Source organism: Halomonas sp. PBN3 (genome assembly GCF_000475415.1).
GTDB lineage: Bacteria > Pseudomonadota > Gammaproteobacteria > Pseudomonadales > Halomonadaceae > Halomonas > Halomonas shengliensis.
Genome location: NZ_AXCA01000135.1, coordinates 1 through 54,265, shown reverse-complemented (window position 1 = coordinate 54,265; position 54,265 = coordinate 1). Strand labels below are relative to the sequence as shown.

The following is a 54,265-nucleotide window of genomic DNA, read 5'->3' as shown; positions in this document are numbered from 1 at the left end:
TGTCTCGGTAACCGAAGGCACACGCCGCGGGCGTCATCACCTCGCGGCATCCCGTCGCCAGGTGCAGCACCTCCACCGCCTCGAGCACGTCGGCGAGTTCCACGCCGTAGGCACCGATGTTCTGGATCGGCGCCGCCCCGCAGGAGCCGGGGATCAGCGCCAGGTTCTCGGTGCCCCACAGCCCGCGGGCGGCGAGCGCCATCACCAGCTCATGCCAGTTCACCCCGGCCTCGGCATGGACACGCACCCTGCCCTCCCCGGCCGGCTCCCGCCACCAGTCGGCCATGGCCGGCTGCACCACCAGGCCCGGCAAGCGTTCGGGCAGGATCAGGTTGCTGCCGCCGCCCAGCAGGGTCAGCGGCCAGCCACGCGAGCGCGCCTCGGCGAGCGCCTCCTCGAGGGCCGCCAGGGTGGCCGGCGCCGTGAAGCGTTCGGCCACGCAGGGCAGGCCCAGGGTGTTGGCATGGGCCAGGTCGTGGTCGCGCTGGATCGACGCCATCAGCGCGGGGTCTCCAGGCGCGCGGCGATGGCGTCGAGCAGGCCGTCGGCGCCACGCTCGACCAGGTCGAGCACCGCCTCGAAGCCCTCCTCGCCGCCGTAGTAGGGGTCGGGCACGGCGGTGTCCGGCAGCCCGGCGAACTCCAGGAAGAGCCCCAGGTGGGCCTCGAGCGGCTCGGGTGCCTGCCGGCGCAGGGCGGCGAGGTTGTCGTGGTCCATGGCCAGCAGGTAGTCGAAGGCCTGGAAGTCGGCGTCGGCCAGCTGGCGGGCACGCAGCCCCGAGAGATCAATGCCCCGGCGCGCGGCGGCCTCCCGGGCGCGGGCGTCGGGGGCCTTGCCCACGTGCCAGGGGCCGATGCCGCAGGAGTCGACCGCAACCCGGTGGGCCAGGCCGCGCGCCTCGAGCTTGCGGAGAAAGACGCCCTCGGCGGTGGGCGAGCGACAGATGTTGCCCAGGCAGACGAAGAGCACGCGCATCAGTGGCCTCCCGGTTCGTCGTGGTCGGTGGTCAGCAGGGCCCGCACCCGGGCCAGGTCCTCGGCGGTGTCCACCCCGGCTGGGTGCGGCTCCCGGGCCAGCGCCACCTGGATGGCGTGGCCATGGTGCAGGGCGCGCAACTGCTCGAGGTGCTCCAGGCGCTCCAGGGGCGACGGCAGCCAGTCGCGGTACTCGGCGAGGAAGCCGGCGCGGTAGGCGTAGAGGCCGATATGGCGCAGCCAGGCATCGGTCTCGAGCAGCTCGGGCCGGGTGGCGAAGGCGTCGCGATCCCAGGCCTCTCTATCCCAGGGCAGGGGCGCCCGGGAGAAGTAGAGGGCGCGGCCATCCAGGGCGCGTACCACCTTCACCACATTGGGGTTGAAGAGGCTCTCCACCTCGGCGATCGGCTCGGCCAGGGTGGCGATGGAGGCGCCGGGATCGTCGAACAGCCGCCCGGCGACCTGATCGATCAGCGTCGGCGGAATCAGCGGCTCGTCACCCTGGACGTTGACCAGCACGGCGTCGTCGGTGAGCCCCAGGCGCTCGGCCACCTCGGCCAGGCGGTCGGTGCCGGAGGGGTGGTCGGCCCGGGTCATCACCACCTCGGCGCCCAGTGCGGCCATGGCCTGTTCGATGCGGCTGTCATCGGTGGCCACCACCACCCGGCGCGCGGCGCTCTGCCCGGCGCGGCGCCAGACGTGGGCCAGCATCGGCTCCCCGGCGATCTCGGCCAGGGGCTTGCCGGGCAGCCGCGACGAGGCGAAGCGCGCCGGGATCACGGCGATGAAGTCGCGCCCGGCCATCACGCCTCTCCCGTGCGTCCGGGGGAGTCGTGGAGCTTCTCGTCGGCGGAGAGCTCGCGGGCCTCCTCGGGCAGCATCACCGGGATGCCGTCGCGGATGGGAAAGGCCAGGCCGTCGAAACGGCAGTGCAGCTCCTCGGCCTCGCGGTGGTACTTGAGCTTGCCCTTGCAGAGCGGGCAGACCAGCATCGCCAGCAGCTCCTTGTCCATGGTGTTCACCTCACTCTCGGTGGGAAGCCGGCCCGCCGCCGGCTTCGGGAATCGTCTCTCGCTCCGGGTCGGGCCGGCGCGTCTGGCCCACCAGCGCGGCGAGGCGCGCGTCCAGCCAGGCCACGAAGGCGGGCTCGGGCTCGGCGGCCACCTCCAGCACCCAGCTCTCCGCCGGCGCCAGGCCACGGCACTTAACGGCATCCTTGGCGGTCATCACCAGCGGCCTGTCGTCGCCGAAGTCGAGCTCCTCCGCGCGGTAGGCGTGGTGGTCGGCGAAGGGGTGGGGGATCGCCTCGACGCCCAGCGCCGCGAGGGTCTCGAAGAAGCGCGCCGGCCGGCCGATGCCCGCCACCGCATGCACCGGCCCCGTGAAGGGCGGCGCCTCGACGGCGTGACGCGCCCCGTCGCCCAGCCGCCGCCAGGCCGCAGGCACCAGCGCCATGCTCCGGGCGGGCACCGGCAGCGCGGCGCGCGGCTCGCCATTGACCACCACGGCGTCGACGCTGGCCAGCCGCGACAGCGGCTCGCGCAGCGGCCCCGCCGGCAGGCAGCGGCTGTTGCCGAAGCCCCGCGCCCCGTCCACCACCACCAGTTCCAGGTCCCGGGCCAGCGCCAGGTGCTGCAGGCCATCGTCCCCGACCAGGATGTCGCAGCCCGCCTCCAGCAGCCGCCGCGCGCCGCGGGGGCGGTCGGGGTCCACCACCACCGGCACGCCGGTCTGGTCGGCCAGCATGCGCGGCTCGTCGCCGCAGCGGCTCGCCGGGGTGGCGTCGTCCACCAGCAGCGGGTAGGCATCGCTGTCACCGCCGTAGCCCCGGGAGAGGATCCCGGGCCGAAGGCCCCGCTCGGCCAGGTGTCCCGCCAGCCAGGCCACCAGCGGCGACTTGCCGGTGCCGCCCAGGGTCAGGTTGCCCACCACGATCACCGGCACCGGGGCCCGCCAGGTCGCCTTCCGGCCCTCGGCATAGACGGCGGCGCGGCGCGCCACCGCCCACCGGTAGAGTACCTCCAGCGGGCGCAGCGCGACGAGCCAGGCGTCGCCGCGGTAGGCGGCGGCCAGCCAGCGCTCGGCCAGCCCGCTCATGGCGCCTCGGCCTCGTGGCACTGCAGGCGGTGCAGCGCGGCAACCATGGCCGTCGTCCCGCCTTCCTGCTGGGTCGTCATGCCGGATCCACCTCCTGGAATTGCAGGCGGTGCAGCGCGGCATAGGCACCGTCCCGGGCCAGTAGCTCGGCATGGCTGCCCTGCTCGATGATCTCGCCCTGCTCCATCACCAGGATGCGGTCGGCGCGCTCGATGGTGGAGAGGCGGTGGGCGATCACCAGGGTGGTGCGCCCCTTGCACACCTCCTCCAGGGCGGCCTGGATGTGGCGCTCGGACTCGGTGTCCAGCGCCGAAGTCGCCTCGTCGAGGATCAGCAGCGGGGCGTCCTTGAAGATGGCGCGGGCGATGGCCAGGCGCTGGCGCTGGCCGCCGGAGAGCATCACCCCGTTGTCGCCCACCTGGGTGGCATAGCCTTCCGGCAGGCGCGCGATGAACTCATGGGCGTGGGCGGCACGCGCCGCGGCCTCGATCGCCGCCGGGTCGGGATCGTCGACGCCGTAGGCGATGTTGTCGGCGATGCTGGCGTTGAACAGGGTGACCTGCTGCGAGACCAGGGCGATCTGGCGGCGCAGCGGCGCCAGGCGGTACTCCTCCAGCGGCACCTCGTCCACCAGCACCCGCCCCTGGGTGGGGCGATAGAAGCGCGGCAGGAGCCCCACCAGGGTCGACTTGCCGCTCCCCGAGCGGCCCACGATGGCCACCATCTCCCCTTCGCGGACATCGAGGTCGATGCCCTTGAGCACCTCGGGCTGGCCCTCGTCGTAACGGAAGCGGACCCCCTCGAAACGCACCCGGCCGGCGAGGCGTCCCGGGTCGCGACTGCCCTGGTCGGGCTCGGCCGGCTCCTCGAGCAGCCCGAAGAGCTCCGAGGAGGCGGCCAGACCCTTCTGGATCTCGCTGTTGATCTCGGTGAGCTGGCGGACCGGCTTGGCCATCAGCGAGGCGGCGGTGATGAAGGCGACGAACTCGCCGGCGGTCATGTCCGCCATCAGTGCCGGCGACATGGCGAGCCACACCAGCACCGCCAGGGCCAGGGCCACCAGCAGCTGGATCACCGGGGTGCTGACCGCCTTGGTCAGCGCCTCCTTCATGCTCTGCTGGCGATTGTACTCGCTGGCGGCGGCGAAGCGGGCCTTCTCATAGGCCTCGGCGCCGTGGGTGCGCACCACCCGGTAGCCGGAGAGCGCCTCTGAGGCGACGTGGGTGACCTCCCCCATGGAGGCCTGGATACGCCCCGAGATGCGCCGGAAGCGCTTGCTGGCGTAGCTGACCACCCCGCCGATCAGCGGCGTCACCGCCAGGAACAGCAGGGTCAGCATCCAGTTGGTCCACAGCAGGTAGGCCACCAGGCCGACCACGAAGAGTCCCTCGCGCAGCAGGATGGTGAGCGCCTTGGTGGCGGCGCCGGTGACCTGCTCGACATGGTAGGTGACCCGCGAGATCAGGTGGCCGCTGGAGTGGCGGTCGAAGAAGCGCCCCGGCAGGTGGAGCATGTGGTTGAAGACATCGCAGCGCAGGGCGTGCACCACGTTGCGCGCCACGTTGCTCATGAAGTAGGTACCCAGGAAGGTGCCCAGGCCACGGGCGGCGAACATGCCCACCACGAACAGCGGCAGGAAGAGGCGGAAAGCGGCATCGGGCTCCTGGATGCCGTCGATCAGCCGCTTCATCATCTCCGCCAGGGCGGTGCTGGAGGCGGCGTAGATGGCGTAGCCCAGCACCGCCAGGGCGAAGGAGCGCCAGTGGGGCCGCACATAGCCGAGCAGGCGGCGATAGAGGGTCAGGCCCGAGCGTTGGGCGGCGTGTTGGGAGGTCCCGGTGGGGGTCACGGCGTCTCCGCGTCTTGGGTGGATGTGTCGCCGGCGCCGCCCTGGGTGGTGGCGATGCGCACCTGGCGGATGCCCTGCGCGGCGGCCTGGTCGAGGGCGCGCACCACGTCGGCGTGGCGGGCGCGGGCGTCGGCCTCTACCACCAGGCCATGCTCGCGGGCCTGGTCGGCCTCGGTGGCGAGTGCCGCGGCGAGCGCGGTGGCGGCGAGGTCACGCCCCGCCAGTCGGTAGCCCCCCTCGGCGGTGACCACCAGGGTCACAGGCGAGGGCTCGGCGGCGGCACCGCTCACCGATTCCGGCAGGGTAAGCTCCAGCGCCTGGCGGGTCTCGAAGGTGGTGGAGACCATGAAGAAGATCAGCAGCAGGAACACCACGTCGATCAGCGGGGTGAGGTTCACCTCCACCGGATCGCGGCGCCGGCGGGGAAACCTCACGGGCGCTTCACCTCCGGGGCGAGGCGGCCATCGGCCTCGACCCGCTCGGCCTCCTGGCGCTCCGCCAGGTTGAGGTCGCCACCGTAGTGGGCCAGGAACTCCACCACCTGGCCGGCCTGCTCCTCCATGCGCACGGTGATGTCCTCCACCCGGCGCTGGAAGTAGCGATGGAACATCAGCGCCGGGATCGCCACGGTGAGGCCCGCCGCGGTGGTGACCAGGGCCCGGGAGATGCCCCCGGCCAGGTCCGCGGTGCGGCTCGCCCCGTCGCCGGAGACGATCACCGAGAACACCTCGATCATGCCCACCACGGTGCCCAGCAGGCCGATCAACGGGGCGATGGCGGCGATGGTGCCCAGCGGGCTCAGGAAGCGCTCCATGTCGTGGATCACCGCGGTGGCGGCCTCGGTCAGGCGTGCCCTCACCTGCTCGTGGCCCAGGCGCGCGTTGCGCAGCCCGGCGGCGAGCACGCCGCCCAGCGGCGAGTGGCTCTCCAGCCAGTAGAGGTTGACCTGCCCGCGGGTGATCAGGGTGCACACCTCCTGCCCCAGCCCGCGCGGTGCGATGCGCCCGGCACGCAGCGTCCACAGGCGCTCGATGATGATCACCGTGGCCAGCAGCGAGCAGCCGAGCAGCGGCAGCATCAGCCAGCCGCCGGCGATCAGGGCCTCCATCATGTCCATGCGCGCTTCCTCCCCGTGGGCGTCCTGCTGGCGGACCGCCTGCCTATGGCGGCGATTCTACCGCAAGGCGGGGGCAACCGACACCGGGCCTCGCCGAGGCGCGCGCCGCCTGCGGCGTGGGCAGGCCGGCACCACCCAGGCGAAACCGCAGGGCCCCGTCCAGGGCGGTGCTCCACTGGCAGGCCCCGGCAGCGCGGAAGCGGCGCACCACCTCGGCGGCGGGATGGCCGAAGGGGTTATGGCGCCCCACGCTGTAGACCAGATGGCGCGGGGCGAGCGCCGCCACCAGCGCCGGGGTCGAGCTGGTGGCGCTGCCGTGATGGCCGGCTAGCAGCAGCGCCACGGGTCCGCCGACCTCACTCAGCAGGCGCCGCTCGCCGGCCGCCCCCAGGTCGCCGGTGAGCAGCAGCCGATGCGGCCCCGCCACCGCCTCGAGCACGCAGGAGCGGTCGTTGTCGACGCGACCCGCCTCCCCGGGGGGTGGCCACAGCAGCCGGAAACGCACGCCGTCGCGCTCCCACTCGCGACCGGCGACACATGGCTCGCCGGCGAGCTCCGCCCCCGGCGGAGCAAGGAAGCGCGCGACCCGGTGCGACGCCTCGAGGGCCGCCACGCCGCCGGCGTGGTCGACGTCGTCGTGGCTGACGATCACGGCATCGAAGCGCTGCCCCGCCGGCCACAGCGTCTCCAGCGGCGTGAAGCCCGAGCCGAAGCGGGGGCCGGTGTCGTAGAGCAGCCGCTGGTTAGCGGTGACCAGCTCCACCAGCTGCCCCTGCCCCACGTCATGCACCCGCACCTCGAGCTCGCCGTGGGCCGGCGTCGCCGGTCGCCACAGTGCCGGCAGCAGGGCCAGCGCCAGTGTCGCCACCAGGCGCAGGCGCGCGTCCAGCCCCGGCACCCCCCAGAGGCCACCCAGCAGCAAGAGCGCCAGCGCCAGCGGCAGCCCCAGGGCGGGCGCCGGCTGCCAGGCCGGCAGCCACGCCACCGCGGTCTCGAGCAGGCGGGCCAGCCCCTCGGCGAGCCAGGCGAAGCCCCACCAGCAGAGCTCGGCGGGCGGCCCCAGCGGCGCCAGCAGCCAGCCCAGCAGGCCGAGGGGCACCATCAGGCTGCCCACCAGCGGCACGGCGACGAGATTGACAAGCGGGGCGGCGGGGGCCAGGCGGCCGAAGGCCAGCAGCACCGCCCCCGCCATGGCCGGCGCCAGCAGCAGCTGGGTGCGCACCAGGCCCCACAGCCAGCCGCGCCAGCCACGCGGACGCGGCCGGCCTTGCCAGATCAGGATCAGCACCGCCACCGCCCCGAAGGAGAGCCACAGCCCGGGCCGCCAGGCACCCAGGGGGTCGAGCAGCAGCACCAGGGCGAGGGCCAGCCACCAGCCCTGCCAGGGGCCCGGGGCGTGGCGCCCGCTCGCCACCCAGAGCCCCACCAGGGTCATGATCAGGGCGCGCAGGGCCGGCGGCTCGAGCCCCGCCAGCCCGGCATAGGCGGAGGCGACAGCGGCGGCCAGCCACCAGGGCCACACCGCCAGCCGCCAGCGCCCGGGCGTGGCCAGGCGCGCCAGGCCGCGCCCCAGCAGCAGGGCGGCACCGGCCGCCAGGCCCACATGGAGTCCGGAGATCACCACCAGGTGGGTGGTACCGCTGGCGTTGAGGAGCTCCCAGTCGTCGTCGACGAGCCGCTGGTCGGCGCCCAGGGTCAGGGCCGCCAGCCAGCGCGCGGCCCGCTCCGGCAGCGGCCTGGCGTCGAGGAAGTCCAGCGCCAGTCGCCGCGGCGAGACACCCGCCTCGGCCAGGCGGCGAGGCGGAGGGGCGTCACGCACATAGCCGGTGGCGTGGAAGCCCTCGCGCCACAGCCAGGCGCGGTAGTCGAAGGTGCCGGGGTTGGCGAGCCCGTGAGGCGGGCGCAGCCGCACGCCGAGCGCCCAGCGCTCCCCGGCCGCCATGGGCGGCGCCCCGTAGGCGTTGAGGCGCAGCCGTTCCAGGGCTTCGCAAGGCAGCCTTCCAGGGGTCAGGGGACGGCAGCGGTCCACCTCCAGGACCAGGCGGGTGAGCCGCCCCTGGGGTGCCACCGAGGCCAGCCGCCCCTCCACCGCCAGGTCGACCCCGGAGAGCCCCGCCGGCAATTCGGCGTGACGCGCCGAGAGCACCCCGCCCGCCGTCCAGGCGACCACCAGCAGCAGCACGAGCCGCCCGGGCCGGCGCGCGGCCAGGGCCAGCAGCAGCACCACCGCCAGCCCCTCGACGAGGCCCGGCGGGTCGCCGTGACCGAGCCCCACCCCCGCCAGCACGGCGAGGGCCAGGGGCAGTGCCCATCCCTTACCCATCTTGCGGCTCCGATGGCGTCATACCAGATGGAGCTGGCCTGGTGAACAAGACGCGAGAGGCGCCGGGGACTGGTCGTAGAGGGGGTCCGAGGACCAGGGACGGCCGAGGTAGCGCCCAGGGAGGGGTTCACAGCACCCCCTCGAAGGCCAGTCGCCGGAACAGCCTCAAGCGTACCTACCCGCCGACATGGCCCCACCGGCAGGGGCCGCGGGTGCGGCGCCCTTTCCATCTATGGATAATAGGCGAGGTGACGACTCCGCGAGCCCACGCCATGCCGCGCCGCCTGCTACAGCGCTACCTGCCCCACCCCGAGACCCTGAGGCGCCAGCGCTCGCTGCGCTTCATGGAGGGGCTGATCGGCAACCCCGCGCTGTGGGTGCTGAGCCGGCGCAGCGTCGCCAACGCCTTCTCGGTGGGGCTGTTCAGCGCCATGCTGCCGATTCCCTTCCAGATGGCCGTGGCGGCCGGCGGCGCCTGGCTGGCGCGCTGCAACCTGCCCCTCGCGGTGGGGCTGGTGTGGGTCACCAACCCGCTGACCATGCCGCTGATCTTCTATGCCAACTACCGCCTCGGCAGCTGGCTGATGCAGGTGCCGGCTCGGGAGGCCCCCGACCGTCTCTCGGCCCAGTGGGTCGCCGAGCGGCTAGGTGACCTGTTGCCGGCCCTGGCGCTGGGCTCGGTTGTCACCGCCGTGGCGCTGGCCCTGCTCGGCAACCTGGCCATCCGCCTGCTGTGGCGCTGGCAGGTCTCGCGCAGCTGGAAGGCGCGACGGCGGCGTCGCCGCGCCTGCCGCGAGGCCTGACCCCGGCCCGAGACGCGCGCCGCCTCGAGGGGTGGCCGCGTTGCCAGGGTCGGGGAGACGTTACCGGGCGTCAGGCGCCCTCGCGTGGCTGCTCGGTCAGTCGCCCCTCGTCGAGACGCATGACACGGTCCTGATGGGCGGCGAGCGCCGGGTCGTGGGTGACGATGACGAAGGCGCAGGCGGTGGTGCGCGCCAGCTCGTCCATCAGCGCAAGGATCCCTGCGGCGGTGTGCTGGTCGAGGTTCCCGGTGGGCTCGTCCATCAGCACCAGGCTGGGGTCGGTGACCAGGGCGCGGGCGATGGCCACCCGCTGGCGCTCCCCGCCCGACAGCTCGCCCGGCTTGTGATCGGCGCGGGAGGCCATGCCCACCTTCTCCAGCAGCGCCATGGCGCGGTCCTCCGCCGCCTTCTTGCCAAGGCCGCGCACGATCAGCGGCAGGGCGGCGTTCTCCACCGCGGTGAACTCGGCGAGCAGGTGGTGGAACTGGTAGACGAAGCCGATATGGCGATTGCGGAAGCGCCCCAGGGCGGCCTCCCCCAGCGCCGAGAGCGGCTCGCCGGCGATGCGCACCTCGCCGCGGCTGGGGCGGTCGAGGCCGCCCAGCAGGTTGAGCAGCGTGGTCTTGCCGGAGCCGGAGCTGCCAACGATGGCCACCCGCTCGCCGGCGGCCACGGTCAGCACCAGGCCATCGAGCACGGTGATGTCCTGGGGCCCCTCGCGGTAGGTTCGGGTCAGGTCGTGGCACTCGAGCATCGTCTGGCCGGCGGCGCGTTGCATGGGCGTCTCCTGATGGGGGGCGAATTCGCGGCGTGCCTCACTCATAGCGCAGCACCTCCGCCGGCTGGACCCGCGCGGCGCGCCAGGCGGGATAGAGGGTGGAGAGGAAGGTCAGGCCCAGCGCCGCGACGACGATGTTGCCCACATCCTCCCAGTGCAGCCGCGATGGCAGGTCGCTGATGAAGTAGACCCCGGCGTCGAGGAACTGGATACCGAACGCCGACTCGACCCAGCCGATCAGGTCGGCGATTGTCAGCGCCAGCAGCACCCCGAGACCCACCCCGACCAGGATGCCGATCACCCCGATGGCGAGCCCCTGCACCACGAAGATGCCCATGATCGAGCGCGGTGTGGCGCCGATGGTGCGCAGGATGGCGATGTCGGCGTGCTTGTCGGTGACCACCATCACCAGGGTGGAGACGATGTTGAAGGCCGCCACGGCGATGATCACGGTGAGCAGCAGCGCGATCATGCGCTTCTCCATCTGGATCGCCTGGAAGAGGTTACCGTGGGAGTAGGTCCAGTCATAGCCGCGGTAGCCGACCCCCAGGTCGTTGACGATCGAGCGGGTCACGGCGCTCGCCGCGAAGAGGTCGTCGAGCTCCAGGCGCAGGCCGCCCACGGCGTCACCCAGGCGCGCCAGGGTCTGCATATCCTCGATATGGGCATAGGCCAGGCCGGCGTCGAGCTCGGCGCCGACGCTGAAGATGCCGCTGACGGTGAAACGCTTGAGCCGCGGGAAGACCCCCGCCGGGGTGATGGAGGCCTCGGGCACCAGCAGGGTGACCCGATCGCCCACCCCCACGCCCAGGCGGCGGGCCAGGATCGACCCCAGCACGATGTTCCACTCGCCGGGCGCGAGGTCGGCAAGGCTCCCCTCGCGCATGTGCTCGCCGATGATCGAGACGCGGTCCTCCCAGTCGGGGTGGATGCCGTTGACCATGGCGCCCTGGTTGTTGCCCCCCACCGAGAACATGCCCTGCTGCTCCACATAGGGGGCCGCGCCGATCACCCGCTCGCGCTGCATCAACCGCTCGGCCAGGGCCTCCCACTCCACCATGCCGGTGCGCGACTCGATCTTGGCATGAGGCACCATGCCCAGGATGCGGGTGCGCAGCTCGTGGTCGAAGCCGTTCATCACCGAGAGCACCAGGATCAGCACGGCCACGCCGAGCATCAGCCCCAGCATGGAGGTCAGCGAGATGAAGGAGATGAAGTGGTTGCGGCGCTTGGCGCGCACGTAGCGCAACCCGATCAGGAAGGGAAGTCTGTCCAGCATGTTGGCGTTCCTTGTCGCGGCGAGAGCCCTGTAGCCCGGTGACGGGCGCCCATGGTAAGGCTTTTGCCTTGGCGCTGCATCGCCGGGAAGCGCTAATCCACGGGATTTGCACGTGTCTCGCCGCACCATGATATAGCCCGGTCTGCTCCACGGTGGAGCGCTTGCATCATGCGACCGGGCCGCCTACATTCGCCGCCTGACACATTCACAATCTGGACCGACCCGATGGCCATACGCCTGCTCCCCGAGTGGCATCCTCAGGATGCCGTCCAACTGACCTGGCCCGGCCCGGAGAGCGACTGGGCGCCGATGCTGGAACGCATCGAGGCGACCCTGGAGGCGATGGTGGTCGCCATCACCCGCTACCAGGGGGTGCTGATCAGCGTGCCCACCACGCTTGTCCGCACCCACCTCGCGCGACGCTTCTCCCTGCTGGGTGTCCCTGCCGAGCGGCTGACGCTGATGGTCGCCGAGGCGGACGACACCTGGGCCCGCGACCATGGCCCCCTGGCCGTGGAGTGCGACGGCAAGCTGGTACTGAACGACTATGTGTTCACCGGCTGGGGCGGTAAGTTTCCCGCCGCCAGGGACAACACCCTGACCCGCCGCCTCGCCGCAGCCGGCGCCTACGCCTGCCCGGTCAGCGAGCGTGGCCTGGTACTGGAGGGCGGCGCCATCGAGAGCGACGGCGAGGGTACCCTGCTGACCACCGAGGCGTGCCTGCTCAACCCCAACCGCAACCCCGGCCTCGACCGCCGCGCCGTGGAGGAGTGGCTCCACCAGGACTTCGGCGTGACCCGGGTGCTGTGGCTGGCCAACGGCCATCTCGAGGGGGACGACACCGACAGCCACGTGGATACCCTGGCGCGCTTCTGCGACCCCGGCACCATCGCCTACGTACGCTGCGACGACGCCCGGGACCCCCACTACCCGGCGCTTGCCGCCATGGAGGCGGAGCTCAGGGCGCTACGGCGTGCCGACGGCCAGCCCTACCGGCTGATCCCCCTGCCCTGGCCGGCGCCCTGCCACGACCCGGAGGATGGCCACCGGCTGCCGGCCACCTACGCCAACTTCCTGATCCTCAACGGCGCCGTGCTGGTGCCCACCTACGCCGACGCCGCCGACGCCCGGGCCCTCGCGGCCCTGGCCGAGGCCTTCCCGGGCCGCGATATCGTGCCCATCGACTGTCGCAGCGTGATCCGACAGCACGGCAGCCTGCACTGCCTGACCATGCAGCTGCCCAGTGGCAGCCTCGCCCAGGCCAAGAACTGAATCGAAGGAGACGCTCTCATGCCACGCCATCTGAAGGTCGGCCTGGTCCAGCAGCCAGCCTGGCCCGACAAGGCCAAAAGCCTCGCCGAGAGCGAGGCCGGCATCCGCGAGCTGGCCGCCGCCGGCGCCGAGCTGGTCATGCTCCAGGAGCTGCACGCCACCCACTACTTCTGCCAGTACGAGGACACCGAGCTCTTCGACCTGGCCGAGCCCCTGGACGGCCCCACCGGCAGCCGGCTCGCCGCGCTCGCCGCCGAGCTCGACATCGTGCTGGTGGGCTCGCTCTTCGAGCGCCGCGCCGCCGGCCTCTACCACAACACCGCGGTGGTCTACGACCGCCAGCGCGGCGCCGTGGGCCAGTACCGCAAGATGCATATCCCCGACGATCCCGGCTTCTACGAGAAGTTCTACTTCACCCCGGGGGATGCCGACGGCGCCGGACAGGGCTTCGCCCCCATCGACACCTCGGTGGGGCGGCTCGGCGTGCTGGTGTGCTGGGACCAGTGGTACCCGGAGGCGGCACGCTTGATGGCCCTGGCCGGGGCGGAGCTTCTGCTCTACCCCACCGCCATCGGCTGGGACCCTGCCGACGACGATGCCGAGAAGGCCCGCCAGAAGGACGCCTGGACCCTGATCCAGCGCAGCCATGCGGTGGCCAACGGCGTGCCGGTGGTGGTGGCCAACCGCGTCGACCACGAGCCGGACCACTCCGGGGTCGGGCGCGGCGTCGACTTCTGGGGCGGCAGCTTCATCGCCGGGCCCCAGGGCGAGCTGCTGGCCCACGCCGGCACCCAGGCCGAGCGCCTGCTGGTGACCCTGGACATGGGCCGCGGCGAGGACGTGCGGCGTATCTGGCCCTACCTGCGAGACCGCCGCGTCGACGCCTACGGTGACCTGACACGCCGCTATCGGGACTGACCTACTCGTCCTCCTCAGCGCCCGGCAGCACCCAGTTGAGCACGATGCCCACCAAGGCGGCCAGGCTCACCCCCTGCAGGGTGAACTGGCCGCCGCCCACCTGCATGCCGCCGATGCCGAACACCAGGATCAGCGAGATCACCACCAGGTTGCGCGGCGCGGTCAGCGAGTGGCCGGCGCGCACCAGGGTGTTCATGCCCACCACGGCGATGGAGCCGAACAGCAGGGTCATGATGCCTCCCACCACCGGCCCGGGGATGGTCTGCAGCAGCGCCCCCAGCTTGGCCACGAAGGCCAGGGCGATGGCGGTACAGGCCGCCACCAGCATGATGCGCGGGTCGAAGGCGCGGGTCAGGGTCACCGCCCCGGTCACCTCGGAGTAGGTGGTGTTGGGCGGGCCGCCGAACAGCGCCGCCGCGGTGGTGGCCAGGCCGTCGCCCAGCAGGGTGCGGTGCAGGCCCGGCTTCTCCAGGTAGTTCCTGCGGGTCACCGAACCGATGGCGATCATGTCGCCGATATGCTCCACCGCCGGGGCGATCGCCACCGGGATCATGAACAGGATCGCCGCCCAGTGGAAGCTCGGCGCGGTGAAGGCGGGCAACGCCAGCCAGCCAGCCTCGCGCACCGGCGTGAAGTCCACCAGGCCCATGACCAGCGCCAGCAGGTAGCCGGTGAGGACCCCCCCCATGATCGGCACCAGCCGCACGATGCCGCGGCCGAACACCGCCAGCACCAGGGTCACCAGCAGGCTGACCATGGAGAGCACCAGCGCCTGGCCATAGCCGATATGGTCGCTGGTCTCGCCGGTGGCCATATCCACCGCGACGGGCGCGAGCGCCAGGCCGATCACCATGATCACCGGGCCCACCACCACCGGCGGCAGCAGGCGATGCAGCCAGCCGGTGCCCTTGAGGCGCACCGCCTGGGAGATCGCCACATAGACCAGGCCGGCTGCCATCAGCCCGCCCAGGGTGGCCGAGACCCCGAAGCTGGCGATGGAGCCCTGGATCGGGGCGATGAAGGCGAAGGACGAGGCCAGGAACACCGGCACACTGACCCGGGTCACGCCGTGGAACACCAGGGTGCCGACGCCGGCGGTGAACAGCGCTACGCTGGGGTCGAGCCCGGTGAGCAGCGGCACCAGCACCAAAGCGCCGAAGGCCACGAACAGCATCTGCACGCCGGTGAGCAGCGTGCGTGGGAGGGAGTCGGCGGGCCGTGCGGCCGCGGTATCGGTCATGGCGGGCTCCAGTAGCGAAAGGCGGGGGGAAGGCGATCGCGCGGCATTCTAGCAGCCCTACCGGCCGACACGAAGATCCGGCGCCCCCCTTCCACCCTCGTCTCATGCCGGCCCGGCCGCGAGCGTCTCGAGGTACTCGTCGAGGCGCTCGCGGGCGGCGTCGCCGAACAGCGCCTCGCAGGCCTCCGCCAGTCCCGCGGAGCGGGCGATGGAGGCCTCGGAGACCACCAGCGAGATCTTGGAGCGCCGCCGCAGCAGGTCCTCCAGGCGAGTGACCATCTCGCGCTCCCGGGCCTGGGTAAGCTCCACTCTCAGGTACTCGGTACCCTCGATGAGCACCTCGGCCTGGTGGGGGTCCCGGCGGATCGCCGCCAGCAGGTCGAAGGCCTGATCACCATAGCGCCGCCACAGCCGGTGACTTATCGGCTCCGAGGCATGGGCCGCGGTGCGGGCGTCGAGGCCCATCTCGCCCGCCTCCCGCAGGAAGGCGTCGCGCACCGTCGCGTCGGGCTCGCCATACCATCGACGGCCCGCGTCGGGCAACTCGATGCCGAGTCCCCTGACCGCCTCCACCACCTCCTCGCCGACGTTGAGACAGTCGGTCAGCTTGCCGCCGAAGATGCTGAGGTGGGACCGCTCACGGTCTAGGTCGATGGCGTGCTTGCGCGACAGGTTAAGGAAGTCCCGCTCGCCCTCCCCGGCCGGCTTGACCGCCAGCGGCCGCACCCCACAGCGGGTGGCGATGATGTCCTGCTTACCCAGGGGGCGCGGCAGGGCGAGGCGCTTGTTGATGTTGTCCAGCACGAAGGCCACGTCCTCCTCGGTGACCGTCACCGAGGGGCTCTCGACCCGGGTGTCGGTGGTTCCGATGCAGGTGCGCGGCCCCATGGGAATGACGAAGAACAGGCGGCCATCGTCGGCAAAGAAGGCCAGCACGCGCCGCTGCTCGGTGAGCCGAGGCACGATCAGGTGGATCCCCTTGGAGAAGACATGGTGATGCTCGGTACGCTGCTCGGCCCGTTGGTTGAGGTCATCGACCCAGGGCCCGGCGGCGTTGATCAGCACCCGCGAGCGGATCTCGAAGGTCTCGTCGGTCACGACATCGCGGGCCCGGGTCACCCAGATGCCCGCCTCGCGACGAGAGGAGAGATACTCCACGTAATTGACCGCCGCGGCGCCGAAGTCCAGGGCGCCGCGCACGAAGTTGAAGACGAAGCGCGCGTCGTTGTCGTGGAGGTAGGCATCGGAGTACTCGAAGCCGCCCACGGCGCTTGAGGTGTCGATGATCGGCTCGCGGGCCTTCAGGGTCGCCGGGCGCATGTAGTACGGACGCCGGGTGAAGGCGTTCCCCATCAGCCAGTAGAGCCAGCTGCCGGCCCAAGGCACCAGAGGGTGGTGGCGAAATCCCCGGTGGATCGTGGTCAGGAAGCGGATCTCCTGTACCGATGAGGGATAGCTCTGGATCAGGTGGTTGCGACTGCGACAGAGCTTGCGCACCAGGCCGAAGTCGCCGCTCTCCATATACTTGATGCCCCCCCACACCAGGTTGGAGGAGTGCATGCTGGTGCTGCCGGCGAAGTCGCCCTTGTCGATCAGCGCGACGCTGGCGCCCTGGCCGCTCAGGGCGGCGGCCGCCGCGGCCCCGTTGATGCCGCCCCCCACCACCAGCACGTCGTGGCAGCGTGCCGGCAGGCGGCTGAGCTGGGTCTCTCTGAGTTGCATCGTATGCCCCCTGGAAGCAAGAGGGCCCCGCACGGCGCCTACCGTGCGGGGCCCGTCCGTCACTGAAGAATGACTCGGCGAAGAGTGCCTGTGAGGGTCGCGAGGGGTGGGCGGCGGACCGCCCACCCTGCGACTCAGCGGGTGCCGGCGGCCATCCACGCCTCCATCATCTCGTCATAGGGCACGGTCTCGCCCTGGGGGCGCTCGTCGGCGAGCTTGGCCTTGGGCGCGCCCGGCTCGTCGAGCCACTCCTGGGGATCCCGCTCCTCGTTGAGGTTGGGGGCATAGACGGCGAAGACCCCGGCACGGGCCAGGCGTGCCATGATGCTGTCGAGATCCCCGGCAAGGTTATCCAGCGCTTCCTGCGGTGAGATATCGCCGCTGACCGCCGGCGCCAAGTTCTGCCACCACAGCGGGGCCATCCGTGGATAGTCCGGAACGTTGGTGGAGGACGGCGTCCAGTTGGACTCGTTGGGGCTGCGGTAGAACTCCACCAGTCCACCGAGCTTGGGGGCCATCTCGGTCATCTGCTCGGAGAAGATATCGGACTCGCGGATCGGCGTCAGGCCCGCCATCAGCTTCTCCAGCGACACCGTCTTGGATACGGTGAACTGGGCGAACAGCCAGGCGGCGGTGCGACGATCCTCAGGCGTGGAGTCGAAGAAGGTCCAGGCCCCTACGTCCTGGTAGCCGACCTTCATGCCCTCCTCCCAGTAGGGCCCGGTGGGCGACGGCGCCATGCGCCACTTGGGATTGCCCTCGTCATCGGTGACCGGCAGGGAGGGGTCGGTCATGTCGGCAGTGAAGGCGGTGTACCAGAAGATCTGCTGAGCGACGTTGCCCTGGGCAGGCACCGGTCCCGCCTCCCCGAAGGTCATGCCCCGGGCCTCGGGGGGTGCATACTTGTCCAGCCACTCCACCATCTTGGTGACGGCGAACACCGAGGCCGGGGCGTTGGTGGCGCCGCCGCGGCTGACGCTGGCGCCCACCGGCTCGCTTGCCTCGTTGACGCGGATCCCCCAGTCGTCCACCGGGTTGCCGAAGGGCACGCCGGGGCTACCCATGCCGGCCATGGAGAGCCAGGAGTCGTGGAAGCGCCAGCCCAGCGAGGGGTCGCGACGCCCATAGTCCATGTGCCCGTAGACCGTCTCGCCGTCGATCTCGCCGACGTGCTCTGAGAAGAACTCGGCGATGTCCTCGTAGGCCGTCCAGTTGGTGGGGACCCCGAGATCGTAGCCGTAGATGTCGCGGAACTGCTGCTGGAAGTCCTCGCGCTGGAACCAGTCATAGCGGAACCAGTACAGGTTGGCGAACTGCTGGGTGGGGAGCTGGTAGACGCTGCCATCGGGACCCGTGACGTACTGCAGCCCGATGAAGTCATCGAGGTCCAGAGTCGGCAGGGTGTAGTCGGCCCACTCGTTCGCCATCGCCTCGGTGAGGTTGATGGTGGTGCCGTAGCGGATGTGGGTACCGATGGCGTCGGAGTCGTTGACGTAGCCGTCGTAGATGTTGCGCCCCGACTGCATCTGGGTCTGCATGTTGTTGACGACATCCCCCTCGCCGATGATGTTGTGGGTGATGTCGATCCCGGTCAGCTCGCTGAAGGCCTCGGCCAGCACATCGCGCTCGTAGATGTGGGTGGTCAGGCCCTCGGCGACGGTGTTGATCTCCATGTCGCGGAACGGCTCGGCCGCCTCGGCGAACCACAGCAGCTCCTCGATCTGCTCCTCACGGGTAAGGGTCGAGTTCTGGAAGTGTTCGTCCACCAGCCGCTCGGCGATGGCACGGGCATCATGGTTGTCGGCGTGCAGGGCGCCACTGGCCAGCGTGACGCCGGCCGCCAGCAGAGAGAGTCGCATTGTTGTCGCTTTCATGTTGACCTCTTGGGTTGTGAGGGTTCGTCCATGAACCTTGTGTCATTCGGCTCCGTGCGTTTCTGTCAGCCCCAGCGCATCAGGATCACCAGCCACAGGATCGAGACGGCCAGCGCCAGCCAGAGGTTGAACGGGGTGAAGCCCACCACCACCAGGTGGATGTAGGCCGCGCAGACCAGCCCGATGAACAGACGGTCACCGCGGGTGGTGGCGATCGGCAGGAAGCCCTTGCGCTCCACCGTGGGAGAGGCAATCTCCCAGGCGGTCATGCCAAGCAGGAGGGCGGCGATGGTTGCGAAGAAGATCGCCGCGGGCGTGGTCCATACCATCCATTCCATGACACGCTCCTCTCAGGTCCGGCCCAGGGCGAAGCCCTTGGCGATATGATTGCGCACGAAGTAGACGACGACGATGCCGGGCAGGATGGTCAGCACTCCGGCCGCGGAGAGCGCGCCCCAGTCGATGCCCGAGGCGCCCTTGGTCTGGGTCATCACCGAGCCGATGGGCTGGGCATTGGTGGCGGTGAGGGTACTGGCCAGCAGCAGCTCCACCCAGGAGAACATGAACAGGAAGAACAGTGTCACGCCGATGCCGGAGCTGATCATGGGGATGAAGATCTTCACGAAGAAGCGGGGGAAGCTGTAGCCATCGATGAAGGCGGTCTCGTCGATCTCCTTAGGCACGCTGCTCATGAAGCCCTCGAGGATCCACACCGCCAGGGGGATGTTGAACAGGCAGTGGGCCAGCGCCACGGCGACATGGGTGTCGAATAGCCCCACGGTGTAGTAGAGCTGGAAATAGGGCAGCAGGAACACCGCGGGCGGGGCCATCAGGTTGGTCAACAGCCAGAAGAAAAGGTGCTTGTCACCGATGAAGCGGTAGCGGCTGAAGGCGTAGGCCGCCGGCAGGGCCACGCTGATGCTGATCAGCATGTTCATCACCACGTAGGCGATCGAGTTCACGTAACCCATGTACCAGCTCGACTCGGTGACGATCTTGGCGTAGTGCTCCAGGGTGACGTCCTGGGGCCATAGCGTCAGGCCGCCGAGGATCTCGCTGTTGGACTGGAGCGACATGTTGAGCAGCCAGTAGATCGGCAGCAGGACGAAAACGATGTAGGCGGTCATCAGGCCACGGCGGCGCCACTGGCGTGAAGCGGACCGGGCCTGACGGCGGCGGAGATTGTCGTTCCGGGCGGCGCGCTCGCGCACGGCCTCGGGGGTGGTCGGCAGGCTGCGGTTCATGTCAGGTCCCCTTTTGCTGCTTGTCTTTCTGCAGGTTCATGATGGCGGTGTAGAAGACCCAGCAGACCAGCAGGATGATCAGGAAGTAGATGATCGAGAACGCCGCGGAGGGTCCCAGATCCTGCTGGCCGATCGCCATGGTGGTGAGGGACTGGCTGAGGAAGGTGGTGGAGCTGCCGGGCCCCCCGCCGGTCAGCACGAAGGGTTCGGCGTAGATCATGAAGGAATGCATGAAGCGCAGCAGCACGCCGATGACCAGCACGTTGGTCAGCTTGGGCAACTGGATATAGCGAAAGACCGCCCACTGGGAGGCGCGATCGATGCGCGCCGCCTGATAGTAGGCATCCGGGATGGAGCGTAGGCCGCTGTAGCAGAGCAGTGCGATGAGCGGCGTCCAGTGCCAGACATCCATCAGGATGATGGTGCCCCAGGCATCCGTGGCGCTACGAGTGATGTTGTAGCCGTAGCCCAGCTCGCGCAGCCCCCAGCCCATCAGGCCGATATCACCACGAGTGAATATCTGCCAGATGCTGCCCACCACGTTCCACGGGATCAGCAGGGGCATGGTGACGAGTATCAATACCGCCGAGGCCTGCCAGCCCCGCTTGGGCATCAGCAGTGCGATGCCGATGCCCAGCGGCACCTCGATCGCCAGCACGGTGAAGGAGAAGGCGAACTGCCGCAACAGCGCCATCTGCAGGGCGGGGTCATTGAGGGTCGCCTCGAACCATTCCACCCCGGTGAAGAAGCGGGTGTGGGTGTCGAAGACATCCTGGACGGAGTAGTTCACGACCGTCATCAGCGGAATGATGGCCGAGAAGGCGACCAGCAGCAGCATGGGCAGGATCAGCCACCAGGCGCGGTTGTTGTAGACCTTGTGGTTCATGGAGACACCTCCACCCGATATTCGTCGACATAGAGCCCCAGCCGGTCGGAGGGGAAGCGCAGCCAGGCCTTCTTGTGCGGGAGTGGCTCGTCCTCCTCCACGCGGGCCTTGAGCCTCTGCTCACCCAGGCGCAGGGAGAGGATGGCGTAGGTACCCAGGTCCTGGATGTCGAGCACCTCGGCCAGCATGGCATCGGGGACCTCCTCGGCATGCACCGCCACGAACTCCGGCCGGATCCCCAACTTGAGGTTGGTCGAATGCCTCCCGGAGAGTGAACGCACGAACGCCTCGCCCACTTCCAGCGGCGTCTCGCCGCACATCACCCGGTCGCCATCGAGGGCGACAGGCAGGAAGTTCATGCCGGGACTGCCGATGAAGTAGCCGACGAAGGTGTGGTTGGGAGCCTCGAAGAGCTCGCGGGGGGTGCCGAACTGCACCACCTGGCCTTCGTACATCACCGCGATCCTGTCGGCGAAGGTGGAGGCCTCGAGCTGGTCGTGCGTCACATAGACCATGGTGATGTTGAAGCGCCGATGGATCTCCTTGAGCTTGCGACGCAGCTTCCACTTCAGCTGGGGGTCGATGACGGTCAGCGGCTCGTCGAAGAGGATCGCCGAGACATCGTCGCGCACCAGGCCGCGCCCCATGGAGACCTTCTGCTTCTCGTCGGCGGTGAGGTTCTTGGCCTTGCGCCTGAGCTGGGGGGTCAGTTCAAGGACGTCTGCCACCTCGAGCACCCGCTCCTTGATCCTGGCAGGTGGCGTGCCGATGTTGCGCAGCGGGAAGGCAAGGTTGTCGAAGACGGTCATGGTGTCGTAGACCACCGGGAACTGGAACACCTGAGCGATGTTGCGCGCCTCCGGCGGCAGTGAGTTGACCCGCTCGCCATCGAACAGCACCTCCCCCCCCCGAAGGCTCCAGCAGCCCCGAGATGATGTTGAGCAGGGTTGACTTGCCGCAGCCCGAGGGACCGAGCAGCGCATAGGCGCCCCCCTGGTGCCAGACATGGTCCATCTCGCGGATGGCGTAGTCTTCGGGACCCTTGGGATCCGGAAGGTAGGAGTGCGCCAGGCCCTTGAGGGTGATCTCTGCCATCTCAGCCCCTCCCCGCATGGTGGGTGGGAATGTGCACCACGCCGCCCTGGCGGTCGAAGGCGTAGACCTTGTGGGCGGGGATGAAGAGCCTGACCGCCTGGCCGACCTCGAACTCGTGTACCCCCTCCAGGTGCACGGTGAGATGAAAGCGCTCGTCGGCGACGTGCAGGAAGGTCTCGGAGCCGCTGATCTCGGCCATGTCGACGCCCATCACGATTTCGATATCGTCCTCGGCGCGACGCGTGAGCGAGATGTGCGCCGGGCGCACGCCGAAGCGGTACTCGCCGGGCAGCAGGCGGCTCAGGTCGGCATTGAGTGGGAAGTGCACCTCGCGATCGAAGGTCACCTCGTTGCCGGAGACGATGCCATGCAGCACGTTGATCGGCGGCTCCGAGAAGAGCTCCGCGGTCTGCAGGGTGAGCGGGCGATGGTAGACGTCCTCGCTGCGGCCGTATTGCAGCAGGCGCCCCTCGTGGAGGACGGCAGTATGGCCACCGAGCGCCAACGCCTCGGCCGGCTCGGTGGTGGCATAGACGGCAATGCAGTTGCGCTCGCGGAACAGGGCCCGCAACTCCTCGCGCAGCCCTTCGCGCAGCTTGTAGTCGAGGTTCACCAGCGGCTCGTCGAACAGCACGATGTCGGCGTCCTTGACCAGCGCTCGGCCCATGGCGGTGCGCTGCTGCTGGCCACCGGAGAGCTCAAGGGGCTTGCGGTCGAGTAGATGTTCGATATGCAACATCTCGGCGGTCTGCCGCACGCGCCGATCGATCTCGGCTGCCGCCACCCGGGCCAGCCTCAGCGGCGAGGCGATATTCTCGTAGACGCTCAGAGAGGGGTAGTTGATGAACTGCTGGTAGACCATGGAGACGTTGCGCCGTCGTACCGAGACCCCGGAGACGTCCTCGCCGTTCATCTTCACGCGGCCACGGGTCGGTGTATCCAGGCCGGCCATGAGGCGCATCAGGGTCGTCTTACCGGCCAGGGTCCGGCCGAGCAGGACATTGAAGGAGCCGGGCTCCAATTCGAGGCTGACGTCGGCGATATGCGTCTCACCTCCGACGCTGAGATCGATATGTTCAAGACTCAGGGACATGGCGTGTCTCGGTTGTTCGTTGTTGTGGCATGGCGACGAAAGCGACGTCCAGCCAGCATAGAACAGGCGCGATTTCTTGACACTAATGTTGATAAACGAAAATTTGGTTTTCGCCGCCGGGGAGCCACCATTCCAAGGCAAGCAATTGAAACACTGGCGAAAAAAGAGTGACTACAACTTTTGTCGCAGAGGGTCGCCGCGGGATCCCGCGAGCAGGGTCAGGAACGACGACGGGGCGTGTTCACAGATGAACACGCCCCGTCGCACAGGCAGGGTGAGAGGTCAGCGGGTACCGAAGATCTTGTCGCCGGCGTCCCCGAGGCCGGGCACGATATAGCCATTCTCGTCGAGGTGGTCGTCCACCGAGGCGGTGTAGATCTCGATGTCGGGATAGGCCTCCTGCACCCGCTTGATGCCCTCGGGGGCGGCCACCAGCACGATCACCTTCATCTGCTTGCAGCCACGTTCGCGCAACATGTCCAGGGTCGCCACCATGGTGCCGCCGGTGGCCAGCATGGGGTCGATCACGATGGCCATGCGCTCGTCGAGGTCACCCGCGAACTTGGCGAAGTAGGGCACCGGCTCGAGGGTCTCCTCGTCGCGGTAGAGGCCCACCACGCTGATGCGGGCGCTGGGGATCAGGTCGGTGACGCCGTCGAGCATGCCGAGCCCGGCGCGCAGGATGGGCACGATGGTGACCTTCTTGCCCTTGAGCAGCTGCACCGGGATCTTCTCGCCGCTCCAGCCATCGATCTCCTGGGTCGCCAGCTCCAGGTCCTGGGTCGCCTCGTAGGTGAGCAGCTTGGCCAGCTCGCCGGCCAGTTCGCGGAAACTCTTGGTGCTGATGCCGGCTTCGCGCATCAGGCCCAGCTTGTGCTGGACCAGGGGGTGCTGGATGGCGTGGACGCTCATGGGAGGACCTCTTTCACTGGTGCGACGGCAGTCACTGGCGGCGGAAAGGTGCATCGACCTTGGTCGGATGGACCAGGGTGACAAATTGCGCGCCATTCTACCCGCATCCCGCGTGGAGGTTAAGGCGAACCCGCGTCCGGTCGCTCGGGCAGCTGCCAGTCGATGGGCGCACGGCCGTGTTCGACCAGGAAGGCGTTGGCCCGGGAGAAATGGTGGTTGCCGAAGAAGCCGCGATGGGCGGAGAGCGGCGAGGGGTGCGGCGACTCCAGCACCAGGTGGCGCGAGGCATCGATCAGCGCCCTCTTATTCCGCGCATGGCTGCCCCACAGCAGGAACACCGTGGGCGGTGCGTGGGCATTGACCCCCTCGATGGCGCGGTCGGTGAAGGTCTCCCAGCCACGGCCGCGATGGGAGCCGGCGTTGCCCTGCTCCACGGTCAGCGAGGCGTTGAGCAGCAGCACCCCCTGGCGCGCCCAGTGCTCGAGGTTGCCGTGGGCCACCGGGCGGAAGCCCACGTCGTCGGCGAGCTCCTTGTAGATGTTGGCGAGCGACGGCGGGATGCGCACCCCGGGCTTCACCGAGAAGCAGAGCCCGTGGGCCTGGCCCGGCCCGTGGTAGGGGTCCTGGCCCAGGATCACCACCTTGACCCTGTCCAGGGGGGTGAGCTCGAAGGCGCGGAACCACTCCGAGGAGTGCGGGTAGATCACCTTCCTGGCCGCCTTCTCGGCGGCCAGGAAGTCGCGCAGCGCCTGCATGTAGGGTGCTTCGAACTCCTCGTCGAGCCACTGCCGCCAGCTGTCGGGTAGCGGTGCCGCCATGCCTGCCCTCCTCGCCTCAGCGCCGGACCTGGTCGGCCAGCGGCTCGACGTAGGCCACGCCCATGTCCCAGGGAAACTGGATCCAACAGTCCTGGGCCACCTCGGTAAGGTACTGGTCCACCAGCGGCTTGCCCTCGGGCTTGGCATAGACGGTGACGAAGTGCGCCTTGGGCAGCATCTCGCGCACCTTGCGGGCGGTCTTGCCGGTGTCCACCAGGTCATCGACCAGCAGCCAGCCCTCGCCGTCGTGGTCGACGCCCTTCATGACGTCGAGCCCGCCCTGCTCCATGTGGTCGTAGCTCTTGATGCAGACGGTGTCGATCAGCCGCACGTTGAGCTCGCGGGCGATCAGGGCGGCGGGAATCAGGCCGCCACGGGTGATGGCCACGATGCCCTTGAAGTCGCGCTCCACCAGGCGATGGCAGAGCTCGCGCACGTCGCGGTGCAGCTGGTCCCAGGAGACGGTGAAGTGCTGGTGGTAGCGGTTGCTGCTCATGGCTCACTCGTCCTCGGTGAAGGAACAGACCGCGAAGACGCCGTAGCCGGCCTCGCGGATGCGCGCCGAGCCGCCGAGGTCCGGCAGGTCGACGATGGTGGCGGTCTCCACCACCTGGCCACCGCTGCGGCTGATCAGCTTGGCGGCGGCCAGCATGGTGCCGCCGGTGGCGATCAGGTCATCGACGATCAGGATGCGATCGCCCGCCTGGAAGGCGTCCGAGTGCAGCTCCACCTCGGCCTCGCCGTACTCCAGGGTGTAGGTCTCGCTGATGGTGCGGAACGGCAGCTTGCCCTTCTTGCGCACCGGCACGAAGCTGCAGCCCAGCTCGTAGGCCAGGGGCGCGCCGACGATGAAGCCGCGGGCATCGATGGCCGCCACGGCGTCGATGTCCATCTCCTGGTAACGGTGCACGAAGCTGTCCACCAGCTTGCGGAAGGCCGCGCTGTTCTGCAGCAGCGGGGTGATGTCACGGAAGTTGACCCCCGGTTGCGGCCAGTCGGGCACGGTGCGGATGACGGACTTGATGTAGTCGCCGTAGATGCTCATGGCGGGTCTCGGTAGTGGGTGATCAGTCGAGGAACAGGAACTTGGCGGCGAACAGCAGGGCCAGCACGATCACCGCGGGGTTGAGGTCACGGAAGCGCCCGGAGAGCGCCTTGATGGCCACGAAGCTGATGAAGCCCAGGGCGATCCCCTCGGCGATGGAGAAGGTCAGCGGCATGGCCAGGGCGGCGATCAGCACCGGTGCGGCATCGGTGGGATCCTCCCAGTTGGCGTGGGCCAGGCTGCCGGCCATCAGCACCGCCACGTAGAGCAGCGCGCCGGCGGTGGCGTAGGCCGGGATGGAGCCCGCCAACGGGGCGAAGAAAAGGCTGATCAGGAACAGCACCGCCACCACCACGGCGGTGAGGCCGGTGCGCCCGCCCGAGGCGATGCCTGCGGTGGACTCCACGTAGCTGGTGGTGGTGGAGGTGCCCAGCACCGCACCGGCCATGGAGGCGGTGCTGTCGGCCATCATCGCGCGCCCGATACGCGGCAGCTTGCCGTCCTTGTCGAGCAGCCCGCCCTTGTGGGCGACGCCGATCAGGGTGCCGGAGGTGTCGAAGAGGTCGACGAACAGGAAGGCGAAGATCACGCTGAGCATGGCGATGTCCAGCGCCCCGGCCAGGTCCAGCGCCATCAGCGTCGGCGCGATGGAGGGCGGCATGGACATCAGGCCGCCATACTCGTTGTGGCCCAGCACCATGGCCAGCACGGTGATGCCCAGGATGCCGATCATCACCGCGCCGGTCACCCGCATATAGGAGAGCGCGGTGATCACGAAGAAGCCCAGCAGGGCATAGAGCGCCGAGGGCTCGGAGAGGTCCCCCACCGAGACGAAGGTGGCGGGGTTGGCCACCACGATGCCGGCGTTCTTCATGGCGATCATCGCCAGGAAGAGCCCGATGCCGGCGGCTATCCCTAAGCGCAGGGAGAGCGGGATCGAGTTGATGATCCACTCGCGCACCCGGAAGATGCTGAGCAGGAAGAAGATCAGGCCAGAGAAGAAGACCGCGCCCAGCGCCGCCTCCCAGGTGTAGCCCATGCCCAGCACCACGCCATAGGTGAAGAAGGCGTTGAGCCCCATGCCCGGCGCCTGGGCGATGGGATAGTTGGCCCACAGCCCCATCACCAGGCAGCCCAGCGCCGCGGCCAGGCAGGTGGCGACGAACACCGCGCCGTAGTCCATGCCCGCCTCGGAGAGGATGCTGGGGTTGACGAAGATGATGTAGGCCATGGTCAGGAAGGTGGTGATCCCGGCGATGACCTCGGTCTTGATGCTGGTGTCGTGCTCGGACAGCTTGAACTGCTTGTCAATCAGGCTCTTCATGGGGCGGGTTCCTGGGCGCGTTGACGGGACGTTCCGGCGGCAAGAAAAGCCGCACATGGTAACCAAAGCCACGCGGCGATGCGAGGCGATGACGTCAGCAACGGTAGGAGGTTGCCACGCCGGGCGCCAGCGGCGGCACCAACGCCTTCCCGACGCTTCAGAGGCCGCGCGCCTCCAGCAGGCGTTCCACCGTCTCGACGATGGCCTGGGTCTGTGGATCGATCTCGACGTTGACCCGGTCGCCGGGCAGGCGCTCGCCGAGGGTGGTGCGATGCAGGGTCTCGGGGATCAGGTTGACGCAGAAGCGCGGGCCGTGGCCGGCCGTGGCGGGGCGCACCTCGCCGATGGTCAGGCTCGCGCCGTCGACGCCGATGTAACCCTTGTCGAACAGGAAGCGTCCCAGGGCATGGGGCAGCTCGAACCACAGGCGGCGGTTGTGGGGGGCCTCGTCAACCTCCACCAGCTCGGCCACTGCCATGACGTGCCCGGACATGGCATGCCCGCCGATCTCGTCGCCGAAGCGCGCGGCGCGCTCGATGTTGACGCGATCGCCCACCGCCAGGTCACCCAGGTTGGTCACCCTCAGGGTCTCGCGCATCAGGTCGAAGCTGACACGCTCGCCCTCGATGGCGGTCACCGTGAGGCAGACCCCGTTGTGCGCCACCGAGGCACCGATCTCGAGCCCCTGGCGCAGCGCCGCCGGCAGGGCGACGACATGGGTGCGGAAGGCCTCGGCCTCCTGGATGGCCACCACCTCGGCGGTGCCCTGGATAATACCGGTGAACATGGCGGCTCCTGGCAGCTGACGCCCACGGCGGGGCGAGGAAAGGAGAAGGAGTGTAGGCAATTCGGGAGGCTCGCGTCCATCGCCGGCGCCGGCCGCAGGATCCACCAGTATCGCCAGGTTTTTCAAAGGATATTTCGGCATTGGCGGCCGTGGGCCAGAGCACTCGTCGACGCGATTGACAGGCTGGCGGGCTGGCCCTATGCTTGCCCGCTACATTGAACGGCGCCGATTTGAACCCGGCTTGCGGGCGCCCGCGTCATGCCCTGTGCATAGCGTGAAGTGCAGCTAAAAGGGTGTGTCCAGCGTTGATGGCCACCCGCCAGGGTGGCCTTTTTTTGCCCCCGATCCTGCACCGCCCGCCTCGGCGCCCACTGCGGTGGTCCCCATGATCGAACTCCACGACGTATCCAAGACCTATGTCCTCAAGGGGCGCGGCGGCGGCATCGCCCGGACCGTCCCGGCCCTGAAGAAGATCGACTTCCACGTGCCCGCCGGCCGCATCCACGGCGTGATCGGCCTCTCCGGCGCCGGCAAGTCGACCCTGATCCGCTGCGTCAACCTGCTGGAGCGCCCCACCACCGGCACCGTCACCGTGGACGGCCAGGAGCTCACCGGCCTGTCGCGCCCGGCGCTGAACCAGGCGCGTCATCGCATCGGCATGATCTTCCAGCACTTCAACCTGCTCACCAACCGCACGGTATTCGCCAACGTCGCCCTGCCGCTGGAGCTGATGGGCGTGAAGCGCGCCGAGATCCGGGAGCGGGTCACCCCGCTGCTGGAGCTGGTGGGCCTCGCCGACAAGGCGAGCCAGTACCCGGCCCAGCTCTCTGGTGGGCAGAAGCAGCGGGTGGCGATCGCCCGGGCGCTGGCCAGCCGCCCCAAGGTGCTGCTGTGCGACGAGGCCACCTCGGCGCTGGACCCCCAGACCACCGCCTCCATCCTGGCGCTGTTGCGCGAGATCAACCAGCAGCTCGGCCTGACCATCCTGCTGATCACCCACGAGATGGAGGTGGTCAAGTCGATCTGCCACCGGGTCAGCCTGATCTCGGACGGCGAGCTCGTCGAGGAGGCGGAGGTGGGCGACTTCTTCACCGCCCCCCGGACCCAGCTGGGGCGCGAGTTCCTCAACGACTTCCTCAAGCTCGAGCCGCCCCGGGCGCTGATCGAGCGGCTCGAGGAGACCCCCGGCACGCACAGCCACCCGGTGGTGCGCCTGGCCTTCTCCGGCGACACCGTCTCCACCCCACTGGTCTCGCGCCTGGCCCGGGAGTGCGGCGTGGACGTCAGCATCCTGCAGGCCAAGGTGGAGTCGATCCAGGAGCGCACCCTGGGGCTGATGATCGCCGAACTGATGGGGCCCGCCGAGAAGACCCGCGAGGCCCTCGCCTACCTCGAATCCCATGACCTGCACGTGGAGGTGCTCGGCCATGTCCAGCGCGATGCTTGACCTGATCCTCAAGGCGACCCTCGACACCCTCTACATGGTCGCCGTCTCCGGCACCCTCTCGGCCCTGGCGGGCATTCCGCTGGGCGTGCTGCTCTATGTCACCCGCCCCGGGCAGGTGCTGGCCCAGCCGGTGCTCAACGGCGTGCTGGGGGTGGTCACCAACATCGGGCGCTCGATCCCCTTCATCATCCTGATGGTGGCGATCATCCCCTTCACCCGACTGCTGGTAGGCACCTCCATCGGCACCAACGCCGCCGCCGTGCCGCTGACCATCGCCGCCATCCCCTTCATCGCCCGACTGGTGGAGGGGGCGCTCAACGAGATCAACCCGGGCCTCGTGGAGGCCGCCCAGTCCATGGGCGCCACCCCCTGGCAGATCATCCACAAGGTGCTGCTGCCCGAGGCGCGCGGGGGCATCTTCACCGCCCTCACCGTGACCATCGTGACCCTGGTGAGCTACTCGGCCATGGCCGGCGCCGTGGGCGGCGGCGGCCTGGGCGACCTGGGCATCCGCTACGGCTACAATCGCTTCAACCCCACCATCATGCTGATCACCGTGGCGATCCTGGTGGTCATGGTGCAGGGCTTCCAGAGCCTGGGGGATTATCTGGTGCGCAAGAGCGACCACAAGTAGCCGCCCTTGACACAGCTGATACCAAAAATCTATTAAAAGTATGCGGCTTATTCTTTTACAATCGAGTCGATACCACACAAGGAGCGATTCCATGCGCAAGACACTGCTCGCCACCCTGCTCGCCTCCACCCTGCCCCTGGGCAGCGCCCTGGCCGACAATCATGCCATCAAGGTCGGCACCGTCGCCGGCCCCGAGACCCAGGTGATGGAGGTCGCCGCCGAGATCGCCGAGCGCGAGTACGGCCTCGAGGTGGAGATCATCGAGTTCACCGACTACGTCACCCCCAACGCCGCCCTGGCCGACGGCAGCCTGGACGCCAACGCCTACCAGCACGAGCCCTACATGCGCTCCATGGTCGAGGACCGCGGCTACGACTTCGCCGTCGCCGGCTACACCTTCGTCTACCCGATCGGCGCCTACTCCGAGAAGTACGACAGCATCGAGGCGCTGCCGGACGGGGCCACCATCGCCCTGCCCAACGACCCCTCCAACGAGGGTCGCGCCCTGATCCTGATGCACAACCTGGGGCTGATCGAGCTGGCCGACCCGGAGAATCTCGAGGCCACCCCGCTGGATATCGTCGAGAACCCGCGCGACTTCGAGTTCCGCGAGATCGAAGCCGCCCAGCTGCCGCGAGTGCTGCCGGACGTCGACCTGGCCTTCATCAACAACACCTTCGCCCAGCCCGCCGGCCTGACCCTGGACGACGCCCTGATCAAGGAGGGCCCCGAGTCGCCCTACGTCAACCTGATCGCGGTGCGCGCCGGTGACGAGGAGCGCGAGGCGATCCAGCAGCTGGTCAAGGCTTACCAGACCGACGCGGTCGAGGCCAAGGCCGAGGAGCTGTTCGGCGCCCAGGCGGTACCCGGCTGGAAATAGGCCTCGCCTCTATCCAGAAGAGTGACAGGGCCGGCCGCAAGGCCGGCCCTTGTGTTTCAAGGAGCCGAGATGACGCCCGACTATTCGCTGCTGAACCGCCAGCTGGCCGCCCTGCTCGACACCCGCGACTGGCTGACCAACAGCGCCCAGACCTGCGCCTTCATCATGCAGGAGATCCCCGACCTGAACTGGGTCGGCTTCTACCTGCAGCGCGCGCCCGAGATGCTCGGCCTGGGCCCCTTCCAGGGCAAGCCCGCCTGCCACCCCATCCCCTTCTCGAAGGGAGTCTGCGGCGCGGCGGCGCGCACCCACCGGACCCAGCGCGTCGACGACGTCCACGCCGTGGCCGACCATATCGCCTGCGACGCCGCCTCCAATGCCGAGCTGGTGGTGCCAGTGGTGGTCGAGGGACGACTGTGGGGCGTGCTGGACCTGGACAGCCCGCTCAGGGGGCGCTTCGGCCCCGAGGACCAGGCCGGCATCGAGGCGCTGGTGGCCACCTTCATGGCACACACCGGCCTGGCCTGACCCTCCACACCGCCAGGAAGGGGCCCAACGCGAAACGCCCCCGAAGCAGGGCTGCGGGGGCGTCTCCGTGTCTGGTAGGACCAGGCGGATTTGAACCGCCGACCTCCACGATGTCAACGTGGCGCTCTAACCAACTGAGCTATGGTCCTGGAACTGTGGCGGCGAGAGGCTGGTAGGACCAGGCGGATTTGAACCGCCGACCTCCACGATGTCAACGTGGCGCTCTAACCAACTGAGCTATGGTCCTGCTGTGCCTATCATCTCGACGCGGCCACCGACGACTCAGCGCCGGCAACGGATGCGTATATTACCGAATCCTCGGCGTTTTGCAAGCCCTCAGGCGCCGCTCTTGACCCGCTCCACCGCCTCCAGCCAGCCACGGTAGAGACGCTCCCGCTCGGACTCCGGCATGCGCGGCGCGAAGCGCTGCTCGCACTGCCACAGCGCGGCGATCTCGTCGAGGTCGCGGTACCAGCCCAGGCGCAGCCCGGCCAGGTAGGCGGCCCCGAGCGCGGTGGTCTCGAGCACCGTGGGCCGGTCGACCCGCTGGCCGAGCATGTCGGCGAGGAACTGCATCACCCAGTTGTTGGCCACCATGCCGCCATCCACGCGCAGGGTGTCCGGGGCGGCATCCATGTCGTCGCTCATGCAGGCCTGCAGATCCCGGGTCTGGTAGCACACCGCCTGCAGCCCCGCGGCGACGATCTCGGCGATGCCGGTGTCGCGGGTCAGGCCGAAGATGGCGCCGCGCGCCTTGGGGTCCCAGTGGGGGGCGCCCAGGCCGGTGAAGGCCGGCACCAGGTAGACGCTGTGGCCGGCACGGGTCTGGCACGCCAGCGACTCGGTCTCGGCGGCGTCGGCGAACAGCTGCAGGCCGTCGCGCAGCCACTGCACCGTGGCCCCGGCGACGAAGATGCTGCCTTCCATGGCATAGGTGGGACGGCCGTCGAGCCGATAGGCCACGGTGGTCAGCAGCCGGTTGCGCGACCGCTCCGCGCGATCGCCGGTGTTGACGATCATGAAGCAGCCGGTGCCGTAGGTGCTCTTGCCCATGCCCGGCGCGAAGCAGGCCTGACCGACCAGCGCGGCCTGCTGGTCCCCGGCCACGCCGGCGATGGGCAGCGCGCCGCCCAGCCACTCCGGCTCCAGGGTGCCGAAGTCGTCGCTTGAGTCCTTAACCTCCGGCAGCAGGGCCTGGGGAATGTCGAACAGGGCGAGCAGCTCCGGATCCCAGCGCTGTTCATGGATGTTGAACAGCGCCGTGCGCGAAGCGTTGGTGGCATCGGTGGCGTGCACCCGCCCCCCGGTCAGCCGCCAGATCAGGAAGCTGTCGACGGTGCCGAAGGCCAGTTCGCCGCGCTCGGCACGCTCCCGCGCCCCCGCCACGTTGTCAAGCAGCCAGGCCAGCTTGGTGGCCGAGAAGTAGGGATCGATAAGCAGCCCGGTCCGGGACTGAACCGCCTCGAGGTGGCCGGCATCGCGCAGCCCCCGACAGGTGTCGGCGGTGCGCCGGTCCTGCCAGACGATGGCATTGTAGAGTGGCTTGCCGGTGGCGCGATCCCAAAGCAGGGTGGTCTCGCGCTGGTTGGTGATGCCGATGCCGGCGATGCGGGCGATGTCGGTTCCGGCGCGCTGGATCACCTCACGACAGGTCTCGATCACGCTCTCCCAGATCGCCTCGGGGTCGTGCTCGACCCAGCCGTCATGGGGAAAGTGCTGGGCGAACTCGCGCTGGGCGGTGGCCACCCGACGCCCGACGCGATCGAAGAGGATGGTTCGGGAACTGGTCGTGCCCTGGTCGATGGCAAGCAGATAGTCGCCCATGGGAGCTCCTGCATTGATGTTCGATTATAATGAATCAGGGTACGGCATCATGTTCGGAAATCTCTTCGACCATGGTCGCAAGGCATCGCCCGGAGCTGCCGATAGCCTGCCCATCCTCTACACTGGCGCCAGTCACAGGGAGCCACCATGAACCAGCAACAGCGACAGGACGCCATCGTCGACCTGGTACGCCGCGAAGGCTACGCCAGCATCGAGCAGCTCACCGCGCATTTCGCGGTTACCCCGCAGACCATCCGCCGCGACCTCAACGCCCTCGCCGAGGAGGGGCTGATTCGCCGCGTGCATGGCGGCGCCGGCCTGGAGTCGAGCACGGTCAACACCGCCTACTCCACCCGCAAGACGCTCAACCTGGAGGCGAAGCGGCGCATTGCCCGCCTGCTCGCCGCCAAGGTGCCCGACGGCTCGTCGCTGTTCATCAACATCGGTACCAGCAACGAGGTGGTCGCCGAGGCCCTGCTGGAGCACCATCGCGAGCTGGAGGTGATCACCAACAACCTCAACGTGGCCGCCATCCTCCAGCACCAGGAGGACTTCAACGTGATCATCGCCGGGGGCCAGGTCCGCTCCCGGGACGGCGGCATCATCGGCGAGGCCACCATCGACTTCATCAACCAGTTCAAGGTCGACTACGGCATCATCGGGATCAGCGGCATCGACGAGGATGGCTCCCTGCTGGAGTTCGACTACCAGGAGGTGCGGGTCGCCCAGGCGATCATCCACAACTCCCGACATGTCTTCCTGGTCGCCGACCACTCTAAGTTCCATCGCAACCCCTCGGTGCGCCAGGGCAATGTCACCCAGATCGACGCCCTGTTCACCGATCGCCGCCCCCCGCAGGCCATCTGCCAGCTGATGCAGAGCCACGACGTGGCGCTGCATATCGCCGACTGACCCGCCCGCCGGCACCGGACACCCCGGACGCGATACCGCGCGCCGGCCACGCCAATCGCCGCTTGATGTTCTATTGTGAATCCATTAGGTTCACAAGCGAACTCACATGCTTTCAATCGCCAGGCGGCGGAGGTAAGGATGGCACTGCAAGACGGGCACCCCCCCCTCGACCTGTTCGTGATCGGCGGCGGCATCAACGGCACCGGCATCGCCAACGATGCCGCCGGCCGCGGCCTGGCCGTGGCGCTCTGCGAGCAGGGCGACCTCGCCGGCGCCACCTCCTCGGCCAGCAGCAAGCTGATCCATGGCGGCCTGCGCTATCTCGAGCACCGCGAGTTCCGGCTGGTACGCGAGGCGCTGCGGGAACGCGAGGTGCTGCTCGCCAAGGCACCCCACATCATCTGGCCGCTGCGCTTCATCCTGCCCCACCGCCCTCACCTGCGCCCGGCCTGGATGCTACGCAGCGGACTCTTCCTTTACGACCATCTGGGCGGCCGGCGTGCCCTCCCGGCCTCCCGGGGGCTGCGCTTCGCCGCCGACTCACCGCTGCGGGAGGAGATCCGCCGAGGCTTCGAGTATTCGGACTGCTGGGTCGACGACGCCCGCCTGGTGGTACTCAACGCGCGCCAGGCGCACGACGCCGGCGCCGAGATCCTGGTCGGCACCCGCTGCGTGGCCGCCCGGGAGGTGGCGGGCCAATGGGAGCTCACCCTGGAGCGCCAGAGTGACGGCGAGCGCTTCACCCGCCGGGCGCGCACCCTGGTCAACGCCGCCGGCCCCTGGGTCGAGGGCGTGGTGCGTGAGCAGGCAAGCCGACCCGCGCGCTACGCTGTGCGCATGATCCAGGGCAGCCATCTGATCGTGCCGCGTCTCTACGAGGACCCGCGCGCCTATATCCTCCAGCATCACGACGGGCGCATCGTCTTCGTGCTGCCCTGGGAGCAGGAGTTCAGCCTGATCGGCACCACCGACCGGCGCTTCGAGGGCGACCCGTCGCGGGTCGCTGCCAGCGACGAGGAGGTCGACTACCTGCTCGAGGTGGTCAACGCCCACTTCCGCGGCCGACTCGAGCGCGGCGACGTGCTGCGCACCTTCTCCGGCGTGCGGCCGCTGTGTGACGACGAGTCCGCCGATCCGGCGGCCATGAGCCGGGACTACACCCTCGACCTCGACACCTCCGGGGCGCCGCTGCTCTCGGTATACGGCGGAAAAATCACCACCTACCGCAAGCTCGCCGAGGCGGCGCTGGCACACCTCGCCCCGCACCTCCCCGCCATGGGCCAGGCCTGGACCGAACACGCCCCCTTGCCGGGCGGCGACATCGAGAGCCAGGCCGCCCTGCGCGCCGAGCTGCTGGAGGCCTACCCGTGGCTGGGCGAGACGAGGGCGGCCCGCTTCGCACGCACCTATGGCAGCCTGTGCCGCGAGTTCCTGGAAGGTGCCTGCCGGGAGGAGGACCTGGGCGAGACGTTCGGCGCCGGCCTCACCGCCGCCGAGGTCGACTACCTGGTGGATAAGGAGTGGGCGCACACCCCCGAGGACATCCTGTGGCGGCGCACCAAGCTCGATATGCGCGTCACCGCAGGCGAACGGCGGCGCCTCGCCGGCTACCTCGCCGAGCGGACCGGCCTCAGCGCCTCCACAGTGGCGTGATGCTGGCCGGCGCCAGGGGCTCCCGCTCACGGTGCCGGGTCAGGTCGCGGCCCTCCAGGGCGGTGAGCAGGATCTGCAGCGGGTCGCCGTGGCTGACCACAAGCAGCGTCTCGCCCGCATGGGTCCGCTCCAGCGCCTCGATCACCGCCACCATCCGCGCGGCCACCTCGACCACCGGCTCCACGCCGGCGTAGCGGTGGGTGGGGTCGCAGGCATCCCGTGCCCAGACCTCGGCATAGCGACCATCCCGCTCCCCCTCCAGGCCGCCGAAGTGGCGTTCCCGCAGGCGCGTGTCGGCCTCGAGCCCCAGGCCGAAGTGGCGCGCGATACGCTCGGCGGTCTCGGTGGTGCGCAGGAAGTCCGAATGCACCACGCGCTGCGGCCTCGCCCAGCCCCAGCCCGCCAGCACCGCGGCCAGCTGGTCGCGCCCCCGCGCCGAGAGGCCGCAGCCTCCCACGCCGCGCGACGGCGTGCTGACGATCCGGCCCGCCAGGTTGGCCTCGCTGTGCCCGTGACGCATCAGCAGGTAGTCGTTGTTCAGGGACCCGGAGGCGAGGGAGAAGCCGTTTGACATGATCTTGTCACCAACCCTAAATCGATGAGGCGATTCGGAAATAATCACCGACGCCCGCAGTGTGTCGATAACCGAACATACCCAAGGACAACAACAAACGCGAGGTACGCCATGCCCTTCCTCTCGCTTCTCGTGCCCTTTCGTACCTAAAGTTCTCTTTTCCCTGCGTCACCAGGCCCTACTCACGGCCAGCACGGTGCAGCCTTATAGTCGCAGTAGTTCGTGACGATCTTCGGCCCCGGAGCACTGGCCAGGACAGGACACACTATGTGCGGCATGGTGGACTTCAGCGGAACCTGATCGGCGAGGCGATCACCGGCCTGCTGCGCCGCAGGGTGCTGTAGCGATTCCCGCGCCGGGCGCCAGGGCCCGATTCATATCCCGGCATTCACGGCCGGTGACGTCCGGCGTAGGCTGGTAGCGGGACGTCACCGAGACCACAAGGAGGTCACGTCGTGTTCTCCATCCTGCTGGCCGGGGTCGCCGGCGTGCTGCTGGCCGCCACCCTGGTGGCCCGCTCCCCGCTCACCTGGTGGTGGATCCGTGCCTGCGAGTTTCCACGGCTGCAGCTCGCCGCCCTGGCGGCGCTGACCGCCCTGCTCTCCCTGCCGGCCAGCCCGCCCTGGGCCTGGGTGGCCCTGGGGGCGAGCCTTGTCACCCTGGTCCTGCAGGTGGCCCGCATCCTGCCCTGGACGCCGTTCTGGCCGGTTCAGGTCAAACGTGCCGAGCCAGGACAGGAGGCCCGCTGCCTGACGCTGCTGGTCGCCAACGTGCTTACCCCCAACCGCAACGCCGAGGCGCTGACCCGGCTGATCCACGCGCACCGGCCCGACCTGGTGCTGACCCTGGAGTCCGACGCCTGGTGGCAGACGCAGCTCGACGCGGTGCTGAACGAGGAGTGGCCCCATGCGGTGCGCGTGCCACTGGAGAACCTCTACGGCATGCACCTCTATGCCAGGCGGCCGCTGATCGACCCCGAGGTCCGGTGGCTGATCCAGGATGACATCCCCTCGATCCATGCCGGCGTCACCCTGCCCAGCGGCGACGTCGTGCGCCTACATGCCCTGCACCTTCCATGCCGACCACCCGCTGCTGCGCTGGCCCCTGGACCACGTCTTCGTCAGCGAGCACTTCACCCTGAAGGCCATGCGGCGACTGCCGCACATCGGCTCCGACCACTTCCCGCTGCTCACGACCCTCTGCTACCGCCCCTCGCGGGCGGACGAGCACGAGCCCCCCGAGGCCGACACCGAGGAGCATCGCGATGCCCGGGAGACCATCGCCGAGGGCAGGCGGCGCGACCAGCAGGAGTGAGCCGGTCTCATTCGGGCAGGCCGCCTCGCGTCAGGGCGGCGGGGTCCAGGAGCCGCTCGAGCTCCGCGCGGGAGAGCTCGGTCTGCTCCTCGGCCACCTCGATGATCGGCCGCCCCGCCTGGTAGGCCTCCTTGGCGATGGCCGCCGCGGCGTCGTAGCCGATTACCGCGTTCAGCGCCGTGACCAGGATGGGATTGCGCGCCAGCGGTTCCTCCAGGCGGTCGTGACGCACCTTGAAGGTGGCGATGGCCCGGTCGGCCAGCAACCGGCTGGTGTTGGTCATCAGGGTGATCGACGTCAGCAGGTTGCTGGCCACCAGCGGCAGCATGACGTTGAGCTGGAAGTTGCCGCTCTGGCCGGCCACCGTCACCGCCGTGTCGAGCCCGATCACCTGGGCGGCGGCCTGGGCGGCGGACTCAGGAATCACCGGATTGACCTTGCCGGGCATGATCGAGCTGCCGGGCTGCAGGGCCTCGAGCTCGATCTCGCCGAGCCCCGCCAGGGGCCCGGAGTTCATCCAGCGCAGGTCGTTGGCGATCTTCATCACCACACAGGCCAGGCCCCTGAGCTGACCGGAGAGCTCCACCGCCGCGTCCTGGGAGGCGAGGCTCGCGAAGAAGCTGTCGTTGGGCGAGAGCGCGAGCCCCGTCTGGTCGCTCAGGTCACGGGCCATGCGCTCGGCGAACTCGGGATGGGCATTGATGCCGGTGCCCACCGCGGTGCCGCCCTGGGCCAGGCGGCAGAGCCGCACCAGGGCGCTGTCCAGGCGCTCGATGGCCTGCCCCACCTGGCTCGACCAGCCCCCCAGCTCCTGGCTCATGCGCAGCGGCATGGCATCCATCAGGTGGGTACGCCCGGTCTTGACCACCCCGTCGAGCTCGGCGGCACGCGTGTCGATGGTCTGGCGCAGATGCTCGAGGGCCGGTCGCAGCTGGTTGGTCACCTCCAGCGCCGCGGCGACGTGGATGGCGGTGGGAATCACGTCGTTGCTCGACTGCCCCATGTTGACATGGTCGTTGGGCTCCACCGTCAGGCCATCGCGGCTGGCGAGGTGGGACAGCACCTCGTTGACGTTCATGTTGCTGGAGGTGCCGGAGCCGGTCTGAAAGACGTCCACCGGGAACTGGTTATCATGCTCGCCGCGTACCACCGCCTCGGCGGCGGCGACGATGGCGTCGGCGCGCTCGTCATCGAGCAGGCCGAGCGCGGCATTGACCCGGGCCGCGGCCAGCTTGATACGCGCGATGGCGTGGATGAAGGCCGCCGGCATCGCCTGGCCGGAGACCGGGAAGTTGTTCACGGCGCGCTGGGTCTGGGCGCCGTAGAGGGCCTCGGCCGGCACCTCGAGCTCGCCCATGCTGTCGCGTTCGATGCGTGATGCGCTCATCGGTTCCTCTCCTAAATCGTGGCATTCCCCTTCACCATGGCGCCCACACGGCCATCCGACAAGCCCGCGGCCGGCTCGAGTGCAGCCGGCGAAGCAGGGCTAGCGCAGACAGATGCACCGCAGGCTAACGACGATGGTCCTGTCCGGCGATGGCGGATGTTGCACTGCACAAGAGGCTCTGCTATTGTGCAGTGCAACAGGGCGGCAGACGCCCTCCCAGACACTCAGTGAAACCCGGAGGTTTCCCCATGATGAACGCCTTCAACTTCGACACCAAGGCCTTCGACACCAAGCAGTTCGAGTCCATCTTCTTCGCCCCGGCCCGCGCCTATGCCAACCTGGCCGTGGACTACACCGAGAAGCTGGCCAACGCCCAGCTGGACGCCACCAAGGCCTACACCGACACCGGCCTGGCCCAGCTGCGCACCCTGATGAACGTCAAGGATGCCGAAGGCCTGCGCGCCTACATGGAAGGCCAGCAGAAGGTCGCCAAGGACCTGGCCGAGCGCCTGAAGGGCGACGCCGAGAAGGTCGTCTCCCTGCAGCAGGACTTCGTCCAGCAGAGCCAGAAGCTCACCGAGGACAACGTCAAGCAGGCCCAGGCGACTGCCACCAAGGCCGCCCAGTAAGCTTGACCCCAGGGCGCACCGGCGCCCTGCGCTCCCTCGAGAGCCCGAACCGCCGTCCCTCAGGGTCGGCGGTTTTCTTGTGGGTGACGTTTCGGGTGTCGGGCATGCCTTTCCCCCGGCGCTGCGCTACCCTTGGCGAGGCACAGGGCGCCTGCAGATCGACACCGGATAGGGAGGTCACCCATGAGACGCCATCTTCCCCTCGCACTGGCCGCGCTGGTCCTGGCCGGCTGCCAGGTCGTTCCCCCCGCCCCTACCGAGCGCATCGAGGTCATCGAGCGCGGCGAGACCCGGCGCAACGCCAGCCAGGCGCCGCGTGACGCCACGTCCGAAACCGCGCGCGTCACGCGAGAGGTTGCCTTTCCCGAGGCCGAATACGCCAGGCTCGAGAAACAGGGCACCGCGGTGGTCAGCGGACGCCTGACCCTGAGCGGCCGCCCCGTGGCCAACGCCGGGATCTCGGTGGCGCCGGTGACCCGCTACTCCGCGGAGGCCGCCGAGAAGGCCCTGGCCGGCATCGCCGTGGAACCCGCCGACCCGCGGGCGCGGGCCTACACCCACACCACGCGCACCGATGGCGGCGGTCACTTCCGCGTCACCGGCATCCCCGCCGGGGAGTTCTACGTCTCGGGCGCCGGGGCCGACCCGGTCACCGGCGCCCCCCGGGTGGTGATCCGCCAGATCTCGCTGGGCAACGGACAGCACAGGGAGGTCATACTCTCTCGCTGAAGCAGTCTGGCTACCAGCCCAGCGCCTGCTTGACGAAGGGAATGGTCAGCTTGCGCTGGGCGGAGAGCGAGGCGCGATCCAGGCGCGCCAGCAGGTCGAAGAGCGCGTCGAGCCGTCGTGGCCCGCGGTGCAGGATGTAGCGCGCCACCTCGTCGCCGAGCAGCATACCGCGCTCCCGGGCTCGCAGTTGCAGTGCCGCCAGGCGGCCGGCGTCGTCCAGCCCCTGAACATGGAAGGTCACCCCCCAGGTGAGCCGCGAGGCGAGGTCGGGAAGCCTCACCGGCAGCTGGCGCGGCGGCGCCTCGGCGGCCACCACCAGCCGCTTGCCGGCGTCGCGCAGGCGATTGAAGGCATGGAACAGCGCCTCCTCCCAGCGCGGCCGCCCCACCACCCGTTCCAGGTCATCGATGGCGACCAGGTCCAGGCGCTCGACCTCCTCGAGCATCAGCGGCGGAAAATGGCCGAGCTCCTCCAGCGGCAGGTAGAGGGCGCGCATGTCGCGATCCGAGGCCGCGTGGCAGGCCGCCTGCAACAGGTGGCTGCGCCCCACCCCGGGCGCCCCCCAGAGGTAGAGGAAGGGTTCGCCCTGGGGCTCGAGCTGCTCGGCCAGGCGGCCCACCAGGCTGGCGTTGGGGCCGGGATAGAAGTTGACGAAGGTGGCGTCGTCACGCAGGCCGACGCCCAACGGCAGCTGCGCGGGGGCGCGGCTCATGGGGACTCCTCGTCACGGATGGGGCGGGGTCGGTCAGGGCCCTGGCGTTCGTCGTACAGGGCACTGCTCTTGTAGCGATCGTTGAGTTCGCGCAAGAGTACCATGATCACCGCGGCCGCCGGCAGCGCCAGCAGCACGCCGGTGAAGCCGAACAGGTTGCCGCCGGCGAGCACCGCGAAGATCACCGCCACCGGGTGCAGGCCGATCTTGTCGCCGAGCAGCTTGGGCTGCAGCACCACGCTCTCCACCATCTGGCCGAAGCCGAACACGGCGGCCACGCCCAGCAGCATCCACCACTCCCCGCTCTGGAAGAAGGCCACCACCCCGGCCACGCTAATGCCGACGATCACACCCAGGTAGGGGACGATGCTGGCCAGGCCCGAGAGCAGGCCGATCAGCAGCCCGAAGCGCACGCCGAGCAGGGTCAGCCCGATGGCGTAGATGATACCCAGGCAGAGCATCACGATCAGCTGGCCACGCAGGAAGGCGGAGAGCACCTCGTCGCACTCCCCGGCCAGGCGGATGGCGGTCGCCTCGAGGCGCCGCGGCAGCCAGTCGCGCACCTTGGCGACGATGATGTCCCAGTCCAGCAGCAGGTAGAAGGTCACCACCGGGATCAGCGCCAGGTTGCCGATCCAGCCCACCAGCGCCAGGCCGGAGCGCGACACCTGGGAGAGCAGCGTGGCGGCGAAGGTACCGGTCTCCTTCCAGTTGTCCACCACCGCCTGGCGCAGGGCGTCGATATCGGTGGAGAGGTCCATGCCGGTCAGCGACTGCACCCGTGGCACCACCGTCTGCTGGAGCCAGTTGAGCACCGCCGGCAGCGACTCCACCAACTGGCCCAGCTGGCGGCCCAGCACCGGCACCACCAGCAGCAGCGCGACCACGATGAGCAGGGTCAGCAGCAGGAACACCAGCGCCACCGAGAGGCGCCGGGAGAGACCCAGCGCCTCCAGGCGATCGGCCAGGGGGTCGCCGAGGTAGGCCAGCACCGCACTGACGAAGAACGGCATCAGCACCGGCTCGATGCTGACCAGGAACCACAGCGCCAGCGCCGCCACGCCTACCGCCACCCACCACTGTCTGCGCATACTCACTCCCTTGTGACACGGCCGCCGACGGGCTGCCAGGCGTTCGCCGTGATGCTACAATCCTGGCCCCGACTTGCCTACCGCGCGGCGCCTCGCTGCTGCGCCGATCACCCGACAGGACTTCCGATGACCGACTCCTCTTCTCGCCCCTCGCTCAGCTACAAGGACGCCGGCGTCGATATCGATGCCGGCAATGCCCTGGTCGACCGCATCAAGGGCGTCGCCAAGCGCACCGCCCGCCCCGAGGTGATGGGCGGGCTGGGCGGCTTCGGTGCCCTGTGCGAACTCCCGGCGGGCTACCGCGAGCCGGTGCTGGTCTCCGGCACCGACGGCGTGGGCACCAAGCTGCGCCTGGCCATGGACCTGGGGCGCCACGACACCATCGGCATCGACCTGGTGGCGATGTGCGTCAACGACCTGGTGGTGGCCGGCGCCGAGCCGCTGCTGTTCCTCGATTACTATGCCACGGGCAGGCTCGACGTGGACATCGCCGCCGACGTGGTGGCCGGCATCGGCACCGGCTGCGAGCGCGCCGGCTGCGCCCTGGTGGGCGGCGAGACCGCCGAGATGCCGGGCATGTACGAGGGCAGCGACTACGACCTGGCCGGCTTCTGCGTCGGCGTGGTGGAGAAGTCCGAGATCCTCGACGGCAGCCGCGTCGCCGAGGGCGACGTGCTGCTGGGCATGGCCTCCACCGGACCGCACTCCAACGGCTACTCGCTGATCCGCAAGATCCTCGAGGTCTCCGGGGCCGCCCTGGACACCGACCTCGACGGCACGCCGCTGGCCGACGCCCTGATGGCGCCGACGCGCATCTACGTCAAGCCGCTGCTGTCGCTGCTTCGCGAGAGCGAGGTGCCGGTGCACGCCCTCTCCCATATCACCGGCGGCGGCCTCACCGAGAACCTGCCGCGGGTACTGCCCGAGGGGCTGGCGGCCCGGGTCGACGTCGCCGCCTGGCAGCGTCCGGCGGTCTTCGAGTGGCTGCGCGAGCAGGGCAACGTCGCCGAACAGGAGATGTACCGGGTGCTCAACTGCGGCATCGGCATGGTGGTGGTGGTGCCGGCGGAGAAGGCCGACCAGGCCCGGGCGCACCTCCAGGCCCAGGGCGAGGCGGTATACCGGATCGGCGAGATCGTGCGCGGCGAGTCACAGGAGCGGGTGATCCTGGAGAACCTGCCGGCATGAGCGACTACGCCAACGACGACACCCTCAACGACTTCACCCCGGAGGCGGCCGAGGCCCGCCGGGTGGTAGTGCTGATCTCCGGCAACGGCAGCAACCTGCAGGCGCTGATCGACGCCCAGGGCCACGACGAGCTGGGCGGCGAGATCGTCGCGGTGGTCTCCAACGAGCCGGAGGCCTACGGGCTGACCCGGGCGCGGGAGGCAGGCATCGACGCCGTGGTGCTGCCGCACCGCGAGTACGAGAACCGCGACGCCTATGACGGCGCCCTGATCAAGGTGATCGAACGCCATGAGCCGGACCTCGTGGTGCTGGCCGGCTTCATGCGCATCCTCACCCCGCGCTTCGTGCAGCGCTTCCTGGGCCGGCTGATCAACATCCACCCCTCGCTGCTGCCCGCCTACCAGGGGCTCGACACCCACGCCCGGGCACTGGCCGACGGCGTCGCCGAGCACGGCTGCAGCGTACACTTCGTCACCGAGGAGCTCGACGGCGGCCCGGTGCTCCTGCAGGCGGTGGTCGAGGTGGCCGAGGACGAGACGGAGGAGAGCCTCAAGCAGAAGGTCCACGCCCGCGAGCACCTGATCTACCCCATCGCGGTGAAGTGGTGCCTGGAGGGTCGCCTGCGGTTCTCCGGCGAGGGCGCCACCTTCGACGGCACCCCGCTGCCGCCCCAGGGGCTACGCATGTCCCATGCCGACGCCGCCGAGGAGCTGGACGAGGATCTCGAGAGGTAAGCGGCCAAGCGGCCAAGCGGCCAAGCGGCCAAGCGGCCAAGCGGCCAAGCGGCCAAGCGGCCAAGCGGCCAAGCGGCCCAAGTAGAAAGTACAAAGGCGCTTAACGCCACTGAAAAGCCCCGCAGGCCAGGCGCCGACGGGGCTTTCTTGTCACTTGCACCTTGTCACTGGAACCTGGCCGAAGGCCCTCAGGTGCGCGGCAGGGTCACACCGCGCTGTCCCATGTACTTGCCGCCACGATCCTTGTAGGAGGTCGCGCACACCTCGTCGGACTCCAGGAACAGCATCTGGGCCACGCCCTCGTTGGCGTAGATCTTGGCCGGCAGGTTGGTGGTGTTGGAGAACTCCAGGGTGACGTGCCCCTCCCACTCCGGCTCCAGCGGCGTCACGTTGACGATGATGCCGCAGCGCGCGTAGGTGGACTTGCCCAGGCAGATGGTGAGCACGCTGCGCGGGATGCGGAAGTACTCCACGGTGCGCGCCAGGGCGAAGGAGTTGGGGGGGATCACGCAGACATCGCCCTTGACGTCGACGAAGCTCTTCTCGTCGAAGGCCTTGGGGTCCACCACCGCCGAGTGGATGTTGGTGAACACCTTGAACTCGTCGGCGCAGCGCACGTCGTAGCCGTAGCTGGAGGTCCCGTAGGAGATCACCCGCCGCTCGTTCACGTAGCGCACCTGGTCGGCCTCGAAGGGCTCGATCATGCCTTCGTTCTCGGCCATGCGGCGGATCCAGCGGTCGGACTTGATGCTCATCGGAACTTCCTGGGGGTTGGGGTCAAGGGGAAAGAGGTCGGGGCCGCCATGATAGCGGCCCCGACCCCGGGCGTCATCCTGGCGCTCACTCCTTGCTGAAGGAGATGCTCGGCCCATCGTGCTCCTGCTGCTGCACCTGCTCGGCCACCTGGCGGGCCATGGCGCGGAAGGTGGCGGTCACCTCCCCTGCCGGCTCGGCCACCACCGTCGGGCGACCACCATCGACCTGCTCGCGGATGGCGAGCGCCAGCGGAAGGCGGCCCAGCACCCGGGTCTCGTACTCGGCGGCGATGCGCTCGCCGCCGCCCTCGCCGAAGATCGGCTCGGCGTGGCCGCAGGCCGAGCAGACATGCAGCGACATGTTCTCCACCACCCCCAGCACCGGCACGTTCACCTTGCGGAACATCTCGATGCCCTTGCGGGCGTCCAGCAGGGCGATGTCCTGGGGCGTGGTGACGATCACCGCGCCATCCACCGGGACCTTCTGGGCCAGGGTGAGCTGGATGTCGCCGGTGCCCGGCGGCATGTCGATGAACAGGTAGTCCAGGTCATCCCAGACGGTCTGAGTCAGCAGCTGCTGGAAGGCGCCGGCTACCATGGGCCCGCGCCACACCATGGGCTCGCGGATATCGACCATGAAGGCCATGGACATGGCCTGGATGCCATGGGCCTCGAGCGGGCGCATGCGGTTCTCGCCCGCCGCCTCGGGGCGCACGCCCTCGCCCACGCCGAGCATCTGCGCCTGGCTGGGCCCATGGATATCGGCATCCAGCACGCCGACCCGGTAACCCTCGGCGGCCATGGCCAGGGCCAGGTTGACGGTGACGGTGGACTTGCCGACCCCGCCCTTGCCGGATGCCACGGCGACGATATGCTTGACCCCTTCGATCACGTCCTGCTCCTTCGCTGATGGATGCGTGGGGCCAGTATACGCCTTCCCCGACGCCGACCGAACCACCCCACGCAAGACGGCGGGCCCGAGGGCCCGCCGCCGTGTTACCGCGCTTGTGGGGGTCGCCTCAGGCCTGCTCGTCTGCCGTCTCGGCGGCGGCTTCGCCCTCGGCGTCCTGGGATGCGGCGTCATCGCCACCCTGGGAGGCGCCACCGCCGTCGGCATCACCGGCCTCGGCATCGGCGCCGAGATCGGTCTCGGTACTCGATGCGGCGGCCTCGCCATCCGCGGTGCCGGTCGCCGCCGCGCCGGAGGTCTCACCGCCCACCTCCAGCGACTCGAGCTCGCTGCGCCAGGTGGCCAGCTGAGCCTCCAGGCGCTGCAGCTGGGACTCGCGCCGCTCGACCTCGCTCTCCACGCTGCCGAGCTCCTCGCGCCCGATGCTGATCGCCAGCTTGACGTCCTCGAGCTCCGAGCGCGCCTCGTCCACCGCCTGCTGGGCCTCGTCGCGCTCGCCGCGCAGCGACTCGAGCTGCTGGCCGAGCGCGTCGCGCTCCTTGGTGAGCGAGTCGAGCTCCGTGCGCAGCGCCTCCTGCTCCTGCTGGCTCGCCTGGACCTCCTCCTGCAGGCTCGCCTGGCGCTGGCTGGCCTCGTCGATCTCGGCCTGGAGGGCTTCGAGGTCGGCCTCGGCCTGCTGACGCGCCTCTTCGGCGGCCTGGCGCTCCTCCACCGCGGCCTGACGCGCCTGCTCCGCCTCCTGGCGCTGCGCCTCGGCATCCTGGCGGGCGGCCTCGGCCGACTCGCGGGCGGACTCGGCGTCGGCGAGGGCCTGCTCGACGCTCTCGCGCTCCTGGCCAAGCTCGGCCAGGCTGGCCTCGAGCTCGGCCTTCTGCGCCTCGAGGCTGGCAACCTCGGCCTCCAGCGCCTCACGGGAGGCGGTGAGCTCCTCCAGGCGGCCCTCGGCGGCGGCGATGTCGGCCTCGATCGCCTCGAGGCGGCCGCCGGCCTCGGCCTCGCGCGCCTCCAGGTCGGCCTGCAGGGTATCGCGGCGCTGCTCCAGCTCGGCGATGCGCGCCTCCAGGTCGGAGATCTCGTCGCCGGCCTGCTCGAAGGCCTCGAGCTGGGTGGCCAGGTCCTGGTTGCGCGACTCCAGCACGGCCATCTCGGCCTCCAGCGCCTCACGGGCCTCCTTGTGGCTACCGGCGCTGGACTGGGCGATGATCGCCCACACCACGCCCACGGCCGCCACGGCGGCCAGGCCGCGGACGCGGTTGTCCTTGAAGGGGGAAGGTTGCGACGACTCTGACATGGGATGCCTCCTCTGTGAGCCTGCGGGCTGCCACGCCGGACGGGCGTGACAGGACGCGTTTCAGCATACAGAGTGGCCCGTGGACAGGAAAGCGACCCCCTATCCCCCCTTGGTCGCGGTCGCGGCGGCAGGATTGGCGGCGCCCCCCGTGAAGCCCGTAAGCTAGGACCATCGCCAACCGGACGGCCGCCGCCATGTCGCCACCCCTCCCCGCGTCGCGCTCCTTTCCCCTCACCCTGGTGGGGCGGATCGGCCGCTTCCTGTGGCGGGTGCTCGCCGCCTTCCTGCGCAACCGCGGCATCCTGCTGGCCGGTGGCGTGGGCTACAACATCCTGCTCTCCATCGTGCCGCTGTTCGCCCTGCTGGTGGTGCTGCTGGCCGGGGTGGTCGACGAGGCCCACCTGCTGGAGGTGCTCTCGGTCCAGGCCCGCCACCTGGCGCCGGCCCACGCCGAGGTGCTGCTGGAGGCGGTGCGCACTCTGCTCGACTCCCGGGAGGTGATCGGGCTCTTCGGCTTCCCGGTGCTGCTGCTGTTCAGTTCCTTCGCATTCCGCATGCTGGAGGACGCCCTGGCGATCATCTTCCACGCCCCGGATGCCCCCCACCAGGGGCGCAGCCTGTGGGTCTCGGTGCTGCTGCCCTACGCCTTCATGCTGGTGCTGGGCGCGGGCTTGTTGGCACTGACCCTGCTGGTCAGCCTGGTCAGCGGGCTCAATGCCCTGACGCTGGCCCTCACCGGCCGCGACCTGCCCCTGGCGGGGCTCTCCGAGCCGCTGCTCAACCTCACCAGCTTCGTCGGTGTCTTCCTGCTTTTCAGCGCCATCTACAAGGTGCTGCCGGTGGTACGGGTCGCGCTGCGCCGGGCCATCGTCGGCGGCCTGGTGGCGGCGCTGCTGTGGGAGGGGGTGCGCCTGCTGCTGGTCTACTACTTCGCCAACCTCTCCTTCGTCAACGCCGTCTACGGCTCCCTGGCAGCCCTGATCGTGGTGCTGCTGAGCCTGGAGGTGGGCGCCATCATCCTGCTGCTGGGCGCCCAGGTGATCGCCGAGCTGGAGCGCAACGCCCGGCTCGGCCTGCCCTGGCACCTCGACCCGCGGCGCCAGGCCGTGACCCATGTCGACTGAGTCAGAAGGTCGACAGCCCCGTCGCCTCCATCAGCCGGTAGCGCCAGCGCTGCCACAGCGAGGCCTCGTCGAAGGCCGCGAAGGGCTCGCTGGTGGTGCGCTCGGGCGTGCTCGTCCAGCGCGACTCGAAGAAGCGCGCGGCCTCGCGCAGCGCCGGCAGGGTTACCGGCCCCGCCAGGCGCACGCTGGTCTCCAGGTTGAGGTCGTCGAGGTTACGCCGGGTGAAGTTGGCCGAGCCGAGGATCAGCTCCGCGTCGCCGCCGTCGGCCGGGCGGCGCAGCAGCAGCTTGCTGTGGCACTGCTCGCCCTTCGTCACGCACCAGCGCACCTCGAGGCCGGCCTCGACCAGCTCCCGTGCCACCGGGCGATTGGGGATGCCGCCCTTCTCGATGCCGAAGGCGTCGCGGTTGGGGTCGAGCAGCACCCGAACCTGCACCCCGCGAGCGGCGGCGCGCTTGAGCGCCGTGATCACCCCGCGATGGGCGAGGTAGAAGACCGCCAGGTCCAGGCGCTCCCCCGCCGAGGCGGCCTCGATGGCACGGATCAAGGCGTCGCGAATCGCCCCCTCGGTGAGCAGCTGCAGGCGGCCGCCCTCCGCGGCCGCCGCCGAGGCGGGCGCCTCGGGGCCGGGCAGCGCCACACCGGACCAGGCCGCCACCGGCCGCTCGCTGGCCAGCAGGTCAAGCGCCGCCGCGCCTTCAAAGCGCAGCGCCACGTTGCCGTGGCGGCTGCTGGCGTCATGGGGGTTGGCGGAGGTCACCAGGCCCGCCCAGCCGTCGCCCTCATCCACCACCAGGGTCTTGCGGTGGTTGGCAGTGAAGTTGAGCAGCGCCAGGTAGCTGCGCAGGGGGACCCGCCCCGGCCCCAGGGCGTTGGGCAGCCAGCCGCCGTCGGGGTCGTTGCCGAGCCAGCGCGGCCCCAGGTGCCAGAGCCCCGACCACAGCGGGTTGGAGGCGCGCAGGCGGGTCAGGTCGGTCTCCACCACCGTGATGCCTGCCTCGCGCAGGCGGACGAAGTGGTCGAGCGCAAGGCCCCCGTAGAGGGTGTTGAGGGGGTCGCTGATCACCACCGCCTCGAGCCCGGGGTGGCGGCGCTTCTGCGCGACCAGGGCCGCGGTCAGCTCCTCGGAGAGCGGGCGGAAGCCGTCGCCCTCGGCGCTGCCGGCGAAGTCGTTGTAGAGGAACATGTCCGCCACCACCAGGCGTCGCGCCTGGCCGATCATGGCGAGCACCTCGTCGAAGATCGCCTGCTGCTGGTGGCGCTTCCCCTCGGCGTCGTACCAGGTCTGGTCGGCCAGGAAGCGCGCCTCCACCACGGGACGCTCGGGGAAGGCCACGCCGATGCCCTCGGGCAGCGGCTTGAGGCGCTGCCAGGCCCCCATGGCCACCCAGGCCAGCAGCAGCAGCGTCACGATCCATGGCCACATACGTCGCCTCCCCTGCCCGTTTCGTCCCATGCGGCTCCACTCCCTGCCGTGAACGGTCGCCGTGATGCGTGGCGATGAAGGGCCAGCATAGCGCCTGGCGAGGCGAGACGCAGCGCGCCCGGCCGAGGCCGGGCGCGAGAGGGTCTGCCAGGACGCTAGCCGCGCGATCGCAACAGGCGCCGGCGGCGCAGGAGCCGGCGCACCGTGACGACGGTCGCCGCCGTTCCCAGCATCAGGATGGCGATGAGCGCCAGCAGCGAGGGGCTGCCGGTATGAGCATGCACCGCGGGGGCATCGTGGCCGGAGTGGGCCAGCGCGGGGGCGGTGGCGCCCACGGCGAGCGCCCCGGGGACGAGAAGGCGAAGCGAACGGATGAGACGAAGGGACATCGTGAGGCTCCTGATTGGTCGTGGAAGGGTGGCGAGCGCTGCCTCAGGACGAGACAGCGCTCGCCTGTGGCCGCCGCTCCGGCAGCATGCCGCGTTCGAGGATGAACGCGATGATGGTCTCGAGACCGACGCCGTCGTAGAGGTTGGTGAACACGAAGGGTCGCTCGCCGCGCATCGTGCGGGAATCACGCTCCATCACCTCCAGCGAGGCGTGGACCTGCTCGGCGATATCGATCTTGTTGATGATCAGCAGGTCCGACTTGGTGATCCCCGGCCCGCCCTTGCGGGGGATCTTGTCGCCGGCGGAGACGTCGATCACGTAGAGGGTCAGGTCCGAGAGCTCGGGGCTGAAGGTGGCCGAGAGGTTATCGCCGCCGGACTCCACCAGCACCAGCTCGAGGCCCGGGTGGCGCGCCTGTAGCTCGTCGATGGCGGCGAGGTTCATGGAGGCGTCCTCGCGAATGGCGGTATGGGGGCAGCCGCCGGTCTCCACACCGAGGATGCGATCCGCGGCGAGCGCCTCGTGGCGCAGCAAGAAGTCGGCGTCCTCGCGGGTGTAGATGTCGTTGGTGACCACGGCGATATCGTAGTGGTCGCGCAGGGCCAGGCAGAGCTGCTTGAGCAGCGCCGTCTTGCCGGAGCCCACCGGGCCGCCGACGCCAACGCGTAAACAATGGGTCATGGTCGTCTCTCCTGGTTGTGCATCGTCAGCTTCTGATCACATCAGCTTCTGAACAGTCGCGAATACTGGGTCTCGTGCAGGGCGCTGGCCAGCGCCAGGCCTGGCAGCGCCGGGCCGAGGGCGTCGTCATCGAGAGTGAGCGCCTCATCCACCGCGGCGACCAGCGCCGGGCGCAGCCGCTCGACGAGGCGCTGGGCGGCGGTGTGGCCCAGGGGCAGCGCCTTGCAGGCGACGGCCAGCTGGTTCTCCAGCCAGGCCCAGGCGAAGCCGAGCAGCGCCTGGCGTACCGGAATGCCGCGCACCCGGGCCGCCCAGGCGAACAGCGTGACGTAGCCGGCCCCCGCCGGCACCGCCGGCCCGTCGCCGGGAAGGTCCCGCGGTAGCAGCGCAAGGCTTTCCAGCAGGCGAGCAAGCGCAGCGCCCAGGCGTGCATCCTCGGCGGCGAGCTCCGCGGTCTCGCGGTTGGCGGCGAGCCAGGCGTCCCACTCCCCGACCGCCGCGCCGTCACCCTCCGACCAGGCGGCATGCAGGCGGGCCAGCGCCGGCAGTTCGCAGCGGGTCAGGCCATCCGCCAGCACGCCTTCCAGCCAGTCGCCGAGGCTCGCCTCGTCGGTCACCCAGCCCAGCTCGAAGGCGCTCTCCAGCCCCTGGGAGAAGGCGAAGGCGCCGATGGGGAGCGCGGGGCTGACCAGCTGCAGCAGCCCCAGCAGGGCCAGGTCGTCGGGGTCAGTGCTCATGCGCGTTGCCATGGCCATGCGCCTGTCGGTGATCGGGGTCATGCGAGGGACCATGGGCATGCCCGTGGGAGTGGACGTGGGAATGATCGTGGGAATGACCGTGGCCATGACCGCCCGCCTGCCGGTAGGCACCAGGCTCCGGGTCGAAGGGGGCCTGGTGGCGCTCCAGCCGTGCGCCGAGCCGTTCGGCCAGCGCCTCCAGCACATGGTCCGGCGGGAAGCGCACGAACCCGCCCTCCTCGTCCTCGCCCAGCGCCAGCTGCACGTGGCGGTTGCCCAGGTGGTAGGCGAGGCGCGCCAGGGGCAGCCCGAGGGCGATGCGGGCGGTGACCACCGGCTCCGCGGCGGCACGGATGCGCACCACCTCGCCGCTCTCGGCGCGCAGCCCCTCGCCGTCACGCAGCACCGGGCCGCGGTCGAGGAACAGACCCAGGTCGCGGCCGGCGTCGCTCGTCGCCCTGAGGCGACCCAGCATGCGCCGCTCGAAGGGCAGGGTCAGGGTGTCGATGGCCCGGTCGGCCGCGATGGGGCCCAGGCGTTTGGTCAGTTTCAGCATTGGCACCGTCTCCAGGAGGTTGTCGCCCACGACTCAGAACAGGTGGTAGCGCTGGGCCAGGGGCAGCTCGGTGGCGGGCTCGCAGGTCAGAAGCTCCCCGTCGCAGCGCACCTCGTAGGTCTGGGGGTCGACGCTAAGCTCGGGGCAGGCGTCGTTGAGCTTCATGTCGCCCTTCCTCACCCCGCGCACGTTGCAACAGGCAGCAAGCTCGCTGGCGAGCCCCAGCCGCTCGCGAATGCCCGCCGCCAGCGCCGCCTGGCTGACGAAGGTCAGGCGGGTCTGGCTGACGGCGCGCCCGAAGGCGCCGAACATGGGCCGGTAGTGCACCGGCTGGGGCGTGGGGATCGAGGCGTTGGGGTCGCCCATGGGCGCGGCGGCGATCATCCCGCCCTTGAGGATCAGCGCCGGCTTGGTGCCGAAGAAGGCCGGCTTCCAGAGCACCAGATCGGCGAGCTTGCCCACCTCGATGGAGCCCACCTCGTGGCCGATGCCGTGGGTGATGGCGGGGTTGATGGTGACCTTGGCGATGTAGCGCTTGGCCCGGTGGTTGTCGGCGCCGAGCGCCTCGTCCTCGGGCAAGAGGCCCCGCTGCACCTTCATCTTGTGGGCGGTCTGCCAGGTGCGGCAGATCACCTCGCCGACGCGGCCCATGGCCTGGGAGTCCGAGGCGATCATCGAGATCACGCCGAGGTCCTGGAGGATGTCCTCGGCGGCGATGGTCTCGCGGCGGATCCGCGAGTCGGCGAAGGCCACGTCCTCGGGGATGTTGGGATCCAGGTGGTGGCACACCATCAGCATGTCCAGGTGCTCGTCGATGGTGTTGACGGTGTAGGGGCGCGTGGGGTTGGTGGAGGACGGCAGCACATAGGGCTTCGCGCAGGCGGTGAGGATATCCGGCGCATGGCCGCCCCCGGCGCCCTCGGTGTGGTAGGTGTGAATGCAGCGCTCCTTGAAGGCGGCCAGAGTGTCCTCCACGAAACCCGACTCGTTCAGGGTGTCGGTATGGATGGCGATCTGCACATCAAAGCGCTCCGCCACAGCGAGGCAGTTGTCGATGGACGCCGGGGTGGTGCCCCAGTCCTCGTGGAGCTTGAGGCCCATGGCGCCGGCCTCGAGCTGGGCCTCGAGCGCCTCGGGCAGGCTGGCGTTGCCCTTGCCGAGGAACCCGATGTTCATCGGCAGGTCGTCCACCGCCTGGAGCATCTTGCCCAGGTGCCAGGCCCCCGGGGTGCAGGTGGTGGCGTTGCTGCCAGTGGCCGGCCCGGTGCCGCCGCCCAGCATGGTGGTGATGCCGCTCATCAGCGCCTCCTCTACCTGCTGGGGACAGATGAAGTGGATATGCGCATCGATGCCGCCGGCGGTCAGGATCCTGCCCTCGCCGGCGATGATCTCGGTGCCGGGGCCGATGACGATCTCCACGCCGGGCTGGGTGTCGGGGTTGCCCGCCTTGCCGATGGCGGCGATCCGTCCGGCCCGGATGCCCACGTCCGCCTTGACGATGCCCCACCAGTCGAGGATCAGGGCGTTGGTGATCACGGTGTCCATCACGCCGTCGTCATGGCGCTGGCTCTGGCCCATGCCATCGCGGATCACCTTGCCGCCGCCGAACTTCACCTCCTCGCCGTAGCGGGTGGCGTCGCGCTCCACCTCGATCCATAGCTCGGTGTCGCCGAGGCGCACCCGGTCGCCCGTCGTGGGGCCGTACATATCGGCATAGGCCTGGCGTGAAATCTTCATGTCCCTGCTCCTTTGCCATCCAGCGCACCCATCACCTCGCCCCGGAAGCCATAGATGTGCCGACGCCCGACATAGGGGATCAGCGTCACCTCGCGGGTCTGGCCCGGCTCGAAGCGGATCGCGGTGCCGGCGGCCACGTCGAGGCGATGGCCAAGCGCCTTGACGCGGTCGAAGGTGAGCGCCGGGTTGGCCTCGGCGAAGTGGTAGTGGGAGCCGACCTGGATGGGACGGTCGCCGGTATTGGCGACCTCGAGCGTGATCCGTTCACGTCCCTCGCAGAGCGCGATCTCGCCCTCCTGCAAGTGATACTCACCGGGAATCATGGGACTCTCCTAGACGATGGGGGTGTGGACAGTGACTAGCTTGGTGCCATCGGGAAAGGTGGCCTCCACCTGCACCTCCTCGACCATCTCGGCCACGCCCTCCATGACGTCATCCCGGGACAGGATCTCGCGGCCGAGGCTCATCAGGTCGGCGACCCTACGACCGTCCCGGGCGCCTTCGAGGATCTCGAAGCTGATCAGGGCGACCGCCTCGGGGTAGTTGAGCTTCAGGCCCCGAGCGCGACGGCGCTCGGCCAGCTGGGCCGCCGCGAAGAGCAGCAGCTTGTCCTTGTCTCTGGGGGTCAGTTCCATGTCGGGTCTCCGCGGGTAGTGGGGGTTCAGGTACGCCAGATGCGCGGCGGATGCGCCTCGCGACCCAGCAGGCGGGGGCGCAGCAGCCGCCAGGCGGCCTCGCAGAGCGCCCAGGCCTCGCGACACTCCTGGCCCAGGTAGCGCAGCAGCAGCACCCCATGGCGCACGGTGACCGCCCAGCGGGGCGAGGCGCCAAGCCCCTCGCGCAGGGCCTCGACGGCCCCGGCCTCATCATCGAGGCCCACCGCCCACAGAGTGGCCTGGACGCTGGCGCCGCCCTGCCCCCAGCGTCCATGGAAACGCGGGTGGGCCGGGTCCAGCGGCTGGCGCTCGAGCC

The 54,265-nt window shown here is 69.6% G+C and carries 55 protein-coding genes, 2 tRNA genes and 2 pseudogenes (1 of these 59 cut by a window edge); 15 read left to right on the top strand and 44 right to left on the bottom strand.

Going from position 1 to position 54,265, the window contains the following annotated elements:
* From murB to Q673_RS24935, 9 genes are all read right to left on the bottom strand, one after another.
* Positions 1–499, bottom strand: partial view of a UDP-N-acetylmuramate dehydrogenase gene (gene murB, locus Q673_RS24975; RefSeq protein WP_023005409.1) — the 5' portion only. Its footprint begins 518 nt before the window's first position; 499 of the gene's 1,017 nt are visible here — the first part of the coding sequence; the start codon lies at positions 497–499; the stop codon falls past the left edge of the window.
* Positions 499–975 carry a low molecular weight protein-tyrosine-phosphatase gene (locus Q673_RS24970; protein WP_023005408.1) on the bottom strand — a complete coding sequence of 159 codons (477 nt, stop codon included), beginning with the start codon at positions 973–975 and terminating at the stop codon, positions 499–501. The genes murB and Q673_RS24970 overlap by 1 nt, the downstream gene beginning before the upstream one ends.
* On the bottom strand, positions 975–1,778 hold the full coding sequence (kdsB, locus tag Q673_RS24965; RefSeq protein ID WP_023005407.1) for a 3-deoxy-manno-octulosonate cytidylyltransferase: 804 nt from the start codon (positions 1,776–1,778) through the stop codon (positions 975–977). Before kdsB ends, Q673_RS24970 begins: the two co-directional genes overlap by 1 nt.
* Positions 1,778–1,987 (bottom strand): Trm112 family protein, encoded by a 210-nt coding sequence (locus Q673_RS24960; RefSeq protein ID WP_023005406.1) that lies wholly within the window; start codon positions 1,985–1,987, stop codon positions 1,778–1,780. The genes kdsB and Q673_RS24960 overlap by 1 nt, the downstream gene beginning before the upstream one ends.
* 10 nt (positions 1,988–1,997) lie before the next feature.
* Positions 1,998–3,071: a tetraacyldisaccharide 4'-kinase gene (gene lpxK, locus Q673_RS24955; protein WP_023005405.1), complete on the bottom strand. Its 1,074-nt coding sequence runs from the start codon at positions 3,069–3,071 to the stop codon at positions 1,998–2,000.
* 76 nt (positions 3,072–3,147) lie between these two features.
* Positions 3,148–4,920, bottom strand: a complete 1,773-nt coding sequence (gene msbA, locus Q673_RS24950; protein WP_023005404.1) for a lipid A export permease/ATP-binding protein MsbA — start codon at positions 4,918–4,920, stop codon at positions 3,148–3,150.
* Positions 4,917–5,354, bottom strand: a complete 438-nt coding sequence (locus Q673_RS24945) for an ExbD/TolR family protein (RefSeq protein WP_023005403.1) — start codon at positions 5,352–5,354, stop codon at positions 4,917–4,919. The genes msbA and Q673_RS24945 overlap by 4 nt, the downstream gene beginning before the upstream one ends.
* On the bottom strand, positions 5,351–6,037 hold the full coding sequence (locus Q673_RS24940) for a MotA/TolQ/ExbB proton channel family protein (RefSeq protein ID WP_023005402.1): 687 nt from the start codon (positions 6,035–6,037) through the stop codon (positions 5,351–5,353). The genes Q673_RS24945 and Q673_RS24940 overlap by 4 nt, the downstream gene beginning before the upstream one ends.
* A gap of 43 nt (positions 6,038–6,080) precedes the next feature.
* Positions 6,081–8,360, bottom strand: coding sequence for a DNA internalization-related competence protein ComEC/Rec2 (locus tag Q673_RS24935; RefSeq protein WP_023005401.1), 2,280 nt, complete (start codon positions 8,358–8,360; stop codon positions 6,081–6,083).
* Positions 8,361–8,632: 272 nt separating this feature from the next.
* On the opposite strand from Q673_RS24935, the gene Q673_RS24930 reads away from it, so the two are divergent.
* Complete coding sequence (locus Q673_RS24930; protein WP_023005400.1) at positions 8,633–9,163, top strand: DUF2062 domain-containing protein; 531 nt, start codon at positions 8,633–8,635, stop codon at positions 9,161–9,163.
* A 70-nt stretch (positions 9,164–9,233) separates the two neighbouring features.
* On the opposite strand, the gene Q673_RS24925 is transcribed toward Q673_RS24930, so the two are convergent.
* Positions 9,234–9,941 (bottom strand): ABC transporter ATP-binding protein, encoded by a 708-nt coding sequence (locus Q673_RS24925; protein WP_023005399.1) that lies wholly within the window; start codon positions 9,939–9,941, stop codon positions 9,234–9,236.
* A 37-nt stretch (positions 9,942–9,978) separates the two neighbouring features.
* Positions 9,979–11,220 (bottom strand): lipoprotein-releasing ABC transporter permease subunit, encoded by a 1,242-nt coding sequence (locus Q673_RS24920; protein ID WP_023005398.1) that lies wholly within the window; start codon positions 11,218–11,220, stop codon positions 9,979–9,981.
* 225 nt (positions 11,221–11,445) lie between these two features.
* On the opposite strand from Q673_RS24920, the gene Q673_RS24915 reads away from it, so the two are divergent.
* Positions 11,446–12,492: an agmatine deiminase family protein gene (locus Q673_RS24915; RefSeq protein ID WP_023005397.1), complete on the top strand. Its 1,047-nt coding sequence runs from the start codon at positions 11,446–11,448 to the stop codon at positions 12,490–12,492.
* Between the two features lie 18 nt (positions 12,493–12,510).
* Positions 12,511–13,410: a carbon-nitrogen hydrolase gene (locus tag Q673_RS24910; RefSeq protein WP_023005396.1), complete on the top strand. Its 900-nt coding sequence runs from the start codon at positions 12,511–12,513 to the stop codon at positions 13,408–13,410.
* Between the two features lies 1 nt (position 13,411).
* Here Q673_RS24910 and Q673_RS24905 read toward each other — a convergent pair whose 3' ends face one another.
* The 14 genes and pseudogenes from Q673_RS24905 to Q673_RS24840 all read right to left on the bottom strand — a co-directional run bounded on the left by Q673_RS24905 (position 13,412) and on the right by Q673_RS24840 (position 27,450).
* Positions 13,412–14,650, bottom strand: a complete 1,239-nt coding sequence (locus Q673_RS24905) for a uracil-xanthine permease family protein (protein WP_023005395.1) — start codon at positions 14,648–14,650, stop codon at positions 13,412–13,414.
* A 102-nt stretch (positions 14,651–14,752) separates the two neighbouring features.
* Positions 14,753–16,372: a glycerol-3-phosphate dehydrogenase/oxidase gene (locus Q673_RS24900; protein WP_023005394.1), complete on the bottom strand. Its 1,620-nt coding sequence runs from the start codon at positions 16,370–16,372 to the stop codon at positions 14,753–14,755.
* Between the two features lie 134 nt (positions 16,373–16,506).
* Positions 16,507–18,246, bottom strand: a complete 1,740-nt coding sequence (locus tag Q673_RS24895; protein WP_031217887.1) for an ABC transporter substrate-binding protein — start codon at positions 18,244–18,246, stop codon at positions 16,507–16,509.
* A gap of 65 nt (positions 18,247–18,311) precedes the next feature.
* On the bottom strand, positions 18,312–18,584 hold the full coding sequence (locus Q673_RS24890) for a DUF2160 domain-containing protein (protein WP_023005392.1): 273 nt from the start codon (positions 18,582–18,584) through the stop codon (positions 18,312–18,314).
* A gap of 12 nt (positions 18,585–18,596) precedes the next feature.
* The gene (locus Q673_RS24885) at positions 18,597–19,490 is read right to left on the bottom strand and encodes a carbohydrate ABC transporter permease (protein WP_023005391.1); all 894 of its coding nucleotides are present in this window, start codon (positions 19,488–19,490) and stop codon (positions 18,597–18,599) included.
* A 1-nt stretch (position 19,491) separates the two neighbouring features.
* A complete protein-coding gene (locus Q673_RS24880) occupies positions 19,492–20,376 on the bottom strand; it encodes a carbohydrate ABC transporter permease (protein ID WP_023005390.1) in 885 nt (294 codons plus the stop codon).
* Positions 20,373–21,471: pseudogene (locus tag Q673_RS24875) on the bottom strand (ABC transporter ATP-binding protein). Before Q673_RS24875 ends, Q673_RS24880 begins: the two are co-directional and overlap by 4 nt.
* Position 21,472: 1 nt before the next feature.
* Positions 21,473–22,564: an ABC transporter ATP-binding protein gene (locus tag Q673_RS24870; protein ID WP_023005388.1), complete on the bottom strand. Its 1,092-nt coding sequence runs from the start codon at positions 22,562–22,564 to the stop codon at positions 21,473–21,475.
* Between the two features lie 282 nt (positions 22,565–22,846).
* Complete coding sequence (gene upp, locus Q673_RS24865) at positions 22,847–23,476, bottom strand: uracil phosphoribosyltransferase (RefSeq protein ID WP_023005387.1); 630 nt, start codon at positions 23,474–23,476, stop codon at positions 22,847–22,849.
* Between the two features lie 119 nt (positions 23,477–23,595).
* A complete protein-coding gene (gene ung, locus Q673_RS24860) occupies positions 23,596–24,294 on the bottom strand; it encodes a uracil-DNA glycosylase (RefSeq protein ID WP_023005386.1) in 699 nt (232 codons plus the stop codon).
* A gap of 16 nt (positions 24,295–24,310) precedes the next feature.
* Positions 24,311–24,790 (bottom strand): xanthine phosphoribosyltransferase, encoded by a 480-nt coding sequence (gene gpt, locus Q673_RS24855; protein WP_023005385.1) that lies wholly within the window; start codon positions 24,788–24,790, stop codon positions 24,311–24,313.
* A gap of 3 nt (positions 24,791–24,793) precedes the next feature.
* Positions 24,794–25,339, bottom strand: a complete 546-nt coding sequence (locus Q673_RS24850) for an adenine phosphoribosyltransferase (RefSeq protein WP_023005384.1) — start codon at positions 25,337–25,339, stop codon at positions 24,794–24,796.
* 22 nt (positions 25,340–25,361) lie between these two features.
* Positions 25,362–26,663 carry an NCS2 family permease gene (locus Q673_RS24845; protein ID WP_023005383.1) on the bottom strand — a complete coding sequence of 434 codons (1,302 nt, stop codon included), beginning with the start codon at positions 26,661–26,663 and terminating at the stop codon, positions 25,362–25,364.
* 157 nt (positions 26,664–26,820) lie between these two features.
* Positions 26,821–27,450, bottom strand: coding sequence for a riboflavin synthase (locus Q673_RS24840; protein WP_023005382.1), 630 nt, complete (start codon positions 27,448–27,450; stop codon positions 26,821–26,823).
* Positions 27,451–27,835: 385 nt separating this feature from the next.
* Between Q673_RS24840 and Q673_RS24835 the strand changes: the two genes are divergently transcribed.
* From Q673_RS24835 to Q673_RS24820, 4 genes are all read left to right on the top strand, one after another.
* Positions 27,836–28,897, top strand: coding sequence for a methionine ABC transporter ATP-binding protein (locus Q673_RS24835; protein ID WP_023005381.1), 1,062 nt, complete (start codon positions 27,836–27,838; stop codon positions 28,895–28,897).
* Positions 28,878–29,531, top strand: a complete 654-nt coding sequence (locus Q673_RS24830; protein ID WP_023005380.1) for a methionine ABC transporter permease — start codon at positions 28,878–28,880, stop codon at positions 29,529–29,531. The genes Q673_RS24835 and Q673_RS24830 overlap by 20 nt, the downstream gene beginning before the upstream one ends.
* Before the next feature lie 91 nt (positions 29,532–29,622).
* A complete protein-coding gene (locus Q673_RS24825; RefSeq protein ID WP_023005379.1) occupies positions 29,623–30,411 on the top strand; it encodes a MetQ/NlpA family ABC transporter substrate-binding protein in 789 nt (262 codons plus the stop codon).
* Between the two features lie 69 nt (positions 30,412–30,480).
* Entirely contained in the window at positions 30,481–30,939 is a 459-nt protein-coding gene (locus Q673_RS24820) for a GAF domain-containing protein (RefSeq protein WP_023005378.1), read from the top strand.
* Between the two features lie 72 nt (positions 30,940–31,011).
* On the opposite strand, the gene Q673_RS24815 is transcribed toward Q673_RS24820, so the two are convergent.
* From Q673_RS24815 to glpK, 3 genes are all read right to left on the bottom strand, one after another.
* Positions 31,012–31,088, bottom strand: a tRNA-Val gene (locus Q673_RS24815).
* Positions 31,089–31,109: 21 nt separating this feature from the next.
* Positions 31,110–31,186, bottom strand: a tRNA-Val gene (locus Q673_RS24810).
* An 89-nt stretch (positions 31,187–31,275) separates the two neighbouring features.
* On the bottom strand, positions 31,276–32,763 hold the full coding sequence (gene glpK, locus Q673_RS24805) for a glycerol kinase GlpK (RefSeq protein WP_023005377.1): 1,488 nt from the start codon (positions 32,761–32,763) through the stop codon (positions 31,276–31,278).
* Positions 32,764–32,910: 147 nt separating this feature from the next.
* On the opposite strand from glpK, the gene Q673_RS24800 reads away from it, so the two are divergent.
* Both Q673_RS24800 and glpD read left to right on the top strand, forming a co-directional pair.
* Entirely contained in the window at positions 32,911–33,675 is a 765-nt protein-coding gene (locus Q673_RS24800; protein ID WP_023005376.1) for a DeoR/GlpR family transcriptional regulator, read from the top strand.
* A 138-nt stretch (positions 33,676–33,813) separates the two neighbouring features.
* Positions 33,814–35,328, top strand: a complete 1,515-nt coding sequence (gene glpD / locus Q673_RS24795; RefSeq protein WP_023005375.1) for a glycerol-3-phosphate dehydrogenase — start codon at positions 33,814–33,816, stop codon at positions 35,326–35,328.
* Here the strand turns inward: glpD and Q673_RS24790 are convergent.
* Complete coding sequence (locus Q673_RS24790; RefSeq protein ID WP_023005374.1) at positions 35,306–35,902, bottom strand: histidine phosphatase family protein; 597 nt, start codon at positions 35,900–35,902, stop codon at positions 35,306–35,308. The genes glpD and Q673_RS24790 overlap by 23 nt on opposite strands.
* 455 nt (positions 35,903–36,357) lie before the next feature.
* On the opposite strand from Q673_RS24790, the gene Q673_RS24785 reads away from it, so the two are divergent.
* On the top strand, positions 36,358–37,341 hold the full coding sequence (locus Q673_RS24785) for an endonuclease/exonuclease/phosphatase family protein (protein WP_327050010.1): 984 nt from the start codon (positions 36,358–36,360) through the stop codon (positions 37,339–37,341).
* On the opposite strand, the gene Q673_RS24780 is transcribed toward Q673_RS24785, so the two are convergent.
* Positions 37,224–38,603, bottom strand: a complete 1,380-nt coding sequence (locus tag Q673_RS24780; RefSeq protein WP_023005371.1) for a class II fumarate hydratase — start codon at positions 38,601–38,603, stop codon at positions 37,224–37,226. The genes Q673_RS24785 and Q673_RS24780 overlap by 118 nt on opposite strands.
* A gap of 251 nt (positions 38,604–38,854) precedes the next feature.
* On the opposite strand from Q673_RS24780, the gene Q673_RS24775 reads away from it, so the two are divergent.
* Both Q673_RS24775 and Q673_RS24770 read left to right on the top strand, forming a co-directional pair.
* The gene (locus Q673_RS24775) at positions 38,855–39,232 is read left to right on the top strand and encodes a phasin family protein (RefSeq protein WP_031217882.1); all 378 of its coding nucleotides are present in this window, start codon (positions 38,855–38,857) and stop codon (positions 39,230–39,232) included.
* 183 nt (positions 39,233–39,415) lie between these two features.
* Positions 39,416–39,961, top strand: coding sequence for a hypothetical protein (locus Q673_RS24770; RefSeq protein ID WP_023005369.1), 546 nt, complete (start codon positions 39,416–39,418; stop codon positions 39,959–39,961).
* 10 nt (positions 39,962–39,971) lie between these two features.
* Here Q673_RS24770 and hda read toward each other — a convergent pair whose 3' ends face one another.
* Positions 39,972–40,673, bottom strand: a complete 702-nt coding sequence (hda, locus tag Q673_RS24765; protein WP_023005368.1) for a DnaA regulatory inactivator Hda — start codon at positions 40,671–40,673, stop codon at positions 39,972–39,974.
* A complete protein-coding gene (locus tag Q673_RS24760) occupies positions 40,670–41,764 on the bottom strand; it encodes an AI-2E family transporter (RefSeq protein ID WP_023005367.1) in 1,095 nt (364 codons plus the stop codon). Before Q673_RS24760 ends, hda begins: the two co-directional genes overlap by 4 nt.
* 126 nt (positions 41,765–41,890) lie before the next feature.
* On the opposite strand from Q673_RS24760, the gene purM reads away from it, so the two are divergent.
* Complete coding sequence (purM, locus tag Q673_RS24755) at positions 41,891–42,952, top strand: phosphoribosylformylglycinamidine cyclo-ligase (RefSeq protein WP_023005366.1); 1,062 nt, start codon at positions 41,891–41,893, stop codon at positions 42,950–42,952.
* Positions 42,949–43,686: a phosphoribosylglycinamide formyltransferase gene (gene purN, locus Q673_RS24750; RefSeq protein WP_023005365.1), complete on the top strand. Its 738-nt coding sequence runs from the start codon at positions 42,949–42,951 to the stop codon at positions 43,684–43,686. Before purM ends, purN begins: the two co-directional genes overlap by 4 nt.
* A gap of 188 nt (positions 43,687–43,874) precedes the next feature.
* Here purN and dcd read toward each other — a convergent pair whose 3' ends face one another.
* From dcd to Q673_RS24735, 3 genes are all read right to left on the bottom strand, one after another.
* Positions 43,875–44,441: a dCTP deaminase gene (gene dcd / locus Q673_RS24745; protein WP_023005364.1), complete on the bottom strand. Its 567-nt coding sequence runs from the start codon at positions 44,439–44,441 to the stop codon at positions 43,875–43,877.
* 85 nt (positions 44,442–44,526) lie between these two features.
* On the bottom strand, positions 44,527–45,525 hold the full coding sequence (gene apbC / locus Q673_RS24740; RefSeq protein WP_268744277.1) for an iron-sulfur cluster carrier protein ApbC: 999 nt from the start codon (positions 45,523–45,525) through the stop codon (positions 44,527–44,529).
* Positions 45,461–46,642 carry a hypothetical protein gene (locus Q673_RS24735; protein ID WP_023005362.1) on the bottom strand — a complete coding sequence of 394 codons (1,182 nt, stop codon included), beginning with the start codon at positions 46,640–46,642 and terminating at the stop codon, positions 45,461–45,463. The genes apbC and Q673_RS24735 overlap by 65 nt, the downstream gene beginning before the upstream one ends.
* Positions 46,643–46,836: 194 nt before the next feature.
* On the opposite strand from Q673_RS24735, the gene Q673_RS24730 reads away from it, so the two are divergent.
* Positions 46,837–47,766, top strand: coding sequence for a YihY/virulence factor BrkB family protein (locus Q673_RS24730; RefSeq protein ID WP_023005361.1), 930 nt, complete (start codon positions 46,837–46,839; stop codon positions 47,764–47,766).
* Position 47,767: 1 nt separating this feature from the next.
* Here the strand turns inward: Q673_RS24730 and Q673_RS24725 are convergent, their stop codons facing one another.
* The 9 genes and pseudogenes from Q673_RS24725 to Q673_RS24685 form a co-directional block, all read right to left on the bottom strand.
* On the bottom strand, positions 47,768–49,192 hold the full coding sequence (locus tag Q673_RS24725; protein WP_023005360.1) for a phospholipase D family protein: 1,425 nt from the start codon (positions 49,190–49,192) through the stop codon (positions 47,768–47,770).
* 155 nt (positions 49,193–49,347) lie between these two features.
* Positions 49,348–49,581, bottom strand: coding sequence for a hypothetical protein (locus Q673_RS24720; protein ID WP_023005359.1), 234 nt, complete (start codon positions 49,579–49,581; stop codon positions 49,348–49,350).
* 43 nt (positions 49,582–49,624) lie between these two features.
* Entirely contained in the window at positions 49,625–50,263 is a 639-nt protein-coding gene (ureG, locus tag Q673_RS24715) for an urease accessory protein UreG (RefSeq protein ID WP_023005358.1), read from the bottom strand.
* A 41-nt stretch (positions 50,264–50,304) separates the two neighbouring features.
* Positions 50,305–51,000: an urease accessory protein UreF gene (locus tag Q673_RS24710; protein ID WP_052004194.1), complete on the bottom strand. Its 696-nt coding sequence runs from the start codon at positions 50,998–51,000 to the stop codon at positions 50,305–50,307.
* On the bottom strand, positions 50,990–51,556 hold the full coding sequence (gene ureE, locus Q673_RS24705) for an urease accessory protein UreE (protein WP_023005356.1): 567 nt from the start codon (positions 51,554–51,556) through the stop codon (positions 50,990–50,992). The genes Q673_RS24710 and ureE overlap by 11 nt, the downstream gene beginning before the upstream one ends.
* 33 nt (positions 51,557–51,589) lie before the next feature.
* A complete protein-coding gene (gene ureC, locus Q673_RS24700; RefSeq protein ID WP_023005355.1) occupies positions 51,590–53,293 on the bottom strand; it encodes an urease subunit alpha in 1,704 nt (567 codons plus the stop codon).
* A complete protein-coding gene (locus Q673_RS24695; RefSeq protein WP_023005354.1) occupies positions 53,290–53,616 on the bottom strand; it encodes an urease subunit beta in 327 nt (108 codons plus the stop codon). Before Q673_RS24695 ends, ureC begins: the two co-directional genes overlap by 4 nt.
* A 9-nt stretch (positions 53,617–53,625) precedes the next feature.
* Positions 53,626–53,928, bottom strand: coding sequence for an urease subunit gamma (locus tag Q673_RS24690; RefSeq protein ID WP_023005353.1), 303 nt, complete (start codon positions 53,926–53,928; stop codon positions 53,626–53,628).
* 26 nt (positions 53,929–53,954) lie between these two features.
* A pseudogene (locus tag Q673_RS24685) lies at positions 53,955–54,265 on the bottom strand (urease accessory protein UreD); the annotation flags it as partial.

What these genes read in the sequence shown, in the direction of transcription:
- Q673_RS24775 (WP_031217882.1), top strand. Translation starts at nt 38,855, where the DNA reads ATGAACGCCTTCAACTTCGACACCAAGGCCTTCGACACCAAGCAGTTC.
- Q673_RS24690 (WP_023005353.1), bottom strand. Translation starts at nt 53,928, where the DNA reads ATGGAACTGACCCCCAGAGACAAGGACAAGCTGCTGCTCTTCGCGGCG.
- Q673_RS24725 (WP_023005360.1), bottom strand. Translation starts at nt 49,192, where the DNA reads ATGTGGCCATGGATCGTGACGCTGCTGCTGCTGGCCTGGGTGGCCATG.
- Q673_RS24940 (WP_023005402.1), bottom strand. Translation starts at nt 6,037, where the DNA reads ATGGACATGATGGAGGCCCTGATCGCCGGCGGCTGGCTGATGCTGCCG.
- Q673_RS24840 (WP_023005382.1), bottom strand. Translation starts at nt 27,450, where the DNA reads ATGTTCACCGGTATTATCCAGGGCACCGCCGAGGTGGTGGCCATCCAG.
- Q673_RS24880 (WP_023005390.1), bottom strand. Translation starts at nt 20,376, where the DNA reads ATGAACCACAAGGTCTACAACAACCGCGCCTGGTGGCTGATCCTGCCC.
- Q673_RS24820 (WP_023005378.1), top strand. Translation starts at nt 30,481, where the DNA reads ATGACGCCCGACTATTCGCTGCTGAACCGCCAGCTGGCCGCCCTGCTC.
- ureC (WP_023005355.1), bottom strand. Translation starts at nt 53,293, where the DNA reads ATGAAGATTTCACGCCAGGCCTATGCCGATATGTACGGCCCCACGACG.
- Q673_RS24710 (WP_052004194.1), bottom strand. Translation starts at nt 51,000, where the DNA reads ATGAGCACTGACCCCGACGACCTGGCCCTGCTGGGGCTGCTGCAGCTG.
- Q673_RS24910 (WP_023005396.1), top strand. Translation starts at nt 12,511, where the DNA reads ATGCCACGCCATCTGAAGGTCGGCCTGGTCCAGCAGCCAGCCTGGCCC.
- Q673_RS24760 (WP_023005367.1), bottom strand. Translation starts at nt 41,764, where the DNA reads ATGCGCAGACAGTGGTGGGTGGCGGTAGGCGTGGCGGCGCTGGCGCTG.
- ureE (WP_023005356.1), bottom strand. Translation starts at nt 51,556, where the DNA reads ATGCTGAAACTGACCAAACGCCTGGGCCCCATCGCGGCCGACCGGGCC.
- Q673_RS24960 (WP_023005406.1), bottom strand. Translation starts at nt 1,987, where the DNA reads ATGGACAAGGAGCTGCTGGCGATGCTGGTCTGCCCGCTCTGCAAGGGC.
- ung (WP_023005386.1), bottom strand. Translation starts at nt 24,294, where the DNA reads ATGGCGGCACCGCTACCCGACAGCTGGCGGCAGTGGCTCGACGAGGAG.
- Q673_RS24825 (WP_023005379.1), top strand. Translation starts at nt 29,623, where the DNA reads ATGCGCAAGACACTGCTCGCCACCCTGCTCGCCTCCACCCTGCCCCTG.
- Q673_RS24695 (WP_023005354.1), bottom strand. Translation starts at nt 53,616, where the DNA reads ATGATTCCCGGTGAGTATCACTTGCAGGAGGGCGAGATCGCGCTCTGC.
- glpD (WP_023005375.1), top strand. Translation starts at nt 33,814, where the DNA reads ATGGCACTGCAAGACGGGCACCCCCCCCTCGACCTGTTCGTGATCGGC.
- Q673_RS24790 (WP_023005374.1), bottom strand. Translation starts at nt 35,902, where the DNA reads ATGTCAAACGGCTTCTCCCTCGCCTCCGGGTCCCTGAACAACGACTAC.
- Q673_RS24735 (WP_023005362.1), bottom strand. Translation starts at nt 46,642, where the DNA reads ATGTCAGAGTCGTCGCAACCTTCCCCCTTCAAGGACAACCGCGTCCGC.
- purM (WP_023005366.1), top strand. Translation starts at nt 41,891, where the DNA reads ATGACCGACTCCTCTTCTCGCCCCTCGCTCAGCTACAAGGACGCCGGC.
- Q673_RS24970 (WP_023005408.1), bottom strand. Translation starts at nt 975, where the DNA reads ATGCGCGTGCTCTTCGTCTGCCTGGGCAACATCTGTCGCTCGCCCACC.
- Q673_RS24850 (WP_023005384.1), bottom strand. Translation starts at nt 25,339, where the DNA reads ATGAGCATCTACGGCGACTACATCAAGTCCGTCATCCGCACCGTGCCC.
- Q673_RS24930 (WP_023005400.1), top strand. Translation starts at nt 8,633, where the DNA reads ATGCCGCGCCGCCTGCTACAGCGCTACCTGCCCCACCCCGAGACCCTG.
- Q673_RS24830 (WP_023005380.1), top strand. Translation starts at nt 28,878, where the DNA reads ATGTCCAGCGCGATGCTTGACCTGATCCTCAAGGCGACCCTCGACACC.
- Q673_RS24835 (WP_023005381.1), top strand. Translation starts at nt 27,836, where the DNA reads ATGATCGAACTCCACGACGTATCCAAGACCTATGTCCTCAAGGGGCGC.
- Q673_RS24925 (WP_023005399.1), bottom strand. Translation starts at nt 9,941, where the DNA reads ATGCAACGCGCCGCCGGCCAGACGATGCTCGAGTGCCACGACCTGACC.
- lpxK (WP_023005405.1), bottom strand. Translation starts at nt 3,071, where the DNA reads ATGAGCGGGCTGGCCGAGCGCTGGCTGGCCGCCGCCTACCGCGGCGAC.
- upp (WP_023005387.1), bottom strand. Translation starts at nt 23,476, where the DNA reads ATGAGCGTCCACGCCATCCAGCACCCCCTGGTCCAGCACAAGCTGGGC.
- Q673_RS24935 (WP_023005401.1), bottom strand. Translation starts at nt 8,360, where the DNA reads ATGGGTAAGGGATGGGCACTGCCCCTGGCCCTCGCCGTGCTGGCGGGG.
- Q673_RS24730 (WP_023005361.1), top strand. Translation starts at nt 46,837, where the DNA reads ATGTCGCCACCCCTCCCCGCGTCGCGCTCCTTTCCCCTCACCCTGGTG.
- hda (WP_023005368.1), bottom strand. Translation starts at nt 40,673, where the DNA reads ATGAGCCGCGCCCCCGCGCAGCTGCCGTTGGGCGTCGGCCTGCGTGAC.
- kdsB (WP_023005407.1), bottom strand. Translation starts at nt 1,778, where the DNA reads ATGGCCGGGCGCGACTTCATCGCCGTGATCCCGGCGCGCTTCGCCTCG.
- Q673_RS24800 (WP_023005376.1), top strand. Translation starts at nt 32,911, where the DNA reads ATGAACCAGCAACAGCGACAGGACGCCATCGTCGACCTGGTACGCCGC.
- purN (WP_023005365.1), top strand. Translation starts at nt 42,949, where the DNA reads ATGAGCGACTACGCCAACGACGACACCCTCAACGACTTCACCCCGGAG.
- Q673_RS24915 (WP_023005397.1), top strand. Translation starts at nt 11,446, where the DNA reads ATGGCCATACGCCTGCTCCCCGAGTGGCATCCTCAGGATGCCGTCCAA.
- gpt (WP_023005385.1), bottom strand. Translation starts at nt 24,790, where the DNA reads ATGAGCAGCAACCGCTACCACCAGCACTTCACCGTCTCCTGGGACCAG.
- ureG (WP_023005358.1), bottom strand. Translation starts at nt 50,263, where the DNA reads ATGACCCATTGTTTACGCGTTGGCGTCGGCGGCCCGGTGGGCTCCGGC.
- Q673_RS24780 (WP_023005371.1), bottom strand. Translation starts at nt 38,603, where the DNA reads ATGAGCGCATCACGCATCGAACGCGACAGCATGGGCGAGCTCGAGGTG.
- Q673_RS24900 (WP_023005394.1), bottom strand. Translation starts at nt 16,372, where the DNA reads ATGCAACTCAGAGAGACCCAGCTCAGCCGCCTGCCGGCACGCTGCCAC.
- apbC (WP_268744277.1), bottom strand. Translation starts at nt 45,525, where the DNA reads ATGACGCCGCATCCCAGGACGCCGAGGGCGAAGCCGCCGCCGAGACGG.
- Q673_RS24870 (WP_023005388.1), bottom strand. Translation starts at nt 22,564, where the DNA reads ATGTCCCTGAGTCTTGAACATATCGATCTCAGCGTCGGAGGTGAGACG.
- Q673_RS24770 (WP_023005369.1), top strand. Translation starts at nt 39,416, where the DNA reads ATGAGACGCCATCTTCCCCTCGCACTGGCCGCGCTGGTCCTGGCCGGC.
- Q673_RS24845 (WP_023005383.1), bottom strand. Translation starts at nt 26,663, where the DNA reads ATGAAGAGCCTGATTGACAAGCAGTTCAAGCTGTCCGAGCACGACACC.
- Q673_RS24920 (WP_023005398.1), bottom strand. Translation starts at nt 11,220, where the DNA reads ATGCTGGACAGACTTCCCTTCCTGATCGGGTTGCGCTACGTGCGCGCC.
- dcd (WP_023005364.1), bottom strand. Translation starts at nt 44,441, where the DNA reads ATGAGCATCAAGTCCGACCGCTGGATCCGCCGCATGGCCGAGAACGAA.
- Q673_RS24890 (WP_023005392.1), bottom strand. Translation starts at nt 18,584, where the DNA reads ATGGAATGGATGGTATGGACCACGCCCGCGGCGATCTTCTTCGCAACC.
- glpK (WP_023005377.1), bottom strand. Translation starts at nt 32,763, where the DNA reads ATGGGCGACTATCTGCTTGCCATCGACCAGGGCACGACCAGTTCCCGA.
- Q673_RS24885 (WP_023005391.1), bottom strand. Translation starts at nt 19,490, where the DNA reads ATGAACCGCAGCCTGCCGACCACCCCCGAGGCCGTGCGCGAGCGCGCC.
- Q673_RS24905 (WP_023005395.1), bottom strand. Translation starts at nt 14,650, where the DNA reads ATGACCGATACCGCGGCCGCACGGCCCGCCGACTCCCTCCCACGCACG.
- Q673_RS24720 (WP_023005359.1), bottom strand. Translation starts at nt 49,581, where the DNA reads ATGTCCCTTCGTCTCATCCGTTCGCTTCGCCTTCTCGTCCCCGGGGCG.
- Q673_RS24895 (WP_031217887.1), bottom strand. Translation starts at nt 18,246, where the DNA reads ATGAAAGCGACAACAATGCGACTCTCTCTGCTGGCGGCCGGCGTCACG.